The sequence below is a fragment of the Corynebacterium axilliensis genome (assembly GCF_046097495.1).
GTDB lineage: Bacteria > Actinomycetota > Actinomycetes > Mycobacteriales > Mycobacteriaceae > Corynebacterium.
Genome location: NZ_CP175768.1, coordinates 228876 through 286546, shown reverse-complemented (window position 1 = coordinate 286546; position 57671 = coordinate 228876). Strand labels below are relative to the sequence as shown.

Here is a 57671-nt window from a genome sequence, read left to right as displayed (position 1 = left end):
GCGGCCCGGCTCCTCCACGATGAACACCAACTGCAGGTCCACCGAGGTAATCGAGTCTTTCCACTCGTTGAGCCCGCGCAGCAGCTGCGCGCGCCCCTTCTTGACCGGGGTGGTCTTGAGCAGCGCCTGGGCAAAGTCGTGCCAGGGTGCGGCCCGCGGGGCGTCGATCTGCGGCTGCAACTGCGTGTACGCGATCCAGTGCGTGAGCTCATCTGCAATGTCATCGGACAAGGCCCGGTTGTTGATGGTGAGGATGCCGGGGGCGGCGGCCACCATCTCCGCCAGCCAGCTGCGCTCGCCCAGACCGGAAGCCAGCTGCCACATGGGGTACCACTCCCCGGCCTGGTAGGACAGGCGGATGGTCACGCGTCCCGCGCGGACGAAACGGTAGAGTCCGCGGTAGACACGGATGAGCCACTTGAGATCCGGGGCGATGCTCGCGCGCTGCTCCGCGGTGGCCGCCTGGCTATCAGTGTCCAGGTACTCCAGCTTGGCCAGGGTGGCCACCGCTTCATCCGGGGCGAACATGGCCATGGGCACCATGAGGGATACGTCCTTGCCTTTGGGCGTGCGCAGCGAGACACGCGCACGGTTGCGGAAGGACTTTTTCTCCAACAGGGAATCCACGATGTCGGGGAAAGTGCCGTCTGGGACGTTGGAGGGCATGACGATCTTGTGTCCTTCAACCTGTTCGATCCACAGACTCAGGCCCGAGACGGGCAGCCAAAGGCCGTGCAGCAGGTAAGAAGCCATAGGAGCCAGTCTAGCAGCCTACCATTCGGGGGCACTGGCGAGAGAAAGTTCCCCAATCCAGCACAAATACGCAATCGTTACATTTTCGTTACACAAAGGCGTAACACCAGTAAGACGATGCAATAGGCTGTGACGAAGGTAACCAGATACTGGTCACGGAACCAATTTCTCGGTTGGGTTGGCCGAACCCCCTCGTTACGTTGAGTACGTCCTACTCTCAATCTCAATCTCAAGGAGAGATCAGTGCAAGAACAGACTTGGTATGTCGTTGCAATGATCATCTACCTGCTTGTCATGGCCGGCATCGGCTTCTGGAGCTACAAGCAGACGGATGAATACGACGACTACGTGCTCGCCGGCCGCGGGCTCCACCCGTTCGTGGCCGCACTGTCCGCCGGCGCATCAGACATGTCCGGCTGGCTGCTCATGGGCCTGCCGGGCGCCCTCTTCCTGACCGGCATGTCGGAGCTCTGGATGGCCATCGGCCTACTCATTGGCGCTTGGGCCAACTGGAAGTGGGTCGCCCCGCGCCTGCGCTCCTACTCTGAAATCGCCGGCAACTCCATTACCGTGCCGTCCTTCTTCGAAAACCGTCTGCACGATAAGTCGCGCCTGCTGCGCATCATCGCTGCGGCCATCATCATTTTCTTCTTCACCTTCTACGTCTCCTCCGGCATGGTCGCCGGCGGCCGCTACTTCGAGTCCACCTTCGGTGGCGACTACCTGGTCGGCATGCTCGTCGTGGCAGCCGTGACGGTGTTCTACACCTTCGTGGGCGGCTTCCTGGCGGTGTCGTACACCGACACCGTCCAGGGCCTGCTCATGTTCGCCTCTCTCATCATCGTGCCGATTATGGTGCTGTTCTCTCTGGACAACCCGGGTGACATCTTCAGCTTCGCGGCCAACAACCCGTACGCCACCGACGGTGTTATTGAGAACCCGGATTACTTCTCCTTGTTCTCCGGCGTGTCCGCCGCCGTGATCATCGGCAACCTGGCCTGGGGCCTGGGCTACTTTGGCCAGCCGCACATCATCGTGCGCTTCATGGCGCTGCGCAAGCCTTCCGACGCCCGCGCGGGCCGCTTCTACGGCGTGAGCTGGATGGGCATCTCCCTCATCGGCGCCATCTTCGTGGCCTTGTCCGGCACGGTCTTCTTCACGGAGACCAACCACGCCATCACGGACCAGGAGAACTACGAGACCATCTTCCTGGACATGGCACAGGTCATGTTCCACCCGCTGTTCGCCGGCCTGGTTCTCACCGCCGTTCTGGCGGCCATCATGTCCACCATGTCGTCTCAGATGCTGGTGGTCTCCACCTCCTTGATTGAGGATCTCTTCCTCATCTTCGCTAAGAAGAAGCCGAGCCAAGACGTACTGATCAATCTCTCCCGTACTGCTGTTGTGGCCATCGCCGTCATCGCCGCAGTGCTCGCGATCAACCCGTCGGATTCCATCCTGGGCTTAGTCGGCTTCGCGTGGGCCGGCTTCGGTTCCGCATTCGGCCCGCTGGTCCTGCTGTCCCTGTACTGGAAGCGCCTCAACTCCACCGGGGCTATCTTCGGCATGGCTGTCGGCGCCATCGTGGCCATTGCTTGGGGCATGAGCCCGCTGGGTGACTCCCTCTACGAGCTAGTTCCGGGCTTCATCTCCTCCCTCGTCGTGACCGTCGCCGTCTCTCTTGCCACCAAGGCTCCGGACGCGAAGGTGACCCAGGAGTTCGAGGAGGCCTCCCGCTTGGCCAAGCTGGTGGAGGAGAACAAGAACCTCGACTTCGAGGAGGCCGCGGAGAAGGTCCAGAAGTAGCCTCTCCCCCCTCCCTCCTCTTTCGCGAGCCCCCGCTGCAGCAGCTTTTGCTCTCGGCGGGGTTTCGCCGTTCCTGGCGCCCCCTGCTGCCAGCCCCACGGGAACCTCTAGCGCTGCCTGGCAGTCTAATGGGGCATGAGCCCTCGCCCGGCCTATCGCGCCTATCTCTGTCTCCTTATCACTGCAACGCTGCTCTACGCGGCCTACCACTTAGTCCCCGGACCGGACCTCGGCGTAGCCACCGTCCCGGCCCGCATCCCGCAGCCGGGCTACGTGCGCGAGGACTTCGGCGGCTGGGCGCCGGGCACCCGGGAGAAGGTCAAGGACGCGCAGCTTGTCAACGGCTTACTGTACGACCCCTACGCCCGCAGCCCCGCCCCCGCGCGCGTGGAGGTGGACCACGTCTTCCCCCTGGCCGCCGCGTGGGACTTGGGCGCCGCTGCCTGGCCCCGAGAGAAAAAGCTGGCCTTTGCCAACGACCCGCTCAACCTCGTGGCAACGGACCGCGCGCTCAATCAAGCAAAGTCCGACCTGCTCCCGGCGGACTGGCTTCCGCCCGCCGGGCGCTGCGACTACGCACTGCGGCTGGCCGCCGTGGCCCGGAAGTATCAGCTTCCTCTCCCGGCTCGGGACTACCAGGCAATGCGCCACCAGTGTCGATTCGATTTCATTGTTCAGCGCCGATAGACTTTCGCACGGGAAACCCTTCACAAAGAAAGGTACACATTTACGTCATGACCTCACTTCTCATTTTCCTCCACGTTATCGCCGCCATCCTGCTCATCGGCACGGTGTGCGTTGCAACCTCCGCCTTCCCGGGCCAGCTGGAAAAGGCCGCGGCGGGCGATGCCGGTGCCGCCGGTGCTGCGAGCATCCTCAACAAGATCACCTCGACCTACGGTTACATCTCTGTCATCGTGCCGGTCATTGGTCTGGCCATCTTCCTAACGGATCTCTCCGCCTACAAGTCCGAGATCCAGTTCCACATCGCCCTGCTGCTGGCGGTTGTTGCCTGGGTCATCCTGCTCGTCGTGGTCATCCCGAAGCAGAACAAGGCCATGGCCGCCATCGCCACCCCGGGCGCTGGCGCTGACATCACGAAGCTGCGCAAGAAGATCGCCATGTTCTCCGGCGTCTTCAACCTGCTGTGGGTTATCTGCGCCATCCTGATGTATGTCTAGTACGCTCCGCGCATAACGCGCACAGAGCAAAACCTCCCGAGCTCCTCTCCCCCATCCCCACGCAGAGTGTTTATCTGAGTGAGGGGGAAGGGTAGAGCTCGGGAGGTTTTGGCGTTCTGGGGAGACTAGTCGCGCCAGCCGCCGCGGCGTCCGCCACGGTCCCTGTCGCGTCCGCCGCGGTCACGGTCCCGGTAGCCACCACGGCCACCGCGGCCACCCCGGTCGCGGCCACCGCGGCCATCCCGATCGTTGTCAAAGTTGCGGCGCGGCGGGCGGCCGGTGTCCTTCTGGATCTTGATGAGCTGGCCGGAGATGCGGGTATCCTTCAGGCGGTCCAGCACAGCCGGGTCCAGGTTCTTCGGCAGGTCCACCAAGGTGTGGCCCACGGCAATCGTGATGCGGCCGAAGTCCTTGGAGATCAGACCGCCCTCGTTGGCCAGTGCGCCCACGATGGCACCCGGGCGCACGCCCTGGCGCTTGCCCACGTCCAAGCGGTAGGTCTCAAAGTCCCCATCCGGGCGGCGCGGACCGCGGTCACGGTCGCGTCCTCGCCCACCACGGTCGCGGTCGCGGCCACGGCCGTCGCGGTCGAAGCGGTCGCGCTCGCGGCGATCCTTCTTGCTGACCGGGCGCTCCTTGAGCAGGAAGTCCTGTCCGCCCTGCAGCTGCACGGCCAAAGCGGCGGCGATGTCATCCATCGCCACGTTTTCCGCTGCGGAGTACTCGCGCACCATGTCGCGGAAGAAGTCGAACTGCTTATCCTGCTGGGAGGCGCCGATGGAGGCGAAGAACTTCTCCTTGCGCTTCGCATTGACTTCGTCGGCAGTAGGCAGCTCCATCTCTTCCAAGCGAGCGTTGGTGACGCGCTCGATGGAGCGGAGCATGCGGCGCTCGCGCGGGGTAACGAAGAGGATCGCCTCACCGCTGCGGCCCGCGCGGCCGGTGCGGCCGATACGGTGCACGTAGGACTCGGTGTCGTTCGGGATGTCGTAGTTGACCACGTGAGTGATGCGCTCGACGTCGAGACCGCGGGCAGCCACGTCGGTGGCCACCAGGATGTCCAGGCGGCCGTCCTTGAGCTGGTCCACGGTGCGCTCGCGCTGCTGCTGCGCAATATCGCCGTTGATGGCGGCGGCGTTGTACCCGGCGTCCTTGAGGTTGTCCGCCACCTCTTCGGTCTCGTGCTTGGTGCGGCAGAAGACAATGATGGCGTCGTAGTCGATGACCTCAAGGATGCGGGTAAACGCGTCCATCTTGTGGCGGTGCGGGGTCAGAAGGAAGCGCTGCGTGATGTTGTCATTGGTGCGGCGCTCCGACTTGACCGTGATCTCCGCCGGGTTGTTGAGGTACTGCTTGGACAGGCGGCGGATGGAGTTCGGCATGGTGGCGGAGAAAAGTGCCACCTGCTTGTCCTCCGGGGTGTCCTCCAGGATGCGCTCGACGTCTTCCTGGAAGCCCATGTTGAGCATCTCGTCCGCCTCATCGAGGACGAGGAAGCGCAGCTGCGAGATGTCCAGCGAGCCCTTCTCCAGGTGGTCGATGACGCGGCCCGGGGTACCCACGATGACCTGCGCGCCGCGGCGCAGGCCAGAGAGCTGGATGCCGTAGGCCTGACCGCCGTAGATGGGCAGGACCTCGATGCGGCCCAGGTGGTCGGCGAAGGACTGGAAGGAGTCCGCGACCTGGAGGGCCAGCTCCCGCGTGGGCGCGAGGACGAGTGCCTGCGGGTGGCGGGCATCGGTATCGATCTGGGACAGCACCGGCAGCGCGAAGGCCGCGGTCTTACCCGTACCGGTCTGGGCCAGGCCGACGACGTCGCGACCCTCCATGAGGATCGGGATGGTCTCTGCCTGGATTGGGGATGGCTGGGTGAAGCCCACCTTGGAGACGGCGGCCTGAACATCATCAGGCAGGCCGAGGTGTGCAAAACCCTGGGAATTGTCAGTGGCTGAAGTATCTTCAGCGCCGGTGTCCTCAGGGTTATTCGCAGCCCCGGTGTCCTGGTTGTTCACCTGCGAGGCGTCCTGCGCCTCGCCACCTTGCGAGTTTTCCTGAGATTCCGACTTATTGAATTCTTCCGGCTCGTTCACGCCGCCGGTGGCGTTATCGGTAATGCTCATTGCCCAAACCAGAGTACGGCACTGCAGTGAGATTAGCTATTCCCCCCGCACAGGACTGCACTTTCTGCACCTGGGGAGGACACCGGGCAGGCACGGAGAGAGCAAAGGAACCATTTATCACCCCATAATTGCAAAACCCCAGGCCGAAACATGCGGTTTCGTTCATAGGGTGCTACTCGTACGGTCCCTTTACTCTGACCACTCCGAACGCCCCACACGCACCCGGTCACACACGCTTTAGCTAATAAATTGACCCTGCGCTTAACAAGGAGGAAAGTAGCATCACATGACCTTTGTCGCGCCATGCCGCCCAGCATGCACCCAGCTGCCTAAGGAGGACTAGTGCCAGAATCCACGCCTCAGCGAAGCGGCCTGAAACATCGCCACTTGCACTTCATCGCGCTCGGCTCCGCCATCGGCACCGGCCTGTTCTACGGCTCCGCCAGCGCCATCCAGGCCGCCGGCCCCTCAGTACTGCTGGTCTACTTCCTCGGCGGCGCGGTGGTGTACTTCCTCCTGCGCGCGCTGGGTGAGATGTCCGTGCATCACCCGGTCACCGGCTCCTTCGCCGAATACGCCCGCACCTTCCTCGGCCCCTGGGCGGGCTACATCACCGGCTGGATGTTTGCCTTCGAGATGGTCATTGTGGCACTGGCGGACCTCACCGCCATCGGCGTCTACATGCAGTTCTGGTTCCCCGGCTCGCCGCAATGGGTCTGGGTCGCGGCCACCCTCCTGCTGGTCGGCGGCGCCAACCTGGCCACCGTCAAGGCCTTCGGCGAGCTGGAGTTCGCCTTTACCATCGTCAAGGTCGGCGCGGTGGTGGCGATGATCCTCGGCGGCGTGGCCGTCTTAGTCTTCGGCCTCTCCACCGCGGAGACCACCGGGCCGGCCAATCTGGTCAACGACGGCGGATTCTTCCCCAATGGCCCCTCCGGCATGGTGGCGTCCTTCATCTTGGTCCTCTTCGCTTTCGGCGGCACCGAAATCGTGGGCGTGGCGAGCGCAGAGGCCGAAGACCCAGAGAAGTCCGTGCCCAAGGCCGTCAACACCATCCCGGTGCGCATCCTCCTGTTTTACGTGCTGGCCATCCTGGTCATCCTCATGATCAATCCGTGGCGCAGCATCACGGGTGCGGAAAGCCCCTTCGTCCAAATCTTCTCCACCCTGGGCGTGTCCTGGGCGGCGGCCGCCCTCAACGTCGTGGTCATCACCGCCGCGGTCTCTGCCATCAACGCCGACCTCTTCGGTGCGGGCAACGTGCTCACCGGGCTGGCTCGCCAGAACCTCGCCCCGCAGGTCATGGCGAAGAAGACGCGCGGCGTGCCGGTCATGACCATGGTCATCCTCCTCATCGTCCTCATCATTGGCACCGCCCTCAACGCGCTCATCCCGGACAACGTCTTTGAGGTCATCGCCTCCCTGGCCACCTTCGCCACCATCTACGTGTGGCTGATGATTTTGCTCGCGCACCTGGCCTCCCGCCGGAAGATGCCCACCCGGGAGCAAGCCGAGCTCACCTACACGGTCCCGTTCTGGCCGTGGGGCCAATACTTCGCCATCGCCTTCATCGCCTTTACTTTTGGCATCATGGCATGGCAGGCACAGTATCGTCCGGCACTGGCGGTGGGCGTTGCCTTCATCCTCATCATGACGGGCATCTTCTACCTCACCGGCCGCCGCAGCCGCGCCACCGCCTCCGAGGCAGGGGCCGCCGGCTCCTAAAAGTTCCTCCAGAATTTCCGCCCCGAGTGGACCGGGCGCTCCGACGGCCCTGGCAGTGAGCACGCGCGCTGGCACAGCACGATCAAGCCGCTAGACACTGCCACTCCGGATGCGGCCCCGGGCATTGCACTGCTGGGCTTTGCATCCAACGAGGGCGTGGCGCGCAACCACGGCCGCCCCGGCGCGGCAGCGGGCCTGGCAGCGTTGCCCGCCGGCCAGGGCGTTCCGGCCGCCATCATCCGCGAGCTCGCGCTCACCATCGCCTCCACGGGACGCCTCGCGCTTGTCGACGTCGTGGAGCTCAACCCCACCTTCGACCTCGACGCCCGCACCGCCAAGCTGGCCGCGCGGCTTATCGACGATATTGTGACTGCGCACTTTTCAGGCGCCACTGCATAAATTGTCTCGCTCTGGCCGGCCCCAGCCGGCATACTGTTCCCATGAGCTCCCCCATACGAGTCGTCGCCGCCGTCTTTGTCGACGGCAACCGCTTCCTAGCGTGCCGCAAGGCCCCCGGAAAGCCGCTGGCTGGCACATGGGAATTTCCCGGCGGAAAGATTGAGCCCGGCGAAACCCCGCAGCAGGCACTTGCCCGCGAACTCGCCGAAGAGCTATCCCTGACCGCCACTGTGGGAGATCCCGTCACCACGACCGTGCATGAGTATGAGTTCGGCACCATCGAGCTCTCCACCTATTACTGCACCATCGTCTCCGGAGAGCTCTTACTCACCGACCACGACGCAACGAGGTGGGTCACCGCTGCCGAGGCCCTGGAACTGGAGTGGGCCCCGGCAGACGTGCCCGCTGTCCAACTCATCTCTTCTCACCTATGACTTCCGATTCCGTCCTTCCCTTTGGCATTTACGAAACCCCGGTAACCGCGCGCGTCCATGAACGCCTTGCCGAAACAATCAAAGCTGTGCCCACTGCTGCATCTGCCATCACGGAACCTGCAACCGCATCAGTCAGCCCCCGCTTTGCCGCCGCAGTCTCGCAGCACTTCGCGCGTGTTTTGGAAGACCGCCTCACCGAGATTCGCAACCCCGAGGACCGGGTCGCCCTCATCAACAACCTGGCCCAGCACCTCGGAGCCGACGAGACCATAACTGCAGAACAGCTGCTCTATGCCATGTACAACTCAGAGCTGGCACAGCCCCCAGAGCTTCCGGAGGTATCGCTCAACAAGTCTGCGCTGTTTACCAATAGCGTCGGGGACACGAACATGTCGGTGGAAATTGCCCGCGAAATCCGCACGGCAGACTCGGTGGACCTGCTGTGCGCATTCATCAAGGGCTCGGGCATCTCCGTCATTAGCAACGAGCTGGAGTATCTGCGAGATCACCAGATTCCACTGCGTGTCATCACCTCGACGTATTGCGGCGCCACGGAGGCTGCCGCAGTGCAAAGGCTGGTGGAAGACTACAACGCCGAGGTGCGAATCTGCTACGAACACAAATCCACCCGCCTGCACGCCAAAGCGTGGCTCTTCCGCCGCACGTCCGGCTTCGACACCGCCTTCATCGGTAGCTCAAATTTGTCTCGCTCCGCGCTTGTCGACGGCTGGGAGTGGAACGTCCGCGGCACCCGCACCTCGACTCCGGAAATCATCGAGAAGTTCACCAAGACCTTCGATAGCTACTGGTACGACAACCACTTCAAGCCCTTTGACCCCAAGGACGACTTCGAGCGCCTCGATGATGCACTCCGCAGTGCCCGACACTTGGGCGGAAAGAAGTCAGAAGCACTCGAGCTCTCTGGTCTCCGCGTCGAGCCCTACCCCTACCAGGAAGAAATGCTGGAGGCAGTGCGCTCGGAGCGAGAGGTCCACGATCGGCACAAGAATTTGCTCATCGCAGCAACAGGTACGGGCAAGACCGTTGTGGCAGCACTCGACTATCGCCGGTTGTGCGAAGAATACGGGCGCCGCCCACGTCTGCTTTTCGTAGCCCACCGCCGCGAGATACTGCTGCAGGCGCAGCGCACCTACCGAGAAGTGCTTCAAGCCTCAGACTTCGGTGAGCTTCTCGTCAGCGGCGACGAGCCCCGCCAGTGGGATCACGTTTTCGCCAGCGTCCAATCCCTGAGCGGGAAGCGGCTCAACCGCCTGGCTGCCGACCATTTTGAGGTTGTCGTTATCGACGAATTCCACCACGCAGAAGCCGCGACGTATCGCGCGCTCCTGGACTACCTGCACCCGCGAGAGCTCCTCGGATTGACCGCTACCCCCGAGCGAGGCGACGGCGAGAACATTCAGAAATATTTCGACTACCGCGTAGCGCACGAGCTGCGTCTCTGGGATGCATTGCGCCTCCAGCTCCTAACGCCGCTGCACTACTACGGAGTAGACGACAACACAGATCTCACCAGTCTGACCTGGGTTCGCGGCAAGAAGGGCTACAAGACTTCAGAGCTGAATGAGCTCTACATCAAAGCGGGCGAGAAGCGGACCCGGTTCATCATTAACGAGCTCAATCGGCGCATTGTCGACCTCAACCAGATGAAAGCCCTGGGCTTCTGCGTATCCATTGACCACGCCGAATACATGGCTGAGCAGTTCTCGAACTTCGGCATCCCGTCCCTCGCCGTGAGCTCGAAGCAAAGCCTGCAGGAGCGCCGGGATTCCATCGCCCAACTAGAAAGCGGCGAAGTGAAGGTCATCTTCTCCGTCGATATTTTCAACGAGGGCGTTGATATCCCCGCCGTTAACACTCTTCTCCTGCTGCGCCCGACGCAAAGCCCGGTGCTCTTCGTCCAGCAGCTCGGCCGCGGACTGCGCCTGCACCACGGCAAAGACGCCTGCACAGTCTTCGACTTCCTCGGGCTGCAGCATGAGGAGTTCAACTTTGAGGAACGCTTCAAGGCCCTTACCCCAGCGCGCGGCAAGCGGTTTGTCGAAGAGATAGAGGGAGGCTTCCCCTCTGCCCCACCCGGATCAAATATCACGCTCGACCGCGCCACCACGGAACGTGTGCTCGCAAACGTCCGTCGACTTGCCCGCACTTCCGTAAAGAAGATTCGCGCACTTGTTTCGGAGCAGAACACTACTGATCTCGCGGCATTCGTTGATCGATCGGGAGTACCTGTCGAGGACATCTACCGGCGCAAAGGAATCACGTGGACAACTCTCCTCCGCGACGTAAACCTAGCACCTGAAGGCTCCGCCGTAGAGATGGAAGCTTTCCTGCTCAGCCGAATCCGAGTCCTGCTCCACGTAAACGACGCTGCACGTATGAACGCATACAGACAGCTCATCGCACCGGACGGTCCGGTAGAGCGCGACATGTCCCCGGAGATGAAGCGATATGCCACCATGCTCGTGCTCGCCGTGTGGGCGAATTCCAACACAACTATTCCTTCCACGCTGGACGAAGCCCTGGCAATTCTACGGCGATACCCGGCGTTTTCTGCTGAGCTCAACCAGGTAATGCGGCTTAGCGTGGACCGCTCCCGTGTGATTCCCCAACCTTCGTCGACAAGCATCTTGGAAACCCACGCGGACTACAGCTTGGCCGAGCTAGTAGGCGCGCTGGACGACGGACCACTAAACTCCCTCGCCCACCTTCCCCGCGAGGGGGTCAAGCGCTTCGACGCCTCAAACACTGACCTGTTCCTGGTGACCTTTCACAAGGACGACAACGTCAGCGCTACGACAAATTACCGGGACTATCCCCTCTCTCCGGACCGCTTGCACTGGGAATCTCAGTCGACCACGTCGCTCAAATCTGCGATGGCGAAGCGCTATATCCACCACCACGAATTGGGAGGAAATATCATCATCGCCACTCGTTTTACCAAGAAGAACAAGGTGGATACGGCAGCTGCCTATACCTTCTTGGGAAGTGTCGACTACGTCTCGCACCGCGGAGAGAAGCCGATCCAATTTGAGTGGAGCCTGCGCCGAGATATGCCCAAGCAGCTCTATGCCGCTGGGCGGACCGTCGCTTAAGCATGGTGGGCGGCCACCGCGTCGTCGCCAAGCAGTGCCCCATGTAGCACCCGCATCGACGCTCCGCCCTCCATCTTTTGCAAACGAATTATCCGTGTTTAATCGAAATGCAATAAGAATTTTCAGGTTCATCAGACCCCTAGGATATCCGTTCCACCCATCGTGAAATTACCCCCGTCAGCTGAGATGTCTTCATAAACTAACTGCATAGAGGGCTTTCCACAGCTCATAATTGTGGACAGTGACAACAATAAATTACCCCCGAATGGCAAGAGTAGTAAGGCACGGATTGACGGAGACCGAATTGTTATTTAACATTCTCTCATCAGTACGGGCGTTAGGAATACCTAAACATGGCGCCCTGGCCACTGCCACCATGAAGGAGAGAGATGGAAGCCGCCAGCGACCATAGCCGCAAGCCGTCGAGCCGAACCGACGGCGGCTGGAGCACCTCTTCCTACGGCTTCACTCGCTACCGCGAACGCGCCTCCTTCAAGTCGGCCCTGCGCCACGCACCACGGTGGGCCGCATGCAGCCAGAAGGTCCGCCCGACTAGCTAGGCACTACTTACACCAACACCGCCGGTACAGCTCAGCTCTTTTAGCTTGCTGTACCGGCGGTGTTTTGATGTCCGCCCTGGCGGCGAGTGAGGCCCCTAGACCTCAAACCCCAAGAGGATATTCTGCAGCTTATCGCGGTAAGGCTGCACGTCATGCTCGTAGCGCTGGAGAATGGACAGCACGATGGCGTTGAGCATGAGCATGGGGACCGACAGGGTGGTAAACGATCCTTCATCGCCACGCGGTGCGGCCAGCGTCACCACTGGCACGGGGTGCACGATGCGCAGATCATCAGTAATGAGGATGACCATGCAATTGACGCTTTCGGCGTAGTTCAGCAGCTGCCGCAGGGAACGGGTGGAGCGACGGAATGCGAAGACAATCAGAAGGTCCCGGTCCCCCATGAGCAGAAGCTGCTCCGCGATATCCTGATCGGTCTTGCCGGCCAGTCCACGGACGGAGCGGCCCAGGCAGCGCAGGCGGCGCTCAGCCTGATCGCACAGCGGGATGGAGTTGCCGCGGCCGTAGATATAAATGTCGCGCGCGTTCATCACTAGGTCCGCAGCCTTGTTCACAGAGTGCTGGTCAACGCTGCTCGAGGCCGCGGAGAGTGAATCCATCTCCTGGGTCACTAGACGGCCGAGGATGGTCTGTCCGGCGTCGTTGCGGAACCCTCGGCGGCCGCTGGATTGCTCAGCAGCCAGGTACTGGTCATGCAGCATGCGGAGCTCTTGGCGCAGCTCCAAGTAGCCCTTGTACCCCAGCTTCTTCGCGGTACGCGTCACCGCGGAGCCGTGCACGCCAGCCTTGGCAGCAACGTCCTCACCGCGCCACAGTGCAGCTTCCTGCGGGCGGCTCAACAAGACATCCACAACTGCCTCGTCCGCCCTACTCAGCTCCGACCGGTGTCGCTCCACCCTCTGTTGAAAATTCACACGGCCATACTAACAAAAAAATTTCCCAATAGCGACTAAATCAGATAAATTTTCACGATCCTCTCCCCCGTTTACCTCCCACAAGATAAGCAATTTATTACCTTTCAAGTAGCTATTGGTTGCGGCTATACCGACGACGCAGAGGACGCAAAATAATCTTCCTATCCGCCAACGTATCGCGCCCGAATGCCCACGCAACAACACCGCCGAGCGCGACCACTCCACACAACCCAAATGCCACAGCAAAGCCGTAGCGGTCCGCCAGGAATCCAATCACGATAGGCCCCATAATCTGCCCGAAGTCACCGGCCATCTGGAACGCGGACAGAACCTGACCGCCGGAGCGAGTACTGCCGACGACGTCCGCGATGGCAGCCTGCTGCGAGGGCGCAATGAGCGCCGACGAGCCGCCGGCGAGCGCAGACAGTAGCAGCAGCTGCCATACGGAATCCGCTAGCCCCAAGGTGCCAACGAAGACTCCTGAGCCCACCAGCCCGATGAGGATGAGGGGGCGGCGGCCATAGCGGTCAGACCACGTTCCCGAGAACTGAAGCACCGTAGCGTTGCCCGCGGCGAACACTGCCAGCGCAACACCCGACGCGGCCGCACCGTTGTGGAAAATTGCTGCAGCGAAAAGCGGTAGCACCGCCACGCGCACTCCCATATTGATCCAGCCTTGGGCAAAGTTCGACGTCAGCACCGCACGAAAGGCCGTGTCACCCCAGGCCTCCGAAAGGCGCATCGGTGGCAAGCGATGGGAGCGCTCCGACGCGGAATCTACCGCCGGCATCTGCGCCCAGACCACAACTGCTGCCAGCGCAACACCGACACCATAGATGAAAAACGGCCAGCGGAAGCCAAGGAACGACAGGCTGGCGCCTACCAAAGGGCCAATCACGTTGCCCAGCAAGAATGCCGTGGCATACGTAGCCGAGCAGCGGCCGCGAATCTCAGCGGGTGCGAGCCGGACGATTAGCCCCATTGCCGCAACGGTGAACATGGTCGAGCCAATTCCTGCGATGGCCCGAAGGAGCACGATGTGCCAGTAGTCCTGCGCGATTCCTACAAGCCCCGTTGTCACCGCCACGGTGAGAAGTCCGCCGATATAGACACCGCGCGTGCCCACGCGGTCGATCAGCCTTCCGGCGACTGGCGCAAAGATGAGGCGGCTGGCGGAGAAGATGGAGACGACCAGTCCCGCCGCGGCCATCGAGACATCGAAGCTCACAATGAACTGCGGCAACAGCGGTGCAATCAGACCGTAGCCCAAGGCAATAATGAAGGCCGCGGTGACCATCACCCAGATCTCGCGTGGGATCTTCACTGCGTCCGTGGCCGTCGTAGCCCCCTTAATATCTCTGCTCTTATTTGTCATAGCGACTCTCACTGTACCCACCCGTGCAAATTATCGAACACGGGTTCTATTGTAGGGGCGGAGTGTCGGCCTCGCCTCCTACTGTGTGCAGCATGAAGAACTACAACAGCATTCACTCCACGTCCCCTGTTCCACCGAGCACGGCACAACTTACCGCCGATATTCTCTTTCACCACGGCGATACCCTGCACGCGCTCGACAGCATCATGCGCCACCCGCGTTCCTTGGCGCGGCCGACGCCGCAGTGGCGTCCACCATCCAAGGCGCTCCCAGAAGTGCCCGGCTTGGGCCGTTCCGGGCTCAACATGACAGTGTCGCGTCACCGCGTGGGCGAGCGCGCACGAGCGCGCGTGTTGGGCTACGGCGAAAAGCGCGTGCCTTCGTATCTCATCACTGTCCGAGTCACCGACCCCTCAGGCCGAACCGTCTCCCCCTCGCTGGCAGAAGCGTGGGTACGCGCGCTGGTTCCGCCCGGACTGGTTTCAGCTGTCCACGAGATTTCCAGCAGCAGCGCGGCCACGTTCGTGTGGTTGGTAGATAACACCTACACCCCGGTCCACTCTCCGCTATCGCTCTTTGAGGGCTTTAGCCAAGCGGCCTAAGTACGGGCTCTGCTACTACCCGTCCGTACCATTCCGCCAGAGATACCTCTCTACAGGTAGCGCTGAAGACGATCCGTGAGCGTCCGGGGTGGTTCTGGGTCGAGCTCGATGGAGAACCTGTCCTCCGTCAGCACGCGTTCCACCGCGGGGTGTGTCTCTGGGGAGTCAAACAGCCTGCGGATCGGCTCAGGGGCAAAGCGGATTCCCAAGCACACCAGCAGGACGGTAAACGCCTTATCAATCGGATCGGAGCTCAAGGCCTGAAGCAGGTTCGCCACCCCTTCCTCGTGAACGAGAAGCAGGTAGAAGTTCTTGAGCTCACGAGGACCCCGCTGCGCGTTTTCATCTAGCGAGCAAATGGTGGCCACCGCAGACAGCAAGGCGGCGATGATGCCCACACCGTAGCCTGCCAAGAGCGTCGATATCATCCGCTTGAAAACGCCGCGGCGAGCTAGCCAACCAATCAAATAGGCCGCCACGATAACCGGCGGCAGATACGCCAACAGCAAAGGGCTACTCACACTAAAGAGCGTCAGCGACAGCACACCAGTGCCCATACCCAAAATAGGGCCGTAGATGATGGCAATGAACGCGGTTCCCACCGTATCCAGGTAGAGCGGGATATTGAGATCAAAAATGATGGAGGACAACACCAAGTTGACCACTATGGCGAGGAGTGGGTTGATGACCGCGTAGCTGCGCAGTGAACGCCACTGGGCAGCAAAGAAAAACGCGGCGCTTACAAGGCTTAGGCCCCACACCGAGGCGCCTAAGGGCGATGAAAAGGTGTGGGTTTCATACGCAAAGCCGGGGCGTAGCGTCAGCGACCACGCAACGGCGGCGAATGCCAAGGCCACTCCCACGCATATGCGTTGAACGCGAAAGGGCACTTCAACCGGATGGGTCACTGCCCACTCCTCACCAAACTCAAGAACTCGTGGATATTTATCCGATCATCCTAGCGCGCAGCTCACCGCCAAGCCGGTGAAGGGGCCAAATGCTTGGCCAAGCGGGCAAGGTCGGGCCTAGGCGGGATGGAGCGCGGCGGTGTGACCGGACTAGTCACCTTGTCATCACCTAGTCGCGTGCGCGCTCGCCTTCCGCATCAGCATCGTCATCGCCGTCTTCGACGTCGTCTCCGGCGTCTTCGTCATCTGCATCTTCTTCATCGTCGTCGAAGAAGACGTCGTCATCATCGTCGTCAGCACCGAAGAGATCGTAGACCTCCGGCTCGTCAAAGTCCGGGTCTTCGACGCTGACCAACTGGGCTTCCCAGTCCAATGCCTGATCGGAGACAAGGCTGAGCACGTCAAAGAGGCGGTCGAAGTCGGTGTAGGTACCCAGCTCAAGGGCTTCGGCGGGGACCTCAATTACCGGGGACAATGCCAGCGGGTCGAAGCCGTCGAAGTCACTGTCATCCTCATCGTCGGTGTCGAACTCCCCCAACGGGTCGTTCTCCCACAGCTCCACGATTGCCTCATCCTCGAGCTCCTCCAGCTCCTCTTCGTCGAGGTCGAAGGACAGGAAGCGCACCACAGCACTCGGAACACCGTCAATTGTTTCGACGAGCACGCGCAGCTCCGAATCGGTGGCCACCTCCGCCACGACGAGGTTCGGGTTGAACTCATCCTGCATGAATTCCAGCTCCGCAATGCGCTCATCGGTGCCCTCGAGCAGGTCCCGGAGCACCGTCACTACCTGGTCGGTAGCGATGTGGCGGGAGACGGCCTCGACGGCATCCTCCACGGAGAACGCCACGGACACCAGCACCGCCTCGAAGTCCTCATCGTCTTCGTCCACATCCGCCGCGGCAATGTACACGTTGGCCGCCGGCAGTAGCGGGTCAATTTCCACAAACTGAATTTCCAGGTCCGAGGTGATGGGCACAAACATCACATCGTCGTTAACGCGGGACTCAATGCCCTCCGCGTCCAGCGCAGAAGCGATATCTTCAAAAAAGCTCATGTGGTAAACATCCATCCATGTGGCAGTGACACCTCGGCAGCTGCCAAGGCCCCCCACATCCTACCCGCGATCGTGGCTATCGGGCTGGGCCGTCGGGCGCGAAGCCCAGACGCTGGAGAATCTCCGGCCGGCCGGTGCCCCACTCCAGCATGTCGTAATCCTCCCACGCCTGGCGGCGCTTTTCCATCGGGGCCTTAACTACCTGCGGCTCCACGTCAAAAACCATGGTGGAGCGCTCTGGGGCGCGATAGCGCGGCCACTCCTCCAGCGCAGCTCCGGTGCGGATGAAGGACGCCCACTGCGCCTGCATCGACTGCGTCACCTCCTCCATGTCAGCAGAGCTGCCCATAGTGGTTAGGAAGGACACTCGCGAGGCACCCGGATCGCCGAAAATGTTGGACAGCTCCATCGAGTGCATCGCGCCGAGTCCCAGCCAGCGCAGTGCCCCCGGGGTGAAGTCGAAGCGGTACATCCACGTCGGATGGCGGCGAGAGTGCTCGGAGGCGACCCGGACGGTGGGGGCCCAAAAGAGAGCGTCGGTAAGCAAGTCCCCGAAGCCCTGTCGCGACACCGCGCCGCCGTACGCCGCAACGACGTCCGGGGCGCTATCCGGATCGAAGCTGGCCAACAGGCGCAGAGCGGCGCGCTCCCGGGAGCGCTGCCGCTGATACAGGAACTTGCCAAAGCTCGCCTCACCCGAGTTCGTGCCCACCAGCAACGGCACCGGGTGCTGCGCGCCGTCCTCGAAGGCCTCGACGGGATGTTGCGGGATTAGGTCGCCGTCGACAGTCGGCGCATAGCAGGAGTTGAGGTACATCAGCTCCCCGGCGCGCCACATCATGGACTGCCCGGAGCGCACGAGATCCGCGAAGTTTTCCGCGCGCAGATCGTCCGCACTGGTATCGCGCGGCAGCGCCATCTTGTTCACCAGCTCTCGGGCCCAGAACATCGACTGCGCCCGGGAGTGGATCATGCCGATCGGCGGGGACTGCGCAATCGCCCGGTGGAAGAGGCCTTCGGCGCGCGGCACTGCCATCAGGGTCAGCACTGCTGCCCCGCCGGCGGATTCACCCATGAGCGTCACGTTGTCCGGATCCCCGCCGAAGGCCGCGATGTTGTCGCGTACCCACTCCAGAGCTAAGACCTGGTCCGCCACCGCCGGATTAGCGCAGGCCTCGCCTCCCAGGCTGCGCACATCCAGATAGCCCAGCGCGCCGAGGCGGAAGTTGATGGATACGTAAACCACGTCCATGCGCGCGGCGAACTCGTAGCCGCGCAACATAAGCATGTGGGAAGAGCCGAGGATGAAGCTGCCGCCGTGCAAGTAGACCACCACGGGCAGCTGGTCACCCTCACCCGCAGCATCGGTGTCGGGCCGGACGACGTCGAGAGTTAGGCAATCCTCCGCCCCCTCGATGCGGTCGGTCCACGAATACACCGGCTGCGGTGCTACCGGACCAAACTCCCAGCAGTCCCGCACCCCTTCCCACGCCGGGGCCGGGCGTGGCTCCAGGAAACGGTTGGGCCCCGAGGTATCCGCACCGTAGGGAATGCCGCGCCACGACCGCACAGGGCTAGTCAGCGGCGTATCCGGACGCAGCTCCTCTTCCCGGGAACCCCGCACCCATCCCGCACGCGTGCGGACGGTCAGGCCATCGTCCGCCATCGCGCGCTCGGATTCCTGCTCACTCATACCCACCACCCTAAACCCGCGGACTGTGTACGCGCTGGGAATGGTAAAAGCGGCCTTCGCACAAAATTAGCTACGGTGGAGTGGATACATCAGCAATAGAGTTAGGAAAGTTTCACCATGCCATTGTTCAAGACTGATGAGAAGCACTCCGCAGAGACGCTGGACAAGCTCAATTCCCAGGACGCCAACCGCATAAGCCAGGGGTTCATGGACGTTGTCAACAAGGTCGTCTCTGTACAGTCCTCCGTCATCATCGGATACGTCGATAAGCTCAAGAAGCGCAACAAGAACGCCAGCACGGCCGAGCTGCAGAAGCTCATTGACAAGCACTACCTCAACATTGTCTCTGGCACGGGTGCCGCTGCCGGCGCCTCCTCCGCCATCCCCGGCATCGGGCTTATCTCCGGTGCGGCTGCCATCGGCGCCGAGTCCCTGGTCTTCCTCGAGGCCTCCGCCTGGTACATCCTGGCGTCCTCCCACCTGCGGGGCGACGATATCCGGGACAAGGAGCACCGGCGCACGCTGGTGCTCATGGTCCTCACCGGCTCCCAGGGCAGCGCCTTGGTGGATACGTTCATCGGTGACGTGGGAACGCTGTCCGGAATGACGTCTGCTGCTACCCTGTCGCGCTTTTCCGGCCCCACGCTCAGCGGCATCAACGGCCGCCTGGCCAAGCTGTTCATGAAGCAGGCCACGAAGAAGCTGAAGTGGGCGTGGGTGGCCAAGCTGCTACCCATGGGTGTGGGCGCGGTGCTGGGAACAACCGCAAACCGCAAACTGGCGCGCCAAGTCATTGACCATGCTTCCACCCAGCTCTCCCCTTTGCAGGGGGAGTAAATGGGCAATTCCCCAGCCCGGGGTAGTGGGGGAAGTTACAGGGGCCGTATCATGTGGGGAGACACTTTCGGGGTGCCGAGTGCACCCGCGAAAAGGCCTACTTTTTACACAGTCGAACAAGACAAACTTAGAAGCACAGAAAGAGGCGAACACCTGCCGTGAGCAACTCGAGCATCTACGGCCCGAACGCGTGGCTGATTGACGAACAGTTCCAGCAGTATTCGAAGGACCCCAACTCCGTCGATCAGGAGTGGCGCGAGTACTTTGAGGCCAACGGAGCGCCGAAGCCAGCCGCACAGCCCAAGGCATCCTCCACTCAGTCGGCACCGTCCGCCAAGGCTGCTCAGTCCGCTAAGTCCGCCAAGGGCTCGCAGGACGCCAAGTCTGCCAAGGCGCAGAAGCCGGCCGCCTCGGCTCCGGCTGACAAGAAGGCCGACAAGGCAGACAAGGCCCCGCAGAAGGAGTCCAAGGCCGCCGCAAAGTCTAAGACTCAGAAGGACGCCGGCTCCCCGTCCCCGCTGGACCGCATTAAGGAGGCCCCGGAGCCGGGCGCTCGCCCGCTGAAGGGCATGTTCAAGGCCATTGCCAAGAACATGGACGAATCGCTGGAGATCCCCACCGCTACCACCGTGCGCGATATCCCGGTGAAGCTGATGTGGGAAAACCGCTCCATGATCAACGATCACCTCAAGCGCACCCGCGGCGGCAAGATTTCCTTTACCCACATCCTGGGCTACGCGCTGGTCAAGGCTGTCCAGATCCACCCGGATATGAACGTGCGCTACGAGGAGAAGGACGGCAAGCCGTCCGTTATCCAGCCGGAGCACATTAACCTGGGTCTGGCCATCGACCTGCCGCAGAAGGACGGCTCCCGCGCGCTGGTGGTTGCCGCCATCAAGGAGGCGGAGAACAAGTCCTTCGCCGAGTTTATTGACGCCTACCAGGACATCGTTGACCGTTCCCGCAAGAACAAGCTGACGATGGATGACTTCTCTGGCGTCACCATTAACCTCACCAACCCGGGTGGCATCGGCACCCGCCACTCCATCGCCCGCCTCACCAAGGGCGCCGGCTCCATTATCGGCGTGGGCTCCATGGACTACCCGGCTGAGTTCGCCGGCACCTCCGCCGACCGCCTCGCTGACCTGGGCGTCGGCCGCCTGGTGACGCTGACCTCCACCTACGACCACCGCGTCATCCAGGGCGCGGAGTCCGGCGAGTTCCTGCGCACCATCGGCGAGATCATTCTGGACGATGCGTTCTGGGACGAGCTCTTCGAATCGATGGGCGTGCCGTACCAGCCGTTCCGCTGGGCGTCTGACGTGCCCAACACGGGCGTCGATAAGAACACGCGCGTCATGCAGTACATCGAGTCCTACCGCTCGCGTGGGCACTTGCTTGCCGACGTCAACCCGTTGGGCTGGAAGCAGCCGGGCCTGCCCTGGCCGGACCACCGCGACCTGGATCTGGCCACGCACGGCCTGACCATCTGGGATTTGGACCGCACTTTCAACGTCGGCGGCTTCGGCGGCAAGGAGACCATGACCCTGCGCGAGGTGGTCACCCGTCTGCGCAGCGCCTACACCCTCAAGGTGGGCTCCGAGTACGCCCACATCCTGGACCGCGACGAGCGCAGCTGGCTGCAGGAGCAGATCGAGGCTGGCATGCCGAAGCCGACTAACTCCGAGCAGAAGTACATCCTGCAGAAGGTCAACGCCGCTGAGGCCTTCGAGAACTTCCTGCAGACCAAGTACGTGGGCCAGAAGCGCTTCTCCCTCGAGGGCGCCGAGTCCCTCATCCCGCTGCTGGATTCCATCGTGGACACCGCGGCTGGCCAGGACCTCGACGAGGTCGTCATCGGCATGCCGCACCGTGGCCGCCTCAACGTCCTGTTCAATATCGTGGGCAAGCCGCTGGCGGACATCTTCGGTGAGTTCGACGGCAACTACAAGGGCGGCCAGCTCGGCGGCTCCGGCGACGTGAAGTACCACCTCGGCGCCGAGGGCGAGCACCTGCAGATGTTTGGTGATGGCGAAATCAAGGTCACCCTGGCTGCGAACCCGTCCCACCTCGAGGCCGTCAACCCGGTCATGGAAGGTATCGCCCGCGCCAAGCAGGACCTGCTGGACAAGGGCCCGGAGGGCCACACCGTGGTTCCGGTCACCCTGCACGGCGACGCATCCTTCGCCGGCCTGGGCATTGTCCAGGAGACCATCAACCTGTCCCAGCTGCGCGGCTACACCAACGGCGGCACCGTCCACGTGGTGGTCAACAACCAGGTGGGCTTCACCACTACCCCGGATTCTGGCCGCTCCACGCACTACGCCACCGACCTGGCCAAGGGCTTTGACTGCCCGGTCTTCCACGTCAACGGCGACAACCCGGAGGCCGTGGTCTGGGTGGGCAAGCTGGCCACCGAGTACCGCCGCCGCTTTGGCAAGGACGTCTTCATCGACCTGGTGTGCTACCGCCTGCGCGGCCACAACGAGGCCGACGATCCGTCCATGACCCAGCCGCGCCTCTACGACATCATCGATGACCACAAGTCGGTGCGCGAGCGCTACACTGAGGAGCTCATCGGCCGCGGCGACCTCTCCGACGACGAGGCGGAGGCCGCAGCGCGCGACTTCCACGACCAGATGGAGTCCGTGTTCACCGAGCACAAGGAAGCCGAGAAGGCACGCCCGTCCGAGCAGACCGGCATCACCTCCTCCCAGGAGCTCACCCTGGGCCTGGACACCTCCATCACCGCCGAGGAACTTGCCGAAATCGGCGATGCCTACGGCACCCCGCCGGAGGGCTTCGAGTACCACAAGCGCGTGGGCAAGGTGGCCAAGGACCGCCAGAAGACCTCCCGCGAAGGTGGCATCGACTGGGGCTGGGGCGAGCTCATCGCCTTTGGCTCCCTGGCCAACTCCGGCAAGGTTGTCCGCCTGGCCGGCGAGGACTCTCGCCGCGGTACCTTCACCCAGCGCCACGCCGTCACCTTTGACCCGAATTCCGGCGAGGAATACAACCCGGTTGCGCACCTGGCAGCCGAAAAGGGCAACGGCGGCAAGTTCATGGTCTACAACTCTGCGCTGACCGAGTACGCCGGCATGGGCTTCGAGTACGGCTACACCGTGGGTAACCCGGACGCCGTCGTGGCGTGGGAAGCCCAGTTCGGTGACTTTGCCAACGGTGCGCAGACCATCATCGATGAGTACATCTCCTCCGGTGAGGCCAAGTGGGGCCAGCTCTCCAGCCTGATCCTGCTCCTGCCGCATGGCTACGAGGGCCAGGGCCCAGACCACTCCTCCTCCCGCATCGAGCGCTACCTGCAGCTGTGCGCCGAGGGCTCCATGACCGTGGCTCAGCCTTCCACCCCGGCCAACCACTTCCACCTGCTGCGCCGCCAGGCCCTCGGTGAGATGAAGCGCCCGCTCGTGGTCTTCACCCCGAAGTCCATGCTGCGCAACAAGGCTGCCACCTCCTCCGTCGCCGACTTCACCGAGGTCAAGAAGTTCCAGTCCGTTATCAACGACCCGAACTTCTTCGACGTCGATGGCTCCAAGGTGGGCGACGCCGAGAAGGTCAAGACCATCATGCTGGTCTCCGGCAAGCTCTACTGGGAGCTGGCGAAGAAGAAGGAGGCCGACGGCCGCGACGATATCGCCATCGTCCGCGTGGAGATGCTCCACCCGATTCCGTTCAACCGTCTGCGTGAGGCCTTCGAGTCTTACCCGAACGCTGAGCAGATTCGCTTTGTCCAGGACGAGCCGGCCAACCAGGGCCCATGGCCGTTCTACAACGAGCACCTGCGCGAGCTCATCCCGGATATGCCGGAGATGGTCCGCGTGTCCCGCCGTGCGCAGTCTTCCACTGCTACCGGTAACGCAAAGGTTCACCAGATTGAGCAGAAGAACCTGCTGGACGAGGCGTTCGACGTCTAGTCTTTAGCTGCGAGAGCCGCTCAGGGCCCCAGCACCGCGCATGGTGCTGGGGCCCTTTCTCACGTCTTATCCATCAGCGCAGCTACTCCCCCAGTTGCGTCCTGCGCAGGTGTTCTTTTCGTCGGCTGCGCTCCCCTTACCGCAAGTTTTCTCCACGCTAGCCCCGAATTCTTCCCCTCCAGAAGGTCTATCGCGTCGGATTCTTGCAGTCGTGCTCCTCCCCCCGCTACACAGCGCTGCCAGCGGCCACAGCGGTGAAAACGACTAATGCCCAAGCCCCAAAGAAGGGCTTGGGCATTGTCTCACGGCCGAGCAGGCCGCGGCCTAGAAAGCTCTAAGAGCTTTTCTAGGACTCCTTGCGACGACCGGGGCGCAGGATAAGCACAGCACCGGCAATCAGTGCCAGGCCGGCTGCGATGATGCCTAGGACGCTAGCACCGGTATTAGCCAGGTGGCGCGAGGAGGAACTCGACGAGGAGCTCGGAGCACTGGTGGAGGACGTCTCCGCGGTGCTCTGTGCCGCCGTGTTCTGCGCCGCTCCAGTAGTCGGCGCGGTGGTCTCCTGGACGGTGGACGTCACATCAGTCGATTCGACGTCCTCCGTGCGCGGAGCCTCCGGCGACGCAGTAGCCTTCGGCTCATCCTTCGGTTCCGTCTTGGGCTCCTCAGCCGGCTTTGCCGGGGTCTCCGGCTTCGACGGATCCTTCGGGCTCAAGTCTGGGAACGAGGAGCCCTGGTTGTGGCCGAAGATGCGACCGATGATCGCCGGAACCAGAATCAGCGGTACGAGAACCGGCCAAACGCTCGAGCCCTCAGAGCTCGGCTTATCCGGCTTGTCGGTCGGGTCCGGGTTCTCGCTCGGGTTCTCGCTCGGGTCAGGCTTGTCCGTCGGCTCGGGCTTATCAGTCGGGTCGGGCTTGTCCGTCGGGTCCGGGTTGTCCGACGGGTCCGGGTTGTCCGACGGGTCCGGGTTGTCCGACGGGTCCGGGTTGTCCGACGGGTCCGGGTTGTCCGACGGGTCGGGCTTGTCCGTCGGATCGGTCGGCTCAACCGGGTCACAGCCGCAGTTGTCGCTCACCACGCCAATGACGGTCTTCACCTCGAAGACCTCGCCGTCCTCGGTGGTGACCTTCACCGGGATCTCCTTGATGGTGCCGCTCGGAGTATCGGCCGGCGGGGTAACCGTCAGCTCACCGGTGGTCTCATCAATGGTCACGGTCCAGCCGGCCGGGACCTCGCCCAGCTCGTAGGAGTTGCCCTCAACGTGGCCGGTGTTGATGGTGACCGTCTTGGTGTCGCCGGCTGTGATGACGTCCGGGTTGTAGGTCGGGGCCGTGACGATCTCCGGGTCAGTCGGATCGGTCGGGTCCGTCGGGTCAACCGCCTGGTCCTCCTTGACAATGAACACGGCATTGGCCACATAGGGCTTGCCACCCTTCGGGGTCACCGTCACTGGAATTTCGGCGTAGTCGCCCGACTTAGCGTCGGCAGGCGGCGTGGCCGTAACCGTACCGTTCTCATCCACGGTCGCAGTCCAGCCGGCCGGGAGCGCACCAATCTCGTAGGTGTTGCCCTCAGCACCGTCCTGAATGTTCTGGGATGCAGACTGTCCAGGCTTGGTCAGCTCGGCGCCGTAGAAGCCGCGGTCCTGCTGGACCGGAACTTCAGAGGTCTCGGTAGCTTGCTTGGCACCGACGCGCAGCTTGCGCGGGGTCGGCTCCTTGGTGACGTTCTCGGAAACCTCCGGGTCGCCCACAACCGTGCCGTCCTTAAGCTGCCAGACCTTGGTGACGTCCTTGGAGCCGAAGGCACCCGGCTGGTCCTCGACCACCTTGCCGGCCTCCAGGTTCGGGTCCACCTCAATGATGGTCTCGAACGGCAGCTGCTCGGTGTGCTTATCGGTCAGCTTGGTCTGGGACGGCGCGGTGCCGACCTCAATAATCTGCTTCGTCGGCTCGCTGACGGTCTCGGTCGAGTCATCAGTGGAGATCTCGCCGTTGTTGGAAGTCACCGTCACGGTGTGCTTGACCTCGCCCGGCTTGCCCTCCTGGACCACCTTGGTCTCGCCGGCCTTGAGCTCAGGGTTCTCGCGAACCTCAACCTCGAACGGGGTGCTCTCAGTCCACTCCACGGTCTTGGAGGTGGCCTCACCCTTGGTGCCGACCTTGATGATCTTCTTCACCGGTTCCTCGACGCGCTCGGTTTCGGTCGTGGTACCCGTGACCTTCGAGTTCTCGATGGTTTGGGTCGTGGTGACCTTATCCTTGCCCGGCTTGCCTTCCTGGACGGTCTCCTGTGTTCCAGCAGGCAGGGAGTCATCGAACTGAATCTCGGTCTCGAACGGAACCCCTACCTCGGACTCGGTGGTGTTCGTGCCCTCAGTCTTGGTGCCTACGCGAATGACCGCGTTGGTCGGCTCCTTGGTGCGCTCAGTAGTCACGGTCGGCTCGCCAGATGGCTTGCCGTCCACAATCTTCTGTGTGGAGGTCTCCACCTCAGTACCGTTCACGCCTTGCTTGTCGACGACCTGCTCGCCCGCCTTCAGCGAATCATCAAAGACGATTTCGGTCTCGAACGGCACCGGCTTCTCGGTCTTGGTCACCACGGAGGCGTCCTCGGCCCGCGGGCCGTACTCGACGATGCGCTCGACAGGCTCGGTGCGGTCCTTGGACTCGGTCACCTCGGCCTTACCGTCAGTTCCGGTGAAGGAAGCGGTGTACGACGCTTCGCCGTTCTTGCCTTCCTGTACCACCTTGGTCTCGCCCGGTGCGAGGTCCGGGTTCGGACGCAGGGTGGTGCCGAACGGAATCGGCTCAGTCCACTCCACCGTGTCGGACGCAGTGGCCTGCTTGGTGCCCACGGTGATGACCTCATCAACCGGTTCCTTGGTAATTTCCTCGGTCACGGTCGGCTCACCGTCCGGGGTGGAGTTGGTGATGTTGCGCTTGATGGTCACCGTCTTCTCGCCCGGCACGCCCTGGGTGGTCACCTTGGACTCGCCGGCTGGCATGGTCGGGTCGTACTTAACGACGACCTTGTACGGTGCTTCCGCCTTAAACGACTCGGTGTTCTCACCGGTGGTCTTAGTACCCACACGGATCTCGGCAGCGACCGGCTCCTTGGTGCGCTCGGTGCTGACCACAGGGGCGCCTTGTGGCTTGCCGTCGACAATCTTCTGCGTGGAGGTCTCAACATCAGTACCGAGTTCGCCTTGCTTGTCAACAACCTGCTGGCCCGCCTCCAAGGTGTCGTCGAACGTCACGTTCGTCTCGAACGGCACCGGCTGCTCGGTCTTGGTCACCACGGAGGTGTCCTCGGCCCGCGGGCCGTACTCGATAATCTCCTCAACCGGGGCCTTGGTCTCCTCGCTCTCGGCAACAGAGGCCTGGTCGCCCGTCGCGGTGAACTTGGCGGTGTACTTACGCTCACCGTTGACACCCTTCTGGACCACGCGGGTCTCACCCGGAGCCAGATCCGGGTTCGGGCGGGTCACCGTGCTATACGGGGTCGGCGCAGTCCAGGTGACGTCCTTAGCGGCTTCGGCCGGTTTGGTGCCGACCTTCACGACCTCGTTGGTCGGTGCAGCGGTCTGCACCCACGTACCGTCACCCTTCTGCTTCTCTTCGCCGGCCTTGCCCTCGGTGACGACCTCGTACTTGCCTGCGGGGATTGCTGGGTCATAGACGTACTCAACGTCGAAAGGCACCTGGCGCGTCGGCACATCCTTCACGGTGATAGGCGCGGTGACCTTGTCCTGCGATCCATCGTCGTATGTCACGGTGACAGGAACGTCAATGGAATCGCCCGGCTCGGCCTGGTCCGGGGCCGTGGCCACGACGTTGCCGTTTGCATCAAGACCGACAATCCAATTGCCGTGATCGGTCGTGTAGTAGTACGTCGGGTTGCCGAACTCGTTGTCCTGGCCCGTCGGCTTCATGTCGTCCGTGGGCTCGATGCGGTATGGCTTCGTGCCCGTCTTCGGATCGTCCTCAGCGACCTTGATGCCATCCGGCAGCTTCAGGTCCAGCGGCGCCGTTGCGGTCTCACCCGGGAAAATGGTCTCCGGCGGGTATGTGGGCTCGGCTTCGTAGTTCTTCGTCAGGTTGACCACGGTGCCCACGGGAACTAGATCGGTAGACCCGTCCGGGTAGGTCACGGTGACGTTGGTGATCTGCTTGTCACCCGGCTTCGCCGTGCTCGGCGGTGTGACCGAAACTTCACCGGTACGCGGGTCGATTTCGTAATCCCACCCGTCAACAGTCGTCTTCTTGATCGGGTTTCCATCTTCGCCCACGCCGAAGGAGAACGTGGAATCGGACGGCGCATTGTTCAAGTTGACGTTGCGAGTCACCTGGGTTCCCGGCTTTGTGGACTCCACCGGATACACCGGCTCATTGATGTCCTTCTGCTGGGACTTCACCTTAAATGGTGCATAGACCGTATCGGTTGAGCCGTCGATGTAGGTAACCGTAACGGGGGCATCGACGCCATCGCCAGGCTTGGCGTCCTCCGGAGGAGTGGCGGTGACGTTGCCGTTCTCATCGACGCTAAGCGTCCACCCATTGAGGGTCTCCGGCACGCTGTAACGCTTGGACGGATCCTGGATGAGGTCACGCTCCGGGACCTTGGACTCATCCGGGATCGGGGAATCTACCGGCTGGCCTGGAATCGTGGTCTGCTGGCGGTAGCGCGGCTCGTAGACCTGGTTCTGGTTGGCAACAACCACCACGGTGGCGATGGTGTTGTTCGATGAGCCGTCCTTGTACGTGACGCGGACTGGGATGTCGGCCGAGGAACCTGGCAGGGCATTCGGGGCAATCGGGGTGATGATGTCACCGGTATCCGGGTCGATCTTGACGTCCTCCCACTTCAGGTTACGTGGGGGCGCAATGTAGGAAGGATCGTTCGGATCGGTGATGATGGAGAACTTCGGCTCTGCGGCATCGCTGAGGTGCGTGCGGTTCACCGTGCTCGTGACGGACGTGCCGGGCTTGCCAGTCACCGTCGGGTAGGACGGGCTGTTCGCGCTCGAATACTCGTCCACGACGGAAAAGTCCGCCAGCACCGTAGCCTTGGAGCCATCCGGGTAGGTGACCTCAACTGGGACGGACACGCTCGATCCATTGGGAACGCTCTCATCCGGGGTGGCGGTCACGGTACCGTTCTCATCGATGGAGAACGTCCAGTTCGGCGGCAGCTTAGAGGGCAGCTTATAGGTGCCCAGCTTCGGATCGGAGAGCTGCGTGCTGATATCCGAGGTCACCGGAACGCCGGACTTAGTCACCTGCGGCCGGTAGGAAGCCTCATCCTCACCAGTGCCGTCACCAATGACGTTGATGGCGCCGGTGGTGACCTGCGGGTTCGCCCCGCTCGGGTAGTAGGCCTTGACCGGAACCGTGATCTGTGCTCCCGGAAGTGCGGAATCCGGGATGGTAGAGGTGAGCTCACCAGTGTTTTCGTCGATAGTAACGGTCCAGTCACCGGTCTTGTATTCCAAAGAGCCATCCGGGAAGGTGTAGCGGTTTGGCTCCTCGTCGTCAGCGTTGCCGCCCAAGCCGATATTCGGCATGGCTGGCTGAAGCTTTACCTCCTCCTTGGCCTTGCCGGTGACCGCGGTGTAGTCAGGCACCTTGACGTTATTCGTCACCTGGAATACGGCCTCGACCTCATCGGTTGTGCCATCGGGGTAGCGAGCCGTGATCTTCGGGGTGATCTTGCTGTTGTTAGCAGCATTCTCCGGGGAGGTAGCAGTGACGGTGATCGTTCCGTCATTCTTGACCTCCACCGTCCACCCCTCCGGGACAGTGTCCGGGTCGACCTCAAAGCTCGTCGGCGTAGAAGCATCGTGACCGTCCATGGCGGGCGCGACATCGATGGTGCCCGTCATCGGCTTGCCTGGTACGCCCTGCACCAAGCCCGGTCCGGTGAGGTTGGTGACCTGGGTGTCGTTCGGGTCAACGACGGTAAGCAGCGGAATGATGTCCTGCGAGCCGTTGGAGTAGGTCACGATGACGCGCGGCTGCGCAAACGTACCCGGTGCGGGGTTCGGCGGAGCGGTGACCGTGACCTCGTAGGTGTTCGGATCCATGGTGGCTTTCCACCCGGTGTAGACGTAGCGGGTATCCAGCTTGACCTCGGCTTCGACGCCGCCCTCATCGCGGGACTTCACCAAATCAGCAATCTTGTCGCCGCTCTGTTTGAAGGTCACCGACTGCGGTCCGGTGGCGATGGGGCCGTTTTCGCTATCCACACCGGAAAGGATGGCCTGCTGCGCAGGGCTGTACTCCGGATCATGGAACTGCGTATCGTCCAAGCTCCACTGGTGGCCCGAAATGACGTTGGGTTTGCTGTAGCGCTCGGGGCCATTGGACTCCTCAAAGACCTGACCAAATGCATCGGAGGGGATCGCATCACGCAGCTGCTTGACCGTACGCGGCTGGGCCATAACGCTAAAGCGAGTGCCCTGCTGCGCGGACAGCTTCGTGCCCTTATATTTCGGCACTGTGTAGAAAATGTCGCCGTTGTCGTCGATGCGCAGCTTCTGCTCCCCACCAGAGGCAGTGGTGTTGCTCGAACCGATGTACTTGCCCTGGGCGTCATAAGCCTCCGCCACCATACGAGGCATGGAGTTAGCATCAGCGTTAATATGACCGACCTTCAGCTCCTCGCCAGGACGAATGACGAGCTTTTCCTTCGGTACCCAGTCAACCGAGATCGCAGAACAGTTATCGTTCTCACTAGGCCATGGGTTAAATGAGACCTCGGCGTTGGGGGTCCTAAAAATGTGCTTGGTGGAGTCCGTATTGTCCTCCGTGTAGGAATCCTTCCAACCGTAGGACACGCCGGTTTCCGTGGCTGCCTCCGCAATATCGTCGGCACTCAGGTCAGCCGCAATCGTCGCAGTGAGTGGACCGCGCGGACCTTGCCGACCAATGCTCATCACCGACGAGGTGGAGTGGGTAATATCCTCACCCGTAAGGCTATCACCCGGTGCGGACGCGGCAACGGTATGGGTTCGCACAGGAGCACCATTATTGTTTCCTAAGATAAGGAAATCGCGCCAAGTTCTATCCTTAGAACCGTCCATTTTGACGTTGACGCCGAATTCTCGCCTGTTAGGGGTATCCTTAGACGGTTCCGAAATTAAGAAGCTGAACCCGCCCTTGCTTCCCTGCTGGCCGCTGAAATTGACGGTACAGCTGCCGGAACCGATATCTGAGGCTAGCTGGTCCGCCGGCTCGATGGCGCCCTTTCCATCGGCCCCGCGGATTCCGCCGGTGTTCTCCGATTCCGCCACCTGCTGGATATCGACTGCTTCGTACTTGTGGCGTTCGCTGTACACGCCGGGAATAACCGCCGAGGAGCCCAGTGCGATAGCGATGGCGGACATCGTGGCAATGCCAGTCTTAGCGCTGGATTTGACGCGGCGCCGAGCCGCGAGCTTCTTGGGGTCAGAAGCCATGTGAGAGAGTCCTTCCTTAGGGAGAAATAGTTGCGACTGCGCCCAAATTCTTAGTGAGTTTTTGGCGTAAAACATGGTCGTTAGCTAGAAATTTTACGCATGAACTACCAAGGAACCAAAAGTATTCACAAGAATTCACTCTAGGCGAGCCTCAGTGAGTACTTAGCTCTTGCCCACAGCCTAATAACTTTCACTCGGACTTTCAGCGGGTTTTCGGAGAGCACCCGTTACTTGCCCACACGGGCCCATCTCCCCCGATATAAATGACTACTTCTGGCTTGTATCGTTCACCAAATCCGATCCACCAGAAGAATCGGAGTCCCCCTCCTCATTGAGATTCTGCATGAGGTTGGCCTCCATCCACGAGCGCACGGCGGTCTCAAAGTTATCGGCCTCCTTAACCTCTTCGACGACTTCCTCCAAGTCTTGCTCGGTGAGGAACTTGGTGAAGGACGCGACCTCGAGCTTTTCCTCGCGGTCAAACAGGCCGTCGGCGTAGACCACCACGTAGTTTTCCGGCAGCGCCGGCTCGGCGGAGGAGCACCCCTCTGCCCCAGCAGGCTCCACCACAGCCAGCTCCGGCGGAAGCGAGGCCATGAGGGAAATATGAGTGCGCGCCAAGAAGTCCTCACTACCCGTCTTTTCCTTCTGAGCGGCGGCGTAGTCCTTGGACACCGCGCGGGCCTCGGTGGGATTGAAGGCATTAAGGAAGACGCCGGTGCAGCCGATGAAGAAGTTTCCGTTGCGGCTGACCCCATCGTGGTGGTCATCGTGCTGCACCAACATGGGTTCCTGGGCCACGGTGGCGTTGCGTCCGAAGTCCATCAACGTCTGGCGGTAGATCTCTGCCAACACCCGCTGCTCGTAGGAATCCGGGTCAATCATGATGGTGATGGGAGCCGTCGCTGCTGGGTCCAGCGGAGGCTGCGGAGTGGCGTGGGTGCAGGAGCTCAGGGCTAGTGCCGACGCCACAGCGGCCACCGAGGCCACCGCTCCGACAACGCGGGTGACTGTGCGGTGCGAGGTGACGGTGGGTGGCATAGTGAGCAAAGTCGTCCTTACTGAGGTGCCGCGGGAAGAGGTTAATTGTGTCGTGCTGATCCTACACGCCCAGCGCTGGGGCACGGTGTCGCCCGCGCACTGTGTGGTGACTAGAATAGGTGGGGTTATGACTAGCGCTATTACTGAATCTGCCATTCGTTCCGCGCTCGAGCGCGTGGACGACCCCGAAATCGGCCGCCCGATTACTGAGCTTGGCATGGTGAAGTCCGTGACCGTCAACGGCGCGGACGTGGACATCGAGCTCTACCTCACCATTGCGGGCTGCCCCATGAAGAGCGCCATTGAGTCCAATACCCGCGCGGCGGTGGAGGAGCTCGACGGGGTAGGCGCCATTTCCATCTCCATGACGCCCATGAGCGACGAGCAGCGCCGCGAGCTTAAGCAGAAGTTGCGCGGCGGGCAGGCGGAGCCGGAAATCCCCTTTGCCAAGCCGGAATCCACCACCCGCGTCTTCGCCGTGGCGTCCGGCAAGGGCGGGGTGGGCAAGAGCTCGATGACGGTCAACCTAGCCGCCGCGCTGGTGCAAAAGGGTCTCAAGGTCGGCATTGTCGACGCCGACATTTACGGCCACTCCGTCCCCAGTCTGCTCGGCTCGACGGCGGGCCCCACAGTGCTTGACGACGAAATGCTGCTTCCCCCAATCTCTCACGGCATCAAACACATTTCCATCGGCCAGTTCGTGGAGGGCAACGCCCCGGTGGTCTGGCGCGGGCCCATGCTCCACCGCGCGCTGCAGCAATTCCTCGCGGACGTCTTCTGGGGAGACCTCGACGTGCTGCTGCTCGATCTGCCGCCCGGCACCGGCGATATCGCCCTGTCCGTGGCCCAGCTCATCCCCAACGCCGAGCTGCTCATTGTGACCACCCCGCAGGCCGCTGCCGCGGAGGTGGCCGAGCGCGCCGGTTCCATCTCCCAGCAGACGCGCCAGCGCGTCGCCGGCGTGATTGAGAACATGGGTGCGATGGTCATGCCGGATGGCTCCACCATGGATGTCTTCGGCTCGGGCGGCGGTGAGGTCGTCGCCCAGCGCCTCAGCGTCCTGTTGGGCCACGACGTCCCGCTGCTCGCGTCCGTCCCGCTGGACCCAGAGGTGCGCTCCTCCGGCGATGAAGGCACCCCGACCGTGCTCAAGAACCCCAGCTCCCCCGCGTCGCAGGCCATCAACGCCGTGGCCGACACGATTGCCGTGCGCTCCGATTCCCTGGTGGGCAAGAAGTTGGGCCTGGGTGTGACCCGCAAGGGCTAGCCGCTAGGTCACGTCTCCCCACGAAAAGCCCCCGCCGGTGGAACCAGTGCCACCGCGAGGGGGCGTTTCTGGTTTTACTGGCTCAGGCTGTGCCGGCTGCTCCTGTTTGGCCGCCGGCTGCTCGGCGTACACCTGCGAGTAGTCAAAGGTGGGCCGCTGCGGGGACTGAGCCTGCTGAGCTTGCCGGGCTTGCGGTGACTGTTGAGGGTTCTGCCCCTGCTTGTCCGCGGGCGTGCCCTGCGGCTCGACCGGCGCGGTGCTGGACTTGATGTCCTCTGCCATCTTCTTCGGGTTGAAGTCGTCCCAGGCGGAATCGTCGCCGTCGAAAAGCGCCTTCGTAATCACCCCGCGCGGGCCCAGCCGCGTCCACTGCGCCGCCTGGGACAGCGGCACCCGCAGAATCATCGAACTCGGAGCCCAAGCCACCCAGTTCCCCGTTCAACTCGGCTTTGGCGTTGTTGATAGCCTTGCGCGCGGCGTAGATAGCGGCGCGCACGTCCATGATCACGCCGGGCAGGCGCTCCGGGCCAATGATGACAAGGCCAAGAAGCACCACCACGATGATCTCAACCCAACCGATTGAAGAAAACACGGACCTATCTTATCTGCTCTTGGTTCATTGCGTGCTCGCGCGGGTTAGCCGCGTTGATTGTGTTTGATGGCGCGCACGACCATCTCCACCTTGTCTAGGAAATCTTGGCGCGGCTGGTGCGCTGGCGTGGCGGCATCGGGCCCCGGACCGGCGCCTTCCCGCGCGATGCCGGCCAGCTTGGCCATCAGCGAGTCCGGCGCCTTGACGTGGGATTCCACGCTGCACTCGCGTACCCATTCGGACGCGTTGCGCTGCTGGTGAATTTCGGCACGGCATTCCGGGCAGTGCACAAGGTGGATGCGCACGCGGTGCGCGGACTTGGCGGGCATCTCCCCGTCCACAAACGCAACCACCGCCTCCGGGCCCAAGTGGCCGATGATGTCAGCGCGTCGTGCGCGTGCCTTAGCTTTATCGCGCACCTTGGCTTGGGCGGCGTTAAAGATCCCCGGCATAGTGAGAGACTGCGCGCGGTCCTTGTCGTGCGATGACTCCACTGGTCCTACACCTCCACTATTCTGACCTGCCTTTCGCTGTAGCCGGGCGCCACAGCTCCGCTTCCAAGAGCGCGTGCCCTAGCACTGTCGCGCCAGTTTAGCGCGTGCGGAGCAGAATGCGGGCGTCCGCGTTGGTCTGCGCTTCCTTTTCCAAGGCAGCGCGCAGCTGAGAACGGCCGCGGTGGATACGGGAGCGCACGGTACCCATCTTCACGCCGAGGGTTTCTGCGATTTCGTCGTAGCTCATACCCACCACGTCACACAGCACCACGGCGACACGGAAGTCCGGGGCCAGGCTATCCAGGGCGGTCTGTAGTGCTGGGTCCAGGTTGGCCACGGAGTAGGCCTGCTCCGGGGTCATGTCCGTGCCGGGCACGCGCTCATAGTCCTCCGGCAGCGCCTCCATGCGGATCTTGGAGCGGTGGCGCACCATATCCAGAAACAGGTTCGTGGTGATGCGGTGCAGCCAGCCCTCAAAGGTTCCCGCCTGGTACTTGTGCAGCGAGCGGAAGACGCGCATAAAGGTTTCTTGGGTGAGGTCCTCAGCATCGTGCTGGTTACCGGAGAGGCGGTAGGCCAGGCGGTAGACACCGTCGGCGTGCTCGGCCACGAGCTCGCCCCACGACGGCATTGCGGACTCACCAGCATCAAACGCGGCGGTGCCCGTCAGCTCCTCATCAGAGGTGGAGTTAAGGGCGGTCTCAACGTCACGCTGCTTCTTGGTCATGAAGTACATCATTCTATAGTCCCTGCCGGATCTCCAGCCACGGTGCTGTGAACGCCCTGTGAATCCATCCCTCCCCTTTCACGCGCTTCACGCGCCACATCTCTCACGTATTTCCCGTCGATTGTGGGCAACGCCGCGGCCGCGCTGTACGGGTCTAGTAAAGTCGTGGTTTGTGACTACTACGGCATATGAAGCACTGCGAACCTACATCGAATCCACCAGCGAGGTCTCTGAGGCTCTCGCCGGTGCGCGCGCCCACGCTGAGGAGTACGGATTGCCGGTACCGGACGAGGCCACCGGCCAGCTGCTGAGCACCCTCGCAGCGATCTCCGCCGGTACCACCGAGCGCCCCCAAGCGGTGGCGATCACCCCGGCGGCCTCCGTCGTGGGCCTGTACCTGCTGGCCGGCATGCCGGACAACGGAATTCTTACCTGCATCGACCCGGAGGCAGAGCACCAGGCAAGCGCCAAGCAGGCCTTCCGGGACGCCGGCTACCCCGCCAGCCGCGGACGCTTCCTGCCCTCGCGCCCGCTCGATATCATGGGCCGCCTGGCCAATGATTCCTACCAGGTCATCTACGCCGAGGTCCCGGCGCTCGATATGCCGGCGCTCATCAAGGCGGCGTGGCCACTGCTGCACCAGCACGGCACGCTGGTGGTAGCGAACTCGCTTCTCGACGGCACAGTGGCCGACTCCTCCCGCACCGACCGCGACACCGCCGCCGCCCGCGAGGCCGACGAGGCGGCCCGCACCCTCGACGGCGCAGCCGTCACCCGCCTGCCCTACGGCGCAGGTCTCACCCTCATCACGAAGCTGTAGGCACAAACGCACAAGCGGGGCTGCGCTCAGCAACCCCGCTTTCTGTCTGCGTTGAGCTAGACCGTTTGGTTCTTGCCCACGACGACCACGCCGCCATCGGAGACCTTGAAGCGCTGCTCATCGCGCTCGCGGTCCACACCAATGATGGCGCCATCGCTGACCACCACGTTCTTATCAATGATGGCACGGCGCACCACCGCGCCGCGGCCGATGCGCACGCCGGGGAGGATGACAGAGCCTTCGACCGTCGCGCCGTCGGCCACGTGCACGTCCGAGGACAGCACGGAGTTGCGCACCGTGCCGCCGGAGACGATGCAGCCCGGCGCCACCATCGAGGACTGCGCGATGCCGTTCTGCACGAACTTCGCCGGCGGGAAGTTGGAATCATCCGTGGAATGGATGGGCCACGCGCGGTTGTACAGGTTGAAGATCGGGTGCACCGAAATCATGTCCATGTGTGCCTCGTAGAACGAGTCGATGGTGCCCACGTCACGCCAGTAACCGTGGTCACGGTCGGTGGAGCCCGGAACCTGGTTCGCCATGAAGTCGTAGACATGCGCCTGACCACGGTTCACAAAGTACGGGATGATGTCCCCGCCCATATCGTGCGCGGAGTCCTCGTTCTTCTCATCCTGCAGCAGGGCCTCAATGAGAGCGTCCGCAGTGAAGACGTAGTTGCCCATGGAGGCGTAGGACATGTTCGGATCATCCGGCGTCGCCGGCGGGTCCGCGGGCTTCTCCACGAACTCAGTAATCGTGCCCATGCCATCTGCCTGGATGCAACCGAAGGCCGTGGCCTCCGAGCGCGGAACACGAATGCCCGCCACGGAGCACTCCAGGCCGGTGGCAATGTGCTCTTCCACCATCTGCGCCGGGTCCATGCGGTAGACGTGGTCCGCGCCGAAAACGATGACGTAATCAGGGCGCTCGTCGTAGATAAGGTTCAGGGACTGCACAATCGCATCCGCGGAGCCGTTGTACCAGCGCTTGCCGCGGCGCTGCTGGGCGGGCACGGAAGCGATGTACTGCGGCGTGGGCCCCGACAGGTTCCAGGCCTGGGAAATATGGCGGTCCAGGGAGTGCGACTTGTACTGAGTCAAGACTGCAATCTTGAGGAACCCGGCATTGACGAGGTTGGACAACACGAAGTCAATCAGGCGGTAGGAACCGCCAAACGGGACGGCGGGTTTGGCGCGGTCCTCCGTTAGCGGGAACAGGCGCTTTCCCTCACCGCCGGCGAGGACAATGGCAAGGACATTTGGAAGGCTTCTCACGCCTTCCAACCTATAGACATTTTCCACATTTCGCAGGAGAAATATGCACGCTTTTACCCCCACTACCTCCACGTCCGCCCCACTTCCGGGGGGATGACGAGAGGGACCGCACGGATCTGTGGCCGCCCCGTGGATCCCACTGCGAATCCTTCTCCGTGACTCCTGCACGCGGGGGCGAAGATCCGTATTCTGGGCAGGTATGAGAGCCGGAATTTTTTCAAAGGAGTACCCGCCGGAAATCTACGGCGGGGCGGGCGTGCACGTGGCGGAGCTGACCCGCTTCATGCGCGAGATTATTGACGTATCCGTTCACTGCATGGGGTCCCCGCGCGAAGAACAGGACGTCTTCGTCCACGGCGTCGATCCGGAGCTGGCGGAGGCCAACGGGGCCATCAAGACGCTTTCCACCGGACTGCGGATGGCCAACGCGGCCTCCGATATTGACGTCGCCCACTCCCACACCTGGTACACCGGCCTCGGCGGTCACTTGGCCGGGCGCCTCTACGGCATCCCGCACGTAGTCACCGCCCACTCCCTCGAGCCACACCGCCCGTGGAAGCGCGAGCAGCTCGGCGGAGGATACGACATCTCCTCTTGGTCGGAGAAGAACGCCATGGAGTACGCCGACGCGGTCATCGCGGTCTCCGCCGGCATGAAGGAGTCCATCCTGGAGGCCTACCCGCGCATTGAAGCCGACAAGGTCCACGTGGTGCTCAACGGCATTGACACCAAGACCTGGCAGCCGGGTGAGTCCGCGGTGTTGGACCGCCTGGGCGTGGACCGGCAGCGCCCCGTCGCCGCGTTCGTCGGGCGCATCACCCGCCAGAAGGGCGTTAAGCACCTCCTCAAGGCGGCGCAGGATTTCGACGAGGATGTCCAGCTTGTGCTGTGCGCCGGCGCGCCCGATACGCCGGAGATCGCGGCTGAGACGGAGGAACTCGTCGATAAGCTCCGTGCGCAGCGCGAGGGCGTCTTTTGGGTCAAGGACATGCTCTCCCGGGAGGAGATCAAGCAGGTGTACTCCGGTGCCGACGTGTTTGTCTGCCCCTCCATCTACGAGCCCCTCGGCATCGTCAACCTGGAAGCCATGGCGTGCGGCACGGCCGTGGTGGCCTCCAACGTGGGCGGCATCCCGGAGGTCGTCGTCGACGGCGAGACTGGTCTTTTGGTCCCTTATGACGCCGCGGATGAGGCGAGCTTTGAAAAGGATATCGCGGCCGCCGTCAACCGCGTCGCAGCGGACAAAAGCCTAGCTCAGCGCTTCGGCGCTGCCGGTCGTGAGCGCGCCATCCAGGACTTCTCCTGGGCCACCATCGCGCAGCAGACCGTGGACATTTACCGCTCGTTGATGTAGGAAGGACTGCCGTGACTCAACACCGCCCAGAACTTCACTTCGTACCAGATTCCGGAATCCTCGATGCCCCCGCGGGCATCGTGCGCGATGGCGATACGTGGCACCTGTTCCACCAGTACCGCCCGAACGCCGGCCAGCCTGCGCGCTGGGGCCACACCTATTCCGCGGAAACCCCGTACGCGTGGCTCGACTGCGATGATGTCCTTGCCCCCGTCGGCGGCGAGCTGTCCCTGCGCGCCGGTTCGGTGGCTGAGGGCCCCGACGCCCTCCACCTGTACTTCACCTCGGTGACCTCGGTGGGAACCTCGGTGCGCCTGGCTCGCTACACCGACTTCCGCGACGAGTGCGAGGTCTCCGACGATGACTCTGCGCTCGATCCCAACGTCGTCCGCTTCGGTGAGGCCGTCGGCGCCCGCACCAGCTTCGACCGCTTCCGCTCGCCGTCGGTGGTACCGGATTGGGCCGAGGGCGACCGCGAGGAGGGCCACGAGGGCTGGATCATGCTGGCACTGACCGGCCACTCCGACGCCCCGGTTCCGGTAATTTTGGACAGCCCCAACGGCTCTTCCTGGAACCTCCTCGGCCCCCTGACATTTAGGGGCAATCCGGGCTTCGACGAGGGTGAGGTGCCGGCCACCTCCGCCATCCCGCCGGTGGTCTCCCCGCGCTTGGTGCGCCTGCGCGATGAGGTTGACGGCGAGATTTACGATGTCCTCTTTGTCACCCTCGAGCGCGCCGGGCGCGACGTCTCGGGCTACATCGTCGGCCGCCTCGACGGCACCGAGTTCACCGTGTCCACTGGCTTCCAGCTCGTGGACTTTGGCCACGACTTTTCCCGGCCGCGCAACACCAACACCACCACGGGCACCATTGACCAGGAGCACCGCTACGACCGTGCCGTCATCCTGGGCCTGCTCAACGGCAACGGCCGCGGCGACGACGCCACGAAGCACCCCACGTGGGAGGCAGAGGGCTGGGCCAACAGCCTGTCGCTGCCGCGCTCCGTCACGCTGCAGGGCGGCGTGCTGTATCAGACTCCGGCCATCGGCCTGCCGGATGCAGTGAAACTATCGGACCGCGCCCAATCGTGGACCGGCGTGCTGGAGGTGCCGGAGGGCTCCGGCGTCACCGTAACTTTGCGCGATGGCGCCGGCGATCCCGCCACAGTTATCTGCCACTCGGGTTCTCAGATCAGCCTGGACCGCTCCATGTCGAAGGCCTTCGACCACTACTTCAAGGATTCGGCTCCGGCGGTCGCCGAGCTCGCCGAAGGCGACTCGGACACCCTCACCATCATCCAGGACGGCGCCACGGTGGAGGTATTCGTCGACGGCGGACTCGTGGCCATGAGCTCCCGCGTCTACTTCGACGGCGGCTGCTCCGCCATCGAGGTGGAGGCCACCGGTGAGGCGGTCATTGAGCAGTCCTGGACTCGCTCCGGCTCGCGCCGCTAGATCCGGCGCTCGATTCTAGACCGCGCGCAGGCGGTCCAGGCGGGCGCGGGCCGTGACGGTCAGCGTCTGCGGCAGGGCCGCCATGCGCTCCTCCAGTTCCGCGGCGCTGATGTGGCGCGCGGACGGGCTCATCCCCACCTGGGCGGCGATAGACTGCTTGTCCAGCTCGATGGGGAAGGAAATATCCACCGGGTCGGCCGCCTGCTCCAGGTACCCCTCCGCCTGGGCATACATGCGGTCAACCTTGCCGGCCTCGACGCCCAAGATTCCCAGCGGCTCGCGCAGCTCATCCAGGTGGCCTGCCTGTGGCGTTAGCACAATCACTTCCCCACCGGGGGCGAGGATGCGCTGGAATTCCGCCGGGTTGCGCGGCGCGAACACCACGGAAATCGCGTGCACCGATGTATCCCGGATGGGCAGACGTTCCCACACGTCCGCCACCACTGCGCCCACGCGCGAGTGGCACTTAGCCAGGTGCTTGGCCGCGTGGGTGGAAATATCGAGGCCCACGCCGCGCGCGCCCGCAATCGAATCGAGTGTGTGGGCCAGGTAGTAGCCCGTGCCCGCGCCGACCTCGAGGAGGGCGGGGGCCACGGAATCGTCGAGATGCGCTGCGTCGAGTGAATCCTGCACCGCCCCAGTCACCGCCTCCACGAAGGGCGCAAAATGCCCCATGGACAGGTAGGTCTCGCGCGCGGTCACCATGGCGGCGTCATCGCCCTGGTGCTTGAGGCCGGCGCCGGCGGCAAGGGTGACGTAGCCCTGCTTGGCCACGTCATAAGAGTGGCCGGTCTCCGACACGAGGCGAGCAAAGTCATCGGCGCCTGTCAGCGCGCTGCCATCGGCGGGATCGGCCAGAATGTCGACGATATGAGAAAGCATGTACCTAGACTAGCTAGAAACCTCCACGAGGAGGGAACCGAGCTGCGCTGCTTCCTCTTTGCTCAGCTCGATGACGATGCGCCCACCCCCGTCGGAAGGGATGCGCATCACAATTTTGCGGGACTCCTCAACTGCTTCCATCTCTCCACCGGTAGTACGGGGCTTCATCGCTGCCATAGTGAGTCTCCTTCGACTATTTTTGTTCTTCCGCCCAGTCTACCGTCTTTTCGCCGCCAACCGGCACGCTTCGCTGCGGCGTCTGCTCCGTGAGCAACTCCGGGTGCGACTTGAGGAGGGTCTCCACCGCTGCGAGCAGCTCGTCTACCTGATCCTGGCGGTATCCGCGCGGGGCGACGTCAAAACGCAGATCGTCGAAGGAACCAGAATAGAGCGCGCGGAGGTTGCCTTCCGTAACGTCGGTGGCCGCGTCCGGCGTCTCCATCACGGTGCCACGGCCAAAGATCACCGCAGAGACCCACGTGCCGATGACAATGAGGGCGAGCAGGACCACGATGAGCAAAATCCAGGACATCATGCGCTAAATCCTACCCATCAGCGGCGGGCGCTGCGCCACCGGTCCAATCACCCCGGCGCGCGACAGGATGGTGCCGGCCACTACCTCCGCCATCGGCGCAAGTTCGACCAGCGGGCGGTTGCGGTGGGTACGCGTGCCCAGGTCCACCTCGGCGATGGCGTGTGCGCCGTGGCGCTGGGCGACGTCTATGAGCAGCCCCGCCTCCACCCCGTAACCGTCGACGAAGGGCAGCTGCCGCGCGGTGTCGCGCCGCAGCGCGTACTCCCCGCCCAGCGGCTGGTCAATGTGGCCGAGCTCCGGGTAGAACTGCCGCAGCAGCGGCTTGGCCGTGAGCTCCGTGACGCGCCCGCCGCCGGTGGGCCGACCCTGGAAGCTGCGCCGGTAGCGCGCCTTGACCAGCTGCACGTGCGGATCCACGAAGGGCTCCGTAAGCGCGGTAACCATCCCCGGGGCGGCGGATTCGAGGTCGGCGTCCACGAAGACCACGATGTCGCTCGTGGCGGCGGCGACCCCACGCCAGAGTGACTCGCCCTTGCCCGGGCGCGGAGTCTCTTCCAGGATGTCGCGCCAGTTGCGCACGGTGGCGCCGGCGGCAGCGGCCTCGGCGGCGGTAGCATCCTCCGAGTCGGCATCGATCACCAACACCTCATCGGGCCCGTCCGCCAGGCAAGCGCGCACCACGTGCGCGACGGTGGCTTCCTCATTCAGTGCCGGGATAATGACGGAAACGCTCATGCCAGCCCGCGGGTGGTCGCCAGCGGAACCATCTCGCCCTGGATGGCGGCGGTCATGCGGATGACGTCGAGGGTCGGCCCCACCTCGTGCACGCGGAAGGCGGCCACGCCGCGCGCGGCCGACCAGGCAGTGGCGGCCAGGGTGCCGGGCACGCGCTGGGCGACGTCCCTATCTACCGTCTCACCCACGAAGTCCTTGTTCGATAGCGCCATGAGCACCGGCCAACCGGTGGCTACGAGCTCGTCGACGCGCCGCAGCAGCTCCAGGCCGTGGAAGGTGTTCTTGCCAAAGTCGTGGGTGGGGTCGATGAAGGTCAGCTCTTCCGGGCACCCGAGCCCGGCCGCGCGCTCCGCTAGCCGCGTGGTCTCCGCGATGACGTCCGCCACCACGTCGTCGAAGTGCACGCGGTGCGGGCGGGTGCGCGGGACTACCCCGCCGGTATGCGAGCACACGTAGCCCACCTGTTTGTCGCCGGCGACCTCGATGAGCTCCGGGTCCCAGCCGGCCCACGTGTCGTTGACCAGGCCGGCGCCGGCAGCAATGGCCGCCTCCGCCACCGGTGCGCGCCACGTGTCCACGGAAATCAGCGCCTCCGGGTGGCGGCGGTGCAGCTCCGCGATGGTCGGGACGACGCGATCGATTTCCTCTGCTGCGTCCACGTGTTCGCCTGGACCGGCCTTGACACCGCCGATGTCGATGATCGAGGCGCCGTCGGCAAGCGCCTGCTCCCCTCGCTGGACTGCGGGGTCCAGCTCGAAGGTTGCCCCCTTGTCGTAGAAGGAGTCCGGCGTGCGGTTGACAATCGCCATGACCTGGGCAAGGCCGCGGTCAGTGCTCACTTGGCCGCTTCCTCGCGCAGGCGCTTGTCCGACATGACCTTGTGGGAGGCCAGGATGTGGGCCAGTGCCTCGTCCGGATCGTCGGTGATGAGGAAGAGATCGAGGTCGTCTTCGCTGATGAAGCCGCCTTCCGCCAGGGTGCTCTTCATCCACTCCACCAGGCCGGACCAGTAGTCGCGCCCCATGAGCACGATGGGATAGTTGGTCACCTTGCCGGTCTGGACCATGCACATGACCTCGAAGAACTCATCCATGGTGCCCATGCCGCCCGGAAGGCAGATGAAGGCCTGGGAGTACTTGAGGAACATGGTCTTGCGCGCAAAGAAGTAGCGGAAGTTCAGGCCCAAGTCCACGTAGGGGTTGAGCCCCTGCTCGTGCGGCAGCTCGATGCCCAGGCCCACGGAGAGCCCGCCGGCCTCGTGCGCGCCGCGGTTGGCGGCCTCCATGATTCCGGGGCCGCCGCCGGTGATGACGGCGTACTGGGCCTCCGCTAGGCGACGCCCCATGGCCACGCCCAGCTCGTAGTTCGGGTCACCCTCCTTCGAGCGCGCGGAGCCAAAGACGGTGACGGCCTTCGGCAGCTTAGCCAAGGCATCAAAACCGTCGACGAACTCGCCCTGGATGCGCAGGACGCGCCACGGATCGGCGTGCTGCCACTCGTGGTCCGCGCCGGACTGCAGGAGGCGCTGGTCAAAGGTGGAGGACTGCTCGCCGGCGGTGCGAACCAGGAGGGGGCCGCGCAGGGTGCGGATTTGCTCAGGCGTCATGGTGTTTATCCCTTCAGGTAGGTCAAGAGAGCGTGCGAAACTTCGGTGATCTGGGAGACGGGGACCTGCTCGTCCTTCTTGTGGGCAAAGCCCGGGTCGCCGGCGCCGAAGTTGACGGCCGGGGTTCCCATCTCAGAGAAGCGGGCGACGTCGGTCCAGCCGTACTTGGCGCGGACGTTGCCCCCGACGGCGTCGACAAGCGCCTGCGCCGCCGGCTGCCCCAGGCCGGGCTTGGCGGCGCTGGCAATGTCATCGATCTCGATGCTGACGTTCTCGTGCTCGCCGATGACCTCCTTCATGTGCGCCAGGGCCTCCTCCGCCGTGCGATCCGGGGCGAAGCGGAAGTTGACGAACATCCAGGCCTCGTCCGGGAGGGTGTTGGTGGCCACGCCGGCTTCGAGGTGGACGATGTTCATCCCCTCCTTGTACGTACAGCCGTCAATCTCCACGTCACGCGGCTGGTAGTTCGCCACGTTCAGCATCACCGGCGCCAAGGTGTGGGCGGCGTTGGAGCCCAGCCAGGCGCGGGCCGAATGCGCGCGGGTGCCGTGTGCGGTCACCCGCAGGCGAATCGTGCCCTGGCAGCCGGCCTCAATCATTCCGCCGGAGGGCTCCCCCAGCAGGGCGAGATCTCCCTCCAGCCACTCCGGGTGCTGCTCCTGCAGATGACCCAGGCCGTTGAACTCGGTGGCGACCTCCTCGCCCTCATAGGCAATCACCGTGAGATCGTGCTTGAGCTCCGCGGAGTCATAGAGCTGCGCGAAGGCGTTGAGGTAGACGGCCATGCCGGACTTCATGTCCACGGTGCCGCAGCCGTACATGGTCTCCCCATCCTGAGACATGGAGTGCGGCACGTTATCTGCCAGCGGCACGGTGTCGATGTGGCCGGCGAGCACCACGCGGGACCCCAGCCCCCTGTTGGTGCGGGCGCACACGGTGTTGCCGAAGCGCTCCACCTCCACCTTGTCCTGGTCCAGGCTACGCAGGGCCTTGTCGACGGCGTCCGCAATCGCCTCCTCCTCGTGCGAGGGGCTGGGAATATCCACGAGCGCCTTGGTGAGCTCAATAGGGTCGGCAAAAAGATCTAAAGTCACAACCCGCCATGCTAGCGCCCCCGGTGCGAGGCCGCATTGCGTAAAGTACACCTATCTACTTAAAACCACTGTTAAATACTTATTTGTTACCGAAGGTGATCTCCCCATGGCCGCACAATTAAAATCTAGACACCTCACCATGATGGGCCTCGGCTCCGCGGTGGGCGCGGGCCTCTTTCTGGGAGTCGGCCTCGGAATCCAGAATCTCCGGCACCTCCGTGCTGCTGTCCTACTCCGTGGCCGGCGCACTTATTGCGCTGGTGATGTGGATGCTGGGAGAAATGGCCGCCGCGCGGCCCTCCCTGGGCGCCTTCTCCACCTACGCGGGCCAGGCCTTCGGGCCGTGGGCGCGGTTCACCTTGGGCTGGATCTGCTGGTTCATGCTGGTCATGGTCATGGGTGCCGAAATCACCGGCGCCGCCGCCATTATCTCCAGCTGGTTCGGCATCGATCCGTGGATACCGGCCCTGATTGCCGTGGTCTTCTTCGCGGTGGTTAACTTCGCCGCCGTGGGCGGCTTCGGCGAATTCGAGTTCTGGTTCGCCATCATCAAGGTCGCCACCATCGTGGCCTTCCTGGTGGTCGGCGCGCTCATGGCGCTGGGCATCCTGCCCGGCATGGACCTCTCCCAGGCCGCCACCAACTTCACCGAGAACTTCCTGCCCAACGGCGGCCCCGGCTTCGCCGCCGGCCTCCTCGCCGTGGCCTTCGCCTTCGGCGGCATTGAGCTGGTGACCATCGCCGCCGCCGAATCCGAGGACCCCGCCCACAACGTGGCCACCGCCGTGCGCGCCATCATCGTGCGCATCATGATCTTCTACATCGGCTCCATCGTGGTCATCACCATGGCGCTGCCGTTTAGTTCCATCCAGGACGCCGACGTCGCCGCCGACTCCCCCTTCACCCTGGTTCTCTCCGCCGCCCAGATCCCCTTCGCCGCGGGATTCATGGAGGTCATCATCGCCTTGGCCCTGCTCTCCGCGTTTAACGCGCAGATCTACGCCACCTCGCGCCTAGTCTTCGACATGGCCAAGGACCACAGCGCGCACCACGTCTTCCTCAAGACCAACACCTCCGGCTCCCCCGTCTTCGCGGTGCTGCTGTCCATCGTCTTCGCCTTCGCGTCCGTGATCCTGCAGTACTGGAACCCGCCGGGACTACTGGCCTTCCTCTTCAACGCGGTGGGCGGCTGCCTGCTGGTCATCTGGTTCTTCATCGTGGCTTCCTACCTCAAGCTGCACCCGCAGCTCAAGGCCAACGGCGAGCTCACCAGCCTGCGGATGTTCGGATACCCGTGGCTGCCGTGGCTGTGCGCGCTCGCCCTGGTGGGCCTGACGGTGCTCATGCTCTTCGATCCTTCTGCCCGCAACCAGGTCATCGCTGTGCTCATTCTCACGGTAGGCCTTATCGTGGCCTTCTTCGTGCTACCAGGTACGCGACAGCGCGCGGACTCCCAGTAGCTGCTAGGGTGTGTCCCTATGACTTCTGCATCCGCACGCGGCCTGGCAACCATTACCCACGACGGCACCGTCTTGGACGTGTGGTTTCCCGCTGTTCACACCGATACCCCAGTAGAAACCAGTGGCACCGAGCGCCTGGAGGAGACCCCGCAGCAGTTCGCCGCACTAGTCGGCCCGGACGATGAGCGCGGGGTGGCCCGCATCGCGGTGGAGACTTCCATCAAGGACCTCGACGAGGCCCCGGCCGATACTTACGACGCCTACCTGCGCCTCCACCTCCTCTCCCACCGCGCGGTCAAGCCGCATGGCCTGAACGTGGACGGCATCTTTGGCAAGCTGGCCAACGTGGTGTGGACCAATTACGGCCCGTGCGCCGTCTCCGACTTCCAGATGGTGCGCGGCCGTCTCGCCTCCCGCGGCCCGGTTGTGGTCTACTCCGTGGACAAGTTCCCGCGCATGGTGGACTACGTGGTTCCGTCCGGCGTGCGCATCGGTGATGCCGACCGCGTGCGCCTGGGCGCCCACCTGGCAGAGGGCACCACCGTCATGCACGAAGGCTTCGTCAACTTCAACGCCGGCACCCTCGGCGCCTCCATGGTCGAAGGCCGTATCTCCGCGGGCGTCGTCGTGGGCGACGGCTCCGATATCGGCGGCGGCGCGTCCATCATGGGCACCTTGTCCGGCGGTGGCAAGGAGGTCATCTCCATCGGTGAGCGCTGCCTGCTCGGCGCCAACTCCGGCATTGGCATTTCGCTTGGCGACGACGCCGTGGTCGAAGCCGGCCTCTACGTCACCGCCGGCACCAAGATCGCCGTCCACGGCAAGATTGCCCAGGCGCTCGAGGTTGCCGAGGGCGACACTATCAAGGGCTCCCAGCTCTCCGGCGTCTCCGGCGTGCTGCTGCGCCGCAACTCAGTCTCCGGCGCCGTAGAGGCCGTGGACTGGAAGTCCGATGCTGTGGCTCTCAACGAGGACCTGCACAAGAACTAAGAACTAGCGCTCCTGAGGCCTCCGTGGGTATCCGCCCGCGGGGGCCTTTGTGTGTACCCGGGCCCGCCGCTGCCTAGAATGCTAAAGGTGACTGCTCAAAACGATTCCTCGACTCGCTCGCTCAGTAGCGGCCTCAAGGTCCGCCACCTCACCATGATGGGGCTGGGCTCCACCATTGGCGCGGGCTTGTTCCTCGGTACCGGCGTGGGCATCTCCGCCGCCGGCCCCGCCGTGCTGCTGGCCTACGTCATCGCGGGCTTCCTGGCCATCCTCGTCATGCAGATGCTCGGCGAAATGGGCACGGTCATCCCCGCCTCCGGCTCTTTTTCCGAGTACGCGGAGCACGGCATCGGCCGCTGGGCAGGTTTCACCCAGGGCTGGATTTATTGGCTGGCCACCGTCGCGGTCCTCGGCGCAGAAATCACCGGTGCCGCCGGCTTCATCGGCGCCTGGTTTGACTGCCCGCCCTGGATCCCCGCCGCCGTCTGCGTCGCCCTCTTCGGCGCCATCAACTTGCTGCGCGTGCGCATGTTCGGCGAGTTCGAGTACTGGTTCGCCTTCATCAAGGTCGCGGTCATCGTCGCCTTCCTCATCATCGGCGCGCTGCTCATTTTCGGTCTCCTGCCCGGCCATTCCTTCATCGGCACCTCGGTCTTCCTCGAGGATGGCTTCATGCCCAACGGCTTCGGCGGCGTGGCGGCCGGCTTGCTCGCCGTGGCCTTCGCCTTCGGCGGCATCGAGGTCGTGGCCATCGCCGCTGCCGAATCCGAGGATCCGGAAAAGTCCCTGGTCAATGCCGTGCGCACCACGATTACGCGCATTTCGGTGTTCTACCTGGGCTCCGTGCTCGTCATCACGTTCCTCTTGCCCTACTCGTCGCTCGGCTCCGCGCAGTCCGCCGCCGAGTCGCCTTTCACCATGGTGCTCGAGCGCGCCGGCATCCCGGGCGCTGCCGCCATCATGGAGGTCGTCATCGTGCTGGCACTCCTGTCTGCCTTCAACGCGCAGATCTACGCCTCCTCCCGCATGATGCACTCGCTGGCCTCCCGCGGCGAGGCACCGAAGCTCTTTGCTGCCACCGACAGCCGCGGCGTGCCCACCCCCGCTATCGCCCTGTCCGTCGCCTTGTCCGTGGTTATGGTCGTGCTCAACTACGCCGACACCGGCTGGCTGTTGTCCTTCATGCTCAACGCCGCCGGCGCGTCCCTGCTCATCGTGTGGGTCTTCATCGCCGTAAGCCAGTTGCGCCTGCGCCGCCAGCTGGAGGCCATCCACCCGCTGCCGGTGCGCATGTGGGCCTTCCCCTACCTCACGTGGTTCGCCCTGGCACTGTTTGCGGCCATCGCGGTGCTCATGCTTACCGACGCCTCCGCCCGCCTCCAGCTCTACTCCGCCGCCGCCATGTTCGTCGTGCTAGCCGTCGCCGGGGTCATCAACGCCAAGCTGCGCGGCATCGCCCCCACGGCGCGCCTGCCGCTGCCGAGCGCCTAGCTCCGTCCCGCTCCACCCCGCTGCACCCCGACCCGCTCCACTCCTCCCCGCCCTTCGCCCGCGCCCTTCACGCCTCGCCCCTCGCCCCTCCGCGCCTCTTCCCTCGCCTTCCTCTCCGCCCCTTCGCCCTTCGCGCTCACCGGCGACTGGCATGGCGTCGGAAAGCAGCCCTCGATGAGCGCAAAGGGCGCAAAGCCCATCAGCGCCACGATCGCAGTCCCTCCGCCCCCTCGCTTCGTCGCCTTCCCCTCCGCCCCCCCCTTCGCGCTCACCGCAAGCGCTCCACAGCCATTCCGCCCCGCCCCCGTGAGCGCAAAGGGTGCGGAGCGGGGGTCGCGGGGCGCGAAGAGAGGCGCGCGGACAACCGCACAAATCGCGGACACGACAACATAAAGCCCCGAAAACCGGCCCTTAATGCCAAGTTATCCACAGGCGAGGATTAGGCCATCGACGCGTCGCCAAGCAGTGCATACGTTGAATCCTTATGAAGGCATGGACCACTGCAGAGCTGCGCGAGATGGGGCTGAGCAAGGAAGCGATTAGGCGGAAGCTGCGCGAGGGCACACTTCATCGTGTGCACCGCGGGATATATAGCGATGACGCTTCGCCGCTGGCGGTCGCTCGGGCACTGGCGCACGGGCTCAGGCGCATTCATTTCACGGGCAAGACTGCGCAGGAAATTCATCTTGGCCGGCAGCTGACTTTCCCGTTGGAGGCTGAGGGGCCGCGCACGCTCGAGGGCAAGAATTTCCGCGTGACGCATTCCCGGCTCGCGGCCACGTCCACGGTCAACGGCTTACCCGTTGTGCAGGTGTTGTGGGCCGCGCGACGGATTGCTACCGCTTGCGGGCAGTTGCTGGAAGAGCACTATCGCGGCAAGCGGGGCCCGGGCCGCCTCGACGCCGACCAGCGGCGAATGCGCAGGATACCAAGGCTGCTGAAGGAGGCACTCCGCAAGACGCCGATTGGCACAGACAGCCCGCCGGAGCGCACCCTCAGCCGGAGTCTGCGTAGCGACGGCATTTTTCCGGAACATAATGCGCTCATCGCGGGCTACCACTTCGACATCAAAATTGGCCGGCTCGTCGTGGAAATTGATGGCTGGGAGCACCACAAGCACAGTCGGAGCTTCCAGGCAGACCGCACAAAGCAGAACGCGGCGGTCGCGCACGGCTACTCGGTTCTGCGCTTTACAGCCGACGACATCCGCTACCACCTCGACGACGCCCTCCTGCTCATCAAAACCATGCTCGAGCTGCTCAAAGGGCGCAAGCCCAGGCTGCCCGCATCGGTGACACAGCCCTATTGGACGTGGCACGTATGCCTTTAACTCTTGCCATAGTGACAACTATCCTTTACACTTAGTCATGTAGGCACGACAGGCCGTAAAGGAGGACAGGTGCCCGAACATCCCAACATGGTCCGCAAATGGCGCCGTTGGCTCGAACTATCACAGGCCGAACTCGCCGAGCGGGCCGGCGTCTCCCGCCAAACAATCGCAAACATTGAACGCGGCAACTATTCGCCGTCCGTGCACCTCGCGCTGGACATTTGCCGCGAACTAGGAAAGTCCGTCGAAGAAATTTTTGGAGCTGAACAACATGATTAACGCCATTGCCAACTACTCCCTCAACGAAATCGAGCGCGTTTCCCGCGACGAATACGAGCGCGAGACCTTCTACAAGGCCTGCGCCATTGCCGCGCCCCCGGTACAGTTCGCGGAGCTGGTCATCGCCGCCATTCTCGCCTGGGCCCTCCCCGGTCAACTCAGCCTGCTGAGCTTCCTCGCTCTGCTCCCCTCCATCGTCGGAAACGTCATCGGCACGGTATGGCTGCGCCAGCGCGTCGCCACCCCGCTCGTCGGCCGCAATTGGACCATGATGGCCATCTACCTCATCCCGATGTTCGTCATGTTTGCTGGCATCGCCTACCACGCCTACGCGCCTGCCGACGGCCACAACCCAGCCGCGTACCTAGCCGGAACCGCCGTCGGCGCCATCGCGGTGCTTATCCTCACCCCATTCATCCGACGCCACCAGCACCGCCGCGACCAGGCTCGCCTCGACGCAGAGCTCGAAGACTAGCCTTTCTCATCCCTCCTCCCGCCCTTCGCGCTCACCGCGGACGGCGGGAGCGACCGTTTTACGGCCCCCGTGAGCGGCAAGGGTGCCCGCTGCCCTTCGCGCTCACCGCCGCGACCACCCGGCGCCCAAACATCCCCCCCGTGAGCGGCAAGGGTGCCGGCTGTCCTTCGCGCTCACCCCTGCGACCACCCGACGCCACGATTCACCCCACCGTGAGCGCGAAGGGGCCGGAGCTTGCCCAAGCCTCCCCTCCCGCTCACCGCCGCGATAAAAAGGCCCCGCAGCCTTACGCTGGTGAGCGCGAAGGGTGCGGGGCGGGAGCGCGACGGGTGCGGGGCGAGGCGGGGCGAGGCGGGGCGAAGGGCCGATATTAAGCCGGCTCGGTCTCGTGCACCACGACCGGCTTCGAAGGCTTCGAGCGGAAGGTCCACAGCTTGTTGAGCACAAAGTTGATGGGCGTAGCCACCACGATGGAGATGGCGTTGGCCCAGTAGTACATGGTGCGGAAGCCGGTCGAGTCATCGAAGATGTGGGGCGGCAGCTGCAGCGGCGAGGTCGGGTTCATGAGCAGGTACTGCACAGCAAGAGTGACCAGGTAGGCGCCGAAACCGGTGATGAGGAAGGGGAAGAAACCGCGCAGCCACGACACCTTCGTCACCGACTTGAACGTCCACATGCGGTTGAGCTGGTAGTTCCACGTGTTTGCCACGAGGAAGGCAATGGTGGACAGCAGCATGAACCACCGGACGTGGAATTGGGTGCCGAAGAGGTTGAACATGGCGTCGTGCGGCGTAGCGCCCCACCAGTTGAGGGCGCACTTCGCGGCCACGATTGAGGTTGCGATGTTGACCAGCGCACCCGAACCGCCAACCAGGCCAAACTTGATAAACTGGCCAAGGTTCGAGACAAAGCGAGCGAAGCTCAAATCCGCCATGAACGAGCCCTTCTAACTAACACGAAATGAATAAAACTCCGATTGATTCTAGTCGCTCCCCCTGCGCGATAAGAAAACGCGCGCCGGATTCTAGCGGGAAAATCGGCGGGAGCGCCCGGTGAAGGGGTCCCTAAATGACAGCTCCGTGTGGTCCAGCTGCAGCGGAGAGGAAAAGTCGTAGAGGTCCAGGCCACGGTCGACGGGGTAGGTATCATCGCCCACAATCGGGTGGCCCAGAAAGTTGAGCACCACGCGGATTTGGTGGGTGTGGCCGGTGAGGGGGTAGACGTCGGCAAGCATGCCCTGGGCGTGCAGCCGAGTCACCGTGGGAGTGCCCGCAGGATCCACCAGAATCTGGCGCTCACCGCGCTAACGCCGCATGCCGACGCGGACGGTTCCGTCGTAGAACAAGGGTGCAGTGAGCCGGGCCTGGTAGTGCTTGGCCACCGCACGGTCCTGAAAAAGCCGCTGGTAGGCACCGCGCGTATGCGGGTTGCGGGAGCACAGCACCAGCCCCGCGGTCAGCCGGTCCAGGCGGTGTAAAGGCACGATGTCTTCCTCGCCAAAGTCCACGCGCAGCCGCGTCTGCAGAGTCTCGCGGACGAGACGACCATTGGACGTCGTGGGGAGGAAGTGCGGTTTATCCGCAACGATGAGGTCTGAGTCGGCGTAGAGCACCGAGTAGTCGAAGGGAATGGGCTCTTCTGCGGGCACGTCCGGGTGATACCAGGCCAGAGTCGGGCCGGGCAGCTCGGTTCCGGGCTCGAGGACAGTGCCGGGCGAAAACGCGGAATCGCCCGCCTCTCCCGCCACGTAGGTGGGAGAAGCAGGCACGATGCCGTTCAGCATCACCTTGCGCGGGCTGATCCCGTCGCGCGCCGGCGGGCGAAACGCCACTACTGAGCTAGGCGCTGGGCGGCCGCGGCCACGCGCTCGTCGGAGCCGTTGAGGCCTATACGCACGTATTTCTCGCCGGCGGGGCCGTAAAAATCTCCAGGCGCGACGAGGATGCCTCGCTCCGCCAGCCAGTCGACGGTCTCGCGGCAGTTCTCCCCGCGCGTGCACCACAGGTAGAGCCCGGCCGCAGAGTGCTCGATGCGAAAACCGTTGTCCGTGAGCGCGCGCATGAGCTGGACGCGGCGCGCGGCGTAGCGCTGGCGCTGGAGTGCCTCCGAGGCATCGTCCTCCAGCGCCGCCACCATGGCCGCCTGAATCGGCCCGGGGACGATGAGCCCGGCGTGCTTGCGCAGCTCCAACAGCTCCGCGATGAGCTCGCTATCGCCGGCGAAGAAACCGGCGCGGTAGGAAGCCATGTTCGCCGACTTGGACAGCGAGTGCATGGCGATGAGCCCGGTATTGTCGCCGTCGGTAACGCGCGGGTCCAGGATGGACACCGGCGGGTTCTCGTCGTCCCAGCCCAGGCTCATGTAGCACTCGTCGGAGGCCACGATGGCTCCATGCTCGCGCGCCCAAGCCACGATGCTGCGCAGCTTCTCGACGCCTAGCACCTCGCCCGTCGGATTCGACGGCGAGTTGATGAAAACCAGCGAGGCGTCCTCGAAGTCTTCATCCGCGCGCAGGGGCTTGGCGCCTGCCAGCAGCGCGCCGACCTCATAGGTCGGATACGCCACCGAGGGAAACGCCACGGTCTGACCGCGCATGCCCAGCAAGGTGGGCAGCCACGCAATGGCCTCCTTGGTGCCGACGACCGGCAGGACCGCGTCGACGTTCATGGAATAGCGGCGGCGCAGGGCCTTCGCGATAGCCTCCCGCAACTCCGGGGTGCCCTGGGTCTGCGGGTAGCCGGGGGCCTCCGCGGCAGAAGAAAGCGCGAGCTGCACGCCGGGCGCTACCGGATCCACGGGGTTGCCCACCGACAGGTCCACGATGCCGTCCGGGTGTGCCTGGGCCTTCTTCTTGGCCCCGGCGAGCGAGTTCCACGGGAAGTCAGGAAGGATGCTTCCCAGCGGCGTGCGTGCCATGCCCTACTCCTGGTTCTGCGGCGGCAGCGCCGCAATCATTGCGACGTCGAAGTCCTGCGGGCCGAGGGCCGCAGCTCCGCCCGGGGAGCCCAGGTCATCAAAGAAGGCGGCGTTAGCGTCGTTGTAGTCCAGCCACTCATCCGGGACGTCGTCCTCGTAGAAGATGGCCTCGACCGGGCATGCCGGCTCGCAGGCGCCGCAGTCTACGCACTCGTCGGGATGGATGTAGAGCATGCGCTTGCCCTCGTAAATGCAGTCGACCGGGCACTCTTCAACGCAGCCGCGGTCCATCACGTCGACGCAGGGCTGCGCGATGGTGTAAGTCATAGGGTGTTCAAACTCCTGTATGTCACGGGTTTTCTACAGCTAACAGTATGCTACTACCGCTTAAAAAATGGCCAAACGCTTCCCGCGATTCCAGCCCCAAGCAGCAGCAGGCTGAGAATATTATTGGCCAGAAGCGTATCGTCCCCGATGGCGCCTCCCAGCAGGAACGCACAAAAGCCGGCTATCCACGCACACCCCGGGATGCTCGCAATGTAGGGATTCTCACTCCACAGCCGTGCTGTGCGCGTGAGCACCCCGTTGAACCAGAAAGCAATGAGGATCGTGATGGGAAAGGCCACGCTGGTCCCGCCCGGCCACGGCAGGCGAGCGGTCAGGTAGACCACCTCGAGGGTGAGCGAGCACAGCGCACCAAGAACCAGCCAGGTCAGTCCGCCTACCTGCTCCGCGCGGGAAAAGTCGGTGCGGATAGCGCGCTCGCTCACAGCTGCCCCAACAGAGTTTCCTGCGGGGTGCCCTGCCCCAGCTGGTAGAACTCCTGGCGCAGCAGCGGCATGGTGAGCAAGTTGGACAGGGCGTAGGCGCCGGGCACCTCTAGAGGCGCGCGCAGGCCCGCCTGCGCCGCATGGGGGTTGACCGCGCTCAGCGTTCCATCCGCCGGCCAGATCTGGGTGGCGTGGGCGCGCATGGCGGCGCGCTTGGCCTCGAGGGCGTGGCTGGTAAGGGAGTAGGTCACATCGGCGCCTTGGTTGGTGAAGTTGTCCAGGTAGGCCTGATCCGGCAGGCTCCAGCCCTCCGGCGCGGCGATGGACTCCAGTCCCGAGTAGTGGGCAGCGCGCTCGAATACGGCCCACCAGATGTGGAGGTCATGAGGCGCAGCCGCGTGGACCGCGCGGTGCACCGCGATGTGGTCGGGGTGGCCGTAGCCGCCATCCGGTCCGTAGGTGAGCACTGCGTGGGGCTGGAGGGCGGCAAACTGCTGCTCCAGGAGCTGCGCGGCTTCGTCGACGCGGTTGACCAGCGCACGCGGGTTATCGTGCGCCGGTGAGCCTTCCATGCCGGAATCGCGGAAGTGTCCAAAGCCGCCGAGCTGTATGCCGCGCACGCCCAGCGCGTCGAGGGCGCGCTTGAGCTCCCAGGCACGGAAGCCGCCGAGTTGGTCGGTGTCCGCCAAGCCCTGGTAGGGCTCGCCGATGATCTCGCCCTCCTCCCCCAAGGTGGCGGTCACCACGGTGACCTCGGCGCCGCGGGCGGTCATGTCCGCCAGGGTGCCACCGGTAAAAAGCACCTCGTCGTCCGGGTGCGCGTGCACGGCCACCACGCGGTAGCCGGCCAAATCGTGCTTAGTCATCTTTCCTCCACTGGCCTGCGCTCACCAGGCCAGATTCCCAGTCATCAATGCTTTGTCCGGGCCCCACAATACCCTTGCCCAAGGCGTGGATTCGCACCTCCTCCAGCAGGGGCACGTAGAGAACATTGTCCTCGTTGAGCTGGCGCACGCGTTCTGCGGCACCGCGCTCATCCACCTCGCCGGACAGGATTTCCGCCGCCACGGCTTGCGAATTTTCCGGGCAATAGCCGGACAGGTCAGCGGCCGGGCGGGTCGGCGTTTCGCAGATAAAGTAGTCCGCCAGGCTAGTGGCACCACCGCTCGTCTCATCCCAGGACACCACGGCATCCGCCCTGTCTTCCGGCAGCCACTCGGAAGTGATGGTGCTCAGGCGCTCGCTGACCAGTTCGGCATCGATGGCCTTCGAGCGGAGCACGTCCACGATGGTGTTGGCCGCAGCCAGGGCCGTCGGGTTGAGCGGGTCGACGGCGATGCGCAGGGGCTTGCGCCCGGCCCGCTCGCGCAGCGGGCTCAAGTCTTCTTCCTCCCCAAACGGGTTCTCCCCCGCCTTAAGCTCGGAGGCGCGGCCGGTGGCCAAGCGCGCGATCTGGTCGGTATCGAGCAGCGAGACCAGCGCGCGGCGCTGCGACTCCTCCGGCAGGGCGCCTGGACGCGCCGAGACATGCAGGCGCAGCTCGCGCGGGCGGGTGACTACCCCGGTGTTGACGTTGCTGAGCAGCCCCAGGTTTTCCAGGGTGGTCTGCTCCGGGGTGATATCGGCGAACCCGATCTGCTCGGAGCGCAGCATGTTGACGGCCTGGGCGGTATCGCGGATGCCGCGGAGCTGGATGACGTCGACAAGCGCTGGCTCCTCACCCCAGAAGCGGTCGTTGCGGTTGAGGGTGATAACACCCCGGCTGCGATCCATCCCGGCGACCAGGAAGCGGCCGGCAGAGGCGGGGATTCCATCGGCCAAGGCGGAGACAAAGTCCTTGTCTTCGAGCAGGTGGGAGGGCAGCAGGTGGGCAAAGAGTGCGTGCCAGTCCTTGACCCGGTGGTTAAAGTCCACCGTCACCACCCGCCCGTTGCCGGAGGTGCGCACCGCCGAAATAGCGCGGTAACCGGCGGCATTGTTGACTCCGGCGGTCTGGTTCATCTGCTCCCAGAGGTAGGTGAAATCGGAGCCACTAATGGGAGTGCCGTCCGACCACTGCGCCGGAGCGGCAATGGTATAGCGCACCCGCATGGCCACGCTGCCGGGCGCGTCAATCTCCTCGGCAGATTCCAGCACGTCCGCGTCCATCTCGTCGCCGTGGAAGGCAGAGGGCAAGACCAGCTCCGCAATCTGGCTAACCAGCTCGGAGTTGTTGGCCATGATGTGCGGGTTGAGCCCGCCGCGCAGCGGATCGACGCCAATAGCCACCGTGCTGCGCTCCGGCAGCGCCTCCTCCTGCTCCGCCTCGTCCGGGGTGGTCGTCGTCGGAGACGCCGAGGTCATATCAGGAGACTCCGCTTCCACCACCGGGGGTGGTCCGGGGTTGGCCTGGCAGCCCGCGAGCACGCCGGCGGCGAGCACCGCTGCCAGCCGAGGGAGGAAATGGTCCACGCCCACACACCTTTACGCTTGGAAAACTTAGTCCGCTCTAGCTTAATACCCGCTGCTGTCTGAACCCATTTTTCACTATCGTGGTGGGCGCGCACGCTGAGCACCACCACACGCGGAGGAAGGTTACCCACATGCTGGCCTGTGAAGAGATGTTCCTACTCCTGACCGATGACACCACGATTGCCCACCACGATGTCCTGTTACGCGCCGCGCTGTTGGCGGATCTCCTCTTGGAGGAAGCCGCGCACATCGACGGCAACCACAAGGTGCTGCCCACGGCCACACCCCGGCATCCCGTGCTGGCCCGGGCGGTGGAGGAAATGCGCAATCACAAACACCTCGATGCAGACATGCTCCTCCAGGCGGAGTGGTTTAGCCCGCGCACGGAGATAGCCCAGGCGCTCTCGGCGCAGGGCACGGTCGATGTGGAGGAGGAGCGCTGGTGGCGCAGCGAGCGCCTGCAGGTCACGGACCCGAACGCACGGGAGGAGCTCAAGCGCACGTTGGTTGCTGCCATCAACGGCACCGCCCCCGCGTCTTTGCAGGCGGTCATCCTGGTGTCCATTTTGCGCGAGGCCGGCGGGGCCTACACCCTCCTACAGGAGGAGCTAGAGGGGCTAAATCGCCACGAGGCGAGGGAGCGGATGGACGCGCTGCAGGCAGAGCCTGAGCTTAGCGACGTCCAACGCACCTCCCTCGCCTCAGTCGCCACCGTGCTGGCGGCGCTTTCTTAAGCTGCAGT

46 protein-coding genes and 3 pseudogenes (1 of these 49 only partly in view) are annotated in these 57671 nt (G+C 63.7%); 22 read left to right on the top strand and 27 right to left on the bottom strand.

Features of this window, described 5'->3' with window-relative positions; genetic code table 11:
• Window positions 1-753, bottom strand: the 5' portion of a protein-coding gene (locus tag ACKFR8_RS01425) for a DEAD/DEAH box helicase (RefSeq protein WP_408930388.1). 2313 nt of this gene lie to the left of the window's left edge; only the first 753 of its 3066 coding nucleotides appear in the window; the start codon lies at window positions 751-753; its stop codon lies beyond the left edge, outside the window.
• A 243-nt stretch (window positions 754-996) separates the two neighbouring features.
• Between ACKFR8_RS01425 and putP the strand changes: the two genes are divergently transcribed.
• The 3 genes from putP (at window position 997) to ACKFR8_RS01410 (ending at window position 3740) form a co-directional block, all read left to right on the top strand.
• The gene (gene putP / locus ACKFR8_RS01420; RefSeq protein WP_306507513.1) at window positions 997-2559 is read left to right on the top strand and encodes a sodium/proline symporter PutP; all 1563 of its coding nucleotides are present in this window, start codon (window positions 997-999) and stop codon (window positions 2557-2559) included.
• 135 nt (window positions 2560-2694) lie between these two features.
• Complete coding sequence (locus ACKFR8_RS01415; protein ID WP_306507512.1) at window positions 2695-3246, top strand: GmrSD restriction endonuclease domain-containing protein; 552 nt, start codon at window positions 2695-2697, stop codon at window positions 3244-3246.
• Window positions 3247-3293: 47 nt separating this feature from the next.
• Window positions 3294-3740, top strand: a complete 447-nt coding sequence (locus ACKFR8_RS01410) for a DUF2269 domain-containing protein (RefSeq protein WP_296132907.1) — start codon at window positions 3294-3296, stop codon at window positions 3738-3740.
• Window positions 3741-3865: 125 nt separating this feature from the next.
• Here ACKFR8_RS01410 and ACKFR8_RS01405 read toward each other — a convergent pair whose 3' ends face one another.
• On the bottom strand, window positions 3866-5860 hold the full coding sequence (locus ACKFR8_RS01405; protein WP_408930387.1) for a DEAD/DEAH box helicase: 1995 nt from the start codon (window positions 5858-5860) through the stop codon (window positions 3866-3868).
• A 342-nt stretch (window positions 5861-6202) separates the two neighbouring features.
• Here ACKFR8_RS01405 and ACKFR8_RS01400 point away from each other — a divergent pair, with 342 nt between their 5' ends.
• The 5 genes from ACKFR8_RS01400 (at window position 6203) to ACKFR8_RS01380 (ending at window position 12091) form a co-directional block, all read left to right on the top strand.
• Window positions 6203-7585, top strand: a complete 1383-nt coding sequence (locus ACKFR8_RS01400; RefSeq protein WP_408930386.1) for an amino acid permease — start codon at window positions 6203-6205, stop codon at window positions 7583-7585.
• 156 nt (window positions 7586-7741) lie between these two features.
• Window positions 7742-7984, top strand: coding sequence for an arginase family protein (locus tag ACKFR8_RS01395; protein WP_408930385.1), 243 nt, complete (start codon window positions 7742-7744; stop codon window positions 7982-7984).
• Window positions 7985-8025: 41 nt separating this feature from the next.
• Entirely contained in the window at window positions 8026-8418 is a 393-nt protein-coding gene (locus ACKFR8_RS01390; protein ID WP_408930384.1) for a (deoxy)nucleoside triphosphate pyrophosphohydrolase, read from the top strand.
• Complete coding sequence (locus ACKFR8_RS01385) at window positions 8415-11531, top strand: DUF3427 domain-containing protein (protein WP_408930383.1); 3117 nt, start codon at window positions 8415-8417, stop codon at window positions 11529-11531. Before ACKFR8_RS01390 ends, ACKFR8_RS01385 begins: the two co-directional genes overlap by 4 nt.
• A gap of 389 nt (window positions 11532-11920) precedes the next feature.
• A complete protein-coding gene (locus tag ACKFR8_RS01380; protein WP_408930382.1) occupies window positions 11921-12091 on the top strand; it encodes a hypothetical protein in 171 nt (56 codons plus the stop codon).
• Between the two features lie 95 nt (window positions 12092-12186).
• On the opposite strand, the gene ACKFR8_RS01375 is transcribed toward ACKFR8_RS01380, so the two are convergent.
• Together ACKFR8_RS01375 and ACKFR8_RS01370 are read right to left on the bottom strand one after the other, a co-directional pair.
• Window positions 12187-13026 (bottom strand): MurR/RpiR family transcriptional regulator, encoded by an 840-nt coding sequence (locus tag ACKFR8_RS01375; RefSeq protein ID WP_408930381.1) that lies wholly within the window; start codon window positions 13024-13026, stop codon window positions 12187-12189.
• A 112-nt stretch (window positions 13027-13138) separates the two neighbouring features.
• Window positions 13139-14401 carry an MFS transporter gene (locus ACKFR8_RS01370; protein WP_408930380.1) on the bottom strand — a complete coding sequence of 421 codons (1263 nt, stop codon included), beginning with the start codon at window positions 14399-14401 and terminating at the stop codon, window positions 13139-13141.
• Between the two features lie 92 nt (window positions 14402-14493).
• On the opposite strand from ACKFR8_RS01370, the gene ACKFR8_RS01365 reads away from it, so the two are divergent.
• The gene (locus ACKFR8_RS01365; RefSeq protein ID WP_296132915.1) at window positions 14494-15003 is read left to right on the top strand and encodes a hypothetical protein; all 510 of its coding nucleotides are present in this window, start codon (window positions 14494-14496) and stop codon (window positions 15001-15003) included.
• Between the two features lie 50 nt (window positions 15004-15053).
• Here the strand turns inward: ACKFR8_RS01365 and ACKFR8_RS01360 are convergent, their stop codons facing one another.
• The 3 genes from ACKFR8_RS01360 to ACKFR8_RS01350 all read right to left on the bottom strand — a co-directional run bounded on the left by ACKFR8_RS01360 (window position 15054) and on the right by ACKFR8_RS01350 (window position 18661).
• The gene (locus ACKFR8_RS01360) at window positions 15054-15860 is read right to left on the bottom strand and encodes a hypothetical protein (RefSeq protein ID WP_408930960.1); all 807 of its coding nucleotides are present in this window, start codon (window positions 15858-15860) and stop codon (window positions 15054-15056) included.
• A gap of 220 nt (window positions 15861-16080) precedes the next feature.
• Window positions 16081-16968 carry a DNA primase gene (locus ACKFR8_RS01355; RefSeq protein ID WP_408930379.1) on the bottom strand — a complete coding sequence of 296 codons (888 nt, stop codon included), beginning with the start codon at window positions 16966-16968 and terminating at the stop codon, window positions 16081-16083.
• A gap of 76 nt (window positions 16969-17044) precedes the next feature.
• The gene (locus ACKFR8_RS01350; RefSeq protein ID WP_408930378.1) at window positions 17045-18661 is read right to left on the bottom strand and encodes a carboxylesterase/lipase family protein; all 1617 of its coding nucleotides are present in this window, start codon (window positions 18659-18661) and stop codon (window positions 17045-17047) included.
• 117 nt (window positions 18662-18778) lie between these two features.
• Between ACKFR8_RS01350 and ACKFR8_RS01345 the strand changes: the two genes are divergently transcribed.
• Both ACKFR8_RS01345 and ACKFR8_RS01340 read left to right on the top strand, forming a co-directional pair.
• Window positions 18779-19498 (top strand): hypothetical protein, encoded by a 720-nt coding sequence (locus ACKFR8_RS01345; protein WP_408930377.1) that lies wholly within the window; start codon window positions 18779-18781, stop codon window positions 19496-19498.
• 158 nt (window positions 19499-19656) lie between these two features.
• Window positions 19657-23430, top strand: coding sequence for a multifunctional oxoglutarate decarboxylase/oxoglutarate dehydrogenase thiamine pyrophosphate-binding subunit/dihydrolipoyllysine-residue succinyltransferase subunit (locus tag ACKFR8_RS01340; protein ID WP_408930376.1), 3774 nt, complete (start codon window positions 19657-19659; stop codon window positions 23428-23430).
• A gap of 346 nt (window positions 23431-23776) precedes the next feature.
• Here the strand turns inward: ACKFR8_RS01340 and ACKFR8_RS01335 are convergent, their stop codons facing one another.
• A complete protein-coding gene (locus tag ACKFR8_RS01335) occupies window positions 23777-30892 on the bottom strand; it encodes a G5 domain-containing protein (protein ID WP_408930375.1) in 7116 nt (2371 codons plus the stop codon).
• Window positions 30893-31159: 267 nt separating this feature from the next.
• A complete protein-coding gene (locus ACKFR8_RS01330; RefSeq protein WP_408930374.1) occupies window positions 31160-31933 on the bottom strand; it encodes a hypothetical protein in 774 nt (257 codons plus the stop codon).
• A 127-nt stretch (window positions 31934-32060) separates the two neighbouring features.
• On the opposite strand from ACKFR8_RS01330, the gene ACKFR8_RS01325 reads away from it, so the two are divergent.
• Window positions 32061-33200: an Mrp/NBP35 family ATP-binding protein gene (locus tag ACKFR8_RS01325; protein ID WP_408930373.1), complete on the top strand. Its 1140-nt coding sequence runs from the start codon at window positions 32061-32063 to the stop codon at window positions 33198-33200.
• Between the two features lie 3 nt (window positions 33201-33203).
• On the opposite strand, the pseudogene ACKFR8_RS01320 reads toward ACKFR8_RS01325, so the two are convergent.
• From ACKFR8_RS01320 to sigE, 3 genes and pseudogenes are all read right to left on the bottom strand, one after another.
• Window positions 33204-33792 (bottom strand): annotated as a pseudogene (locus ACKFR8_RS01320) (Sec-independent protein translocase TatB).
• Window positions 33793-33836: 44 nt separating this feature from the next.
• Window positions 33837-34244: an anti-sigma factor family protein gene (locus ACKFR8_RS01315; RefSeq protein ID WP_306507575.1), complete on the bottom strand. Its 408-nt coding sequence runs from the start codon at window positions 34242-34244 to the stop codon at window positions 33837-33839.
• 139 nt (window positions 34245-34383) lie between these two features.
• On the bottom strand, window positions 34384-35013 hold the full coding sequence (sigE, locus tag ACKFR8_RS01310) for an RNA polymerase sigma factor SigE (protein WP_306507568.1): 630 nt from the start codon (window positions 35011-35013) through the stop codon (window positions 34384-34386).
• Between the two features lie 172 nt (window positions 35014-35185).
• On the opposite strand from sigE, the gene ACKFR8_RS01305 reads away from it, so the two are divergent.
• On the top strand, window positions 35186-35833 hold the full coding sequence (locus tag ACKFR8_RS01305) for an O-methyltransferase (RefSeq protein ID WP_306507567.1): 648 nt from the start codon (window positions 35186-35188) through the stop codon (window positions 35831-35833).
• A 56-nt stretch (window positions 35834-35889) separates the two neighbouring features.
• On the opposite strand, the gene glgC is transcribed toward ACKFR8_RS01305, so the two are convergent.
• Window positions 35890-37107, bottom strand: a complete 1218-nt coding sequence (gene glgC / locus ACKFR8_RS01300) for a glucose-1-phosphate adenylyltransferase (RefSeq protein WP_408930372.1) — start codon at window positions 37105-37107, stop codon at window positions 35890-35892.
• A gap of 199 nt (window positions 37108-37306) precedes the next feature.
• Here glgC and glgA point away from each other — a divergent pair, with 199 nt between their 5' ends.
• Together glgA and ACKFR8_RS01290 are read left to right on the top strand one after the other, a co-directional pair.
• A complete protein-coding gene (gene glgA, locus ACKFR8_RS01295; protein ID WP_408930371.1) occupies window positions 37307-38461 on the top strand; it encodes a glycogen synthase in 1155 nt (384 codons plus the stop codon).
• An 11-nt stretch (window positions 38462-38472) separates the two neighbouring features.
• A complete protein-coding gene (locus tag ACKFR8_RS01290; protein ID WP_408930370.1) occupies window positions 38473-39915 on the top strand; it encodes a GH32 C-terminal domain-containing protein in 1443 nt (480 codons plus the stop codon).
• A gap of 15 nt (window positions 39916-39930) precedes the next feature.
• On the opposite strand, the gene ACKFR8_RS01285 is transcribed toward ACKFR8_RS01290, so the two are convergent.
• Genes ACKFR8_RS01285 through dapE form a run of 7 tightly spaced genes read right to left on the bottom strand, consistent with a single transcriptional unit; the run spans window position 39931 to window position 44767 of the window.
• Complete coding sequence (locus ACKFR8_RS01285; RefSeq protein ID WP_296134939.1) at window positions 39931-40797, bottom strand: methyltransferase domain-containing protein; 867 nt, start codon at window positions 40795-40797, stop codon at window positions 39931-39933.
• A gap of 9 nt (window positions 40798-40806) precedes the next feature.
• Window positions 40807-40974, bottom strand: a complete 168-nt coding sequence (locus tag ACKFR8_RS01280) for a DUF3117 domain-containing protein (RefSeq protein WP_070537056.1) — start codon at window positions 40972-40974, stop codon at window positions 40807-40809.
• A gap of 16 nt (window positions 40975-40990) precedes the next feature.
• A complete protein-coding gene (locus ACKFR8_RS01275; protein WP_296134942.1) occupies window positions 40991-41332 on the bottom strand; it encodes a DivIVA domain-containing protein in 342 nt (113 codons plus the stop codon).
• Window positions 41333-41335: 3 nt separating this feature from the next.
• Window positions 41336-42067 (bottom strand): glucosyl-3-phosphoglycerate synthase, encoded by a 732-nt coding sequence (locus tag ACKFR8_RS01270; protein WP_296134944.1) that lies wholly within the window; start codon window positions 42065-42067, stop codon window positions 41336-41338.
• Window positions 42064-42876, bottom strand: coding sequence for a dihydropteroate synthase (gene folP, locus ACKFR8_RS01265; RefSeq protein WP_296134955.1), 813 nt, complete (start codon window positions 42874-42876; stop codon window positions 42064-42066). The genes ACKFR8_RS01270 and folP overlap by 4 nt, the downstream gene beginning before the upstream one ends.
• Window positions 42877-42902: 26 nt before the next feature.
• Window positions 42903-43673 carry an LOG family protein gene (locus ACKFR8_RS01260; RefSeq protein WP_296134946.1) on the bottom strand — a complete coding sequence of 257 codons (771 nt, stop codon included), beginning with the start codon at window positions 43671-43673 and terminating at the stop codon, window positions 42903-42905.
• A 5-nt stretch (window positions 43674-43678) separates the two neighbouring features.
• The gene (gene dapE, locus ACKFR8_RS01255) at window positions 43679-44767 is read right to left on the bottom strand and encodes a succinyl-diaminopimelate desuccinylase (RefSeq protein ID WP_296134948.1); all 1089 of its coding nucleotides are present in this window, start codon (window positions 44765-44767) and stop codon (window positions 43679-43681) included.
• Between the two features lie 106 nt (window positions 44768-44873).
• Here dapE and ACKFR8_RS01250 point away from each other — a divergent pair.
• The 6 genes and pseudogenes from ACKFR8_RS01250 to ACKFR8_RS01225 all read left to right on the top strand — a co-directional run bounded on the left by ACKFR8_RS01250 (window position 44874) and on the right by ACKFR8_RS01225 (window position 50792).
• Window positions 44874-46227: pseudogene (locus ACKFR8_RS01250) on the top strand (amino acid permease).
• 18 nt (window positions 46228-46245) lie between these two features.
• A complete protein-coding gene (dapD, locus tag ACKFR8_RS01245; RefSeq protein WP_408930369.1) occupies window positions 46246-47217 on the top strand; it encodes a 2,3,4,5-tetrahydropyridine-2,6-dicarboxylate N-succinyltransferase in 972 nt (323 codons plus the stop codon).
• Window positions 47218-47295: 78 nt separating this feature from the next.
• The gene (locus ACKFR8_RS01240; protein ID WP_296133786.1) at window positions 47296-48708 is read left to right on the top strand and encodes an amino acid permease; all 1413 of its coding nucleotides are present in this window, start codon (window positions 47296-47298) and stop codon (window positions 48706-48708) included.
• A 484-nt stretch (window positions 48709-49192) separates the two neighbouring features.
• Complete coding sequence (locus ACKFR8_RS01235) at window positions 49193-50038, top strand: DUF559 domain-containing protein (protein ID WP_408930368.1); 846 nt, start codon at window positions 49193-49195, stop codon at window positions 50036-50038.
• Window positions 50039-50107: 69 nt separating this feature from the next.
• Window positions 50108-50317: a helix-turn-helix transcriptional regulator gene (locus ACKFR8_RS01230; protein ID WP_296133783.1), complete on the top strand. Its 210-nt coding sequence runs from the start codon at window positions 50108-50110 to the stop codon at window positions 50315-50317.
• Window positions 50310-50792: a transcriptional regulator gene (locus ACKFR8_RS01225; protein WP_408930367.1), complete on the top strand. Its 483-nt coding sequence runs from the start codon at window positions 50310-50312 to the stop codon at window positions 50790-50792. The genes ACKFR8_RS01230 and ACKFR8_RS01225 overlap by 8 nt, the downstream gene beginning before the upstream one ends.
• A 370-nt stretch (window positions 50793-51162) precedes the next feature.
• Here ACKFR8_RS01225 and ACKFR8_RS01220 read toward each other — a convergent pair whose 3' ends face one another.
• The 7 genes and pseudogenes from ACKFR8_RS01220 to ACKFR8_RS01190 all read right to left on the bottom strand — a co-directional run bounded on the left by ACKFR8_RS01220 (window position 51163) and on the right by ACKFR8_RS01190 (window position 56929).
• On the bottom strand, window positions 51163-51726 hold the full coding sequence (locus tag ACKFR8_RS01220) for a GtrA family protein (RefSeq protein ID WP_408930366.1): 564 nt from the start codon (window positions 51724-51726) through the stop codon (window positions 51163-51165).
• Window positions 51727-51816: 90 nt separating this feature from the next.
• A pseudogene (locus tag ACKFR8_RS01215) lies at window positions 51817-52575 on the bottom strand (pseudouridine synthase).
• A 47-nt stretch (window positions 52576-52622) separates the two neighbouring features.
• The gene (gene dapC / locus ACKFR8_RS01210; RefSeq protein WP_408930365.1) at window positions 52623-53708 is read right to left on the bottom strand and encodes a succinyldiaminopimelate transaminase; all 1086 of its coding nucleotides are present in this window, start codon (window positions 53706-53708) and stop codon (window positions 52623-52625) included.
• Window positions 53709-53711: 3 nt separating this feature from the next.
• Entirely contained in the window at window positions 53712-54035 is a 324-nt protein-coding gene (fdxA, locus tag ACKFR8_RS01205; protein ID WP_296133774.1) for a ferredoxin, read from the bottom strand.
• 53 nt (window positions 54036-54088) lie between these two features.
• Complete coding sequence (locus ACKFR8_RS01200) at window positions 54089-54478, bottom strand: hypothetical protein (RefSeq protein ID WP_408930364.1); 390 nt, start codon at window positions 54476-54478, stop codon at window positions 54089-54091.
• Window positions 54475-55344 carry a PIG-L family deacetylase gene (locus ACKFR8_RS01195; protein ID WP_296133772.1) on the bottom strand — a complete coding sequence of 290 codons (870 nt, stop codon included), beginning with the start codon at window positions 55342-55344 and terminating at the stop codon, window positions 54475-54477. The genes ACKFR8_RS01200 and ACKFR8_RS01195 overlap by 4 nt, the downstream gene beginning before the upstream one ends.
• The gene (locus ACKFR8_RS01190; protein WP_296133769.1) at window positions 55337-56929 is read right to left on the bottom strand and encodes an ABC transporter family substrate-binding protein; all 1593 of its coding nucleotides are present in this window, start codon (window positions 56927-56929) and stop codon (window positions 55337-55339) included. The genes ACKFR8_RS01195 and ACKFR8_RS01190 overlap by 8 nt, the downstream gene beginning before the upstream one ends.
• Window positions 56930-57060: 131 nt before the next feature.
• Here ACKFR8_RS01190 and ACKFR8_RS01185 point away from each other — a divergent pair, with 131 nt between their 5' ends.
• On the top strand, window positions 57061-57663 hold the full coding sequence (locus ACKFR8_RS01185; protein ID WP_408930363.1) for a GPP34 family phosphoprotein: 603 nt from the start codon (window positions 57061-57063) through the stop codon (window positions 57661-57663).
• The last annotated feature ends 8 nt before the right edge of the window (window positions 57664-57671 follow it).

Excerpts from the sequence above, each read along its gene's own strand:
- ACKFR8_RS01410 (WP_296132907.1), top strand. The coding sequence starts at position 3,294 with ATGACCTCACTTCTCATTTTCCTCCACGTTATCGCCGCCATCCTGCTC.
- ACKFR8_RS01220 (WP_408930366.1), bottom strand. The coding sequence starts at position 51,726 with ATGGCGGATTTGAGCTTCGCTCGCTTTGTCTCGAACCTTGGCCAGTTT.
- ACKFR8_RS01330 (WP_408930374.1), bottom strand. The coding sequence starts at position 31,933 with ATGCCACCCACCGTCACCTCGCACCGCACAGTCACCCGCGTTGTCGGA.
- ACKFR8_RS01380 (WP_408930382.1), top strand. The coding sequence starts at position 11,921 with ATGGAAGCCGCCAGCGACCATAGCCGCAAGCCGTCGAGCCGAACCGAC.
- ACKFR8_RS01270 (WP_296134944.1), bottom strand. The coding sequence starts at position 42,067 with ATGAGCGTTTCCGTCATTATCCCGGCACTGAATGAGGAAGCCACCGTC.
- ACKFR8_RS01415 (WP_306507512.1), top strand. The coding sequence starts at position 2,695 with ATGAGCCCTCGCCCGGCCTATCGCGCCTATCTCTGTCTCCTTATCACT.
- ACKFR8_RS01325 (WP_408930373.1), top strand. The coding sequence starts at position 32,061 with ATGACTAGCGCTATTACTGAATCTGCCATTCGTTCCGCGCTCGAGCGC.
- ACKFR8_RS01385 (WP_408930383.1), top strand. The coding sequence starts at position 8,415 with ATGACTTCCGATTCCGTCCTTCCCTTTGGCATTTACGAAACCCCGGTA.
- ACKFR8_RS01195 (WP_296133772.1), bottom strand. The coding sequence starts at position 55,344 with ATGACTAAGCACGATTTGGCCGGCTACCGCGTGGTGGCCGTGCACGCG.
- glgA (WP_408930371.1), top strand. The coding sequence starts at position 37,307 with ATGAGAGCCGGAATTTTTTCAAAGGAGTACCCGCCGGAAATCTACGGC.
- ACKFR8_RS01260 (WP_296134946.1), bottom strand. The coding sequence starts at position 43,673 with ATGACGCCTGAGCAAATCCGCACCCTGCGCGGCCCCCTCCTGGTTCGC.
- ACKFR8_RS01240 (WP_296133786.1), top strand. The coding sequence starts at position 47,296 with ATGCTAAAGGTGACTGCTCAAAACGATTCCTCGACTCGCTCGCTCAGT.
- ACKFR8_RS01315 (WP_306507575.1), bottom strand. The coding sequence starts at position 34,244 with ATGCCGGGGATCTTTAACGCCGCCCAAGCCAAGGTGCGCGATAAAGCT.
- dapC (WP_408930365.1), bottom strand. The coding sequence starts at position 53,708 with ATGGCACGCACGCCGCTGGGAAGCATCCTTCCTGACTTCCCGTGGAAC.
- fdxA (WP_296133774.1), bottom strand. The coding sequence starts at position 54,035 with ATGACTTACACCATCGCGCAGCCCTGCGTCGACGTGATGGACCGCGGC.
- dapD (WP_408930369.1), top strand. The coding sequence starts at position 46,246 with ATGACTTCTGCATCCGCACGCGGCCTGGCAACCATTACCCACGACGGC.
- ACKFR8_RS01280 (WP_070537056.1), bottom strand. The coding sequence starts at position 40,974 with ATGGCAGCGATGAAGCCCCGTACTACCGGTGGAGAGATGGAAGCAGTT.
- ACKFR8_RS01225 (WP_408930367.1), top strand. The coding sequence starts at position 50,310 with ATGATTAACGCCATTGCCAACTACTCCCTCAACGAAATCGAGCGCGTT.
- folP (WP_296134955.1), bottom strand. The coding sequence starts at position 42,876 with ATGGCGATTGTCAACCGCACGCCGGACTCCTTCTACGACAAGGGGGCA.
- ACKFR8_RS01350 (WP_408930378.1), bottom strand. The coding sequence starts at position 18,661 with ATGAGTGAGCAGGAATCCGAGCGCGCGATGGCGGACGATGGCCTGACC.
- ACKFR8_RS01390 (WP_408930384.1), top strand. The coding sequence starts at position 8,026 with ATGAGCTCCCCCATACGAGTCGTCGCCGCCGTCTTTGTCGACGGCAAC.
- ACKFR8_RS01275 (WP_296134942.1), bottom strand. The coding sequence starts at position 41,332 with ATGATGTCCTGGATTTTGCTCATCGTGGTCCTGCTCGCCCTCATTGTC.
- ACKFR8_RS01235 (WP_408930368.1), top strand. The coding sequence starts at position 49,193 with ATGAAGGCATGGACCACTGCAGAGCTGCGCGAGATGGGGCTGAGCAAG.
- ACKFR8_RS01285 (WP_296134939.1), bottom strand. The coding sequence starts at position 40,797 with ATGCTTTCTCATATCGTCGACATTCTGGCCGATCCCGCCGATGGCAGC.
- ACKFR8_RS01355 (WP_408930379.1), bottom strand. The coding sequence starts at position 16,968 with ATGAGCTTTTTTGAAGATATCGCTTCTGCGCTGGACGCGGAGGGCATT.
- ACKFR8_RS01365 (WP_296132915.1), top strand. The coding sequence starts at position 14,494 with ATGAAGAACTACAACAGCATTCACTCCACGTCCCCTGTTCCACCGAGC.
- ACKFR8_RS01335 (WP_408930375.1), bottom strand. The coding sequence starts at position 30,892 with ATGGCTTCTGACCCCAAGAAGCTCGCGGCTCGGCGCCGCGTCAAATCC.
- ACKFR8_RS01405 (WP_408930387.1), bottom strand. The coding sequence starts at position 5,860 with ATGAGCATTACCGATAACGCCACCGGCGGCGTGAACGAGCCGGAAGAA.
- ACKFR8_RS01370 (WP_408930380.1), bottom strand. The coding sequence starts at position 14,401 with ATGACAAATAAGAGCAGAGATATTAAGGGGGCTACGACGGCCACGGAC.
- sigE (WP_306507568.1), bottom strand. The coding sequence starts at position 35,013 with ATGACCAAGAAGCAGCGTGACGTTGAGACCGCCCTTAACTCCACCTCT.
- ACKFR8_RS01345 (WP_408930377.1), top strand. The coding sequence starts at position 18,779 with ATGCCATTGTTCAAGACTGATGAGAAGCACTCCGCAGAGACGCTGGAC.
- ACKFR8_RS01185 (WP_408930363.1), top strand. The coding sequence starts at position 57,061 with ATGCTGGCCTGTGAAGAGATGTTCCTACTCCTGACCGATGACACCACG.